Below are 57,671 nucleotides of genomic sequence, written 5' to 3' on the forward strand. Positions count from 1 at the left end.
CAGTCCGTGGGCACGTGGTGCGGCGCGTGCGCCGCGCCGGGCGCGAAGTACAGGAAGTAGGCCTTGTCCGGTGCGATCGACTTGACGCGCGTGACCCATGCGATGGCATCGTCGGTGATGTCCTCGGTGAAGTGATAGCCCTGCTCGGGCTTACGCGGCGGCTCGACCGGGATGGTGTTGCGGAAGAGCTGCGGCTCCCACTGGCTGGTCTCGCCGCCCTGGAAACCGTAGAAGTATTCGAAGCCCTGGCCGGTCGGCCAGCGATCGAAGGGACCGATCGGGCTCGTCTCCCAGTCCGGCGTATTGTGCCACTTGCCCAAGGCGGCGGTCGCATACCCGTTCTGGCGCAGCACTTCGGCGACGGAGGCGACGTCCTTGCCCCAGACACTGTTGTACCCCGGAAAGCCGGTCGACAGCTCGGCGATCGTGCCGTTGCCGGACTGGTGGTGGTTGCGACCTGTGAGCAGTGCAGCGCGGGTCGGCGAGCAGATCGATGTGGTGTGGAATTGGTTGTAGCGGAGGCCCTGGCCGGCAAGCTTGTCGATGTTCGGCGTCGGGATCGGGCCGCCAAACGTGCCGGCCTGTCCGAACCCGACGTCGTCGAGCATGATCACTACGACATTGGGTGCGCCCTGCGGCGCGCGCACCGGCTGCGGGAAATCCTCGCGCGCATCGCGGTAGTCGGGAGCGATGACGCCGCCGAATGGCCGTTCCGGAAGCGGAAGCTGATCGCTGGCCGCCGTCTGCTGCGCTTGCGCGGTCTGCTTTCCGCCCAAGGCTGCGGCTGCAAGGCCGGCGACGCCGCCCATGAGCACATCGCGTCTTGATTGACCCTTCTTCATAGCTGCATCTCCCTTGAACCAGTGAGCGCTATTCATTTTTTTCTGTTTGGAGGATCGCGATCGAAGGGCCGCAGAAAGGAATGCTGAAGCCTTCGGCACATATCCGACAATGACTGCCGCAGGCGCCACCAGCGCGGCTCAACGACGCATCAAGCGCGTTTAAGGCCATGGCAAATCACGCGGAAATCCGGCCAAGCGTTGCGGAACCCTCCATCACGCGCGCCCCATTGCTCGCTCTAGCCTTGAAGTCTAGGCCATCAGCAACTTCAGGATTGCGTCAAATGTACCAATCGGCGAGATTTGATCGCGCTGGCGGGACATCGGAGCTTTTTATGAAAAAGAGCGAGGCGTTCGAGATAGTGTCCAGCCTTGGCTGGCTTTCCAAGCAGCCGATAGCCTTTCGCACGCGTCTGGCCAGCGACGCGCGTGTGCGGAGCTTCGAACCCGCACAGGTCTTGTTCGAGGCAGGCGATCCGGCCCACTCGCTAATTGGCCTAGCCTCCGGAACGTTGGAAGTCTCACTCGATCATCCCCAGTTTCATTTGCAGCTCGTCCACATCGCAAGGCCCGGCACGTGGTTGGGCCAGGCAACGGCCTATGGAAGCCAGCGGACACGGTCCGTATCGGTCCGGGCGAAGACAAAATCTTCCGCGATTGTGATATCCCGGCAGAAAATTGAGGCGATGATCGAGGAAGACCCGCTCTGCCTGAGATATTTCGCGCTTCTCAGCGAACTTCATTTGCACGAATGCTTGAGGGCTATCGCCGAATTGTCGCAACGCGATTCCTTCTGCAAGGTGTGCGCGCGACTTATTTCCCTCGGCGTATCCTATGTGCGGGGCAGCAATGCCCGAATAATCGAAATTCCTGTCAGTCACGACGAATTTGCCAGCCTCTGCGGCATATCGCGGAAGACCCTGGAGCGGGTGCTGGGTGAGCTCAAGCAGAATAGCGTTATCGATGTCCACTATCGCTCGATCACGATACTTGACCTGAAAAAGTTGAGCGCGATTGCTGCAGGCGACAATTGGCCGAGATCGGAAGGCTCACGGGCCGCGGCGAGCTGAGAGCTGAACGGTACCAATTGAGTAAAATGTCGCAATTGCAATCGGATGATTTGTCCGCCGCCATTCCATTCGGTTCTGGTGCAATGTAGAGTTGCCCTCGAAGTTCGGAATTCGATGTGCACCCGACAGTCGCCGTGACTCGCGGAATAGGCTTCGGTCAAGCGCCCCTTTTCGCGATCATTGCGCAAATGTTCGCAATTTTGCGCGGCCAAACATGACATTCCGCCTCACCCTTACCGCTTGGGTCATGCTGATGATCGGCGCCTTGGCCGCGCTCCTGATCCTTGTCCAGGATCGCACTCTCAAGCTTGCAACCGAAGAGGCCGCGACATCGACCATGGATGCCGTCAGCGCGCGGACGGTAACGTTGCTGCGGGAACAGATCGCAAATCTCTCGCGCGCGACACGCACGCTGTCGATCAGCCCATCGTTGACCGATCCATCCGAACTCGACGCGGGCAGTCCGGCCACCAGCCTCGTGAAGGGCGCCTTGATCCAGTGGCCGGCGCTTGACAGCATCTACGTCGGTTATGACGACGGCCGCTGGCTGCAGGTGCAACGTGTGGAAGGACTGAAGGGCGAGCAGCGGGAACGCCTCGATGTGCCGCTAAATGCTTCATTCGCCATTGCGCTGATTCATCCGACGAGCGACGGCGAACTGCCAACGACGCGCATTTTCCAGGACGAGGACGGCAAACAGCTCGAACGGCGGGAAATCCTCCGCCGCGGCTACGACCCCCGCGAGCGCGTCTGGTATCAATCCGCGCTGCAGGCCGGCCAGCTCGTGGTCTCGGCCCCCTATTTGTCATTCAGTCTCGGCGTGCCCATGATCACCTTCAGCGCGCCGTTGCAAGGCAAGGTCGGCGGCGTCGTCGGCGCCGACCTGAAGCTGGACGCCTATAGCACATCCGCGGATGTCCTTAAATTCGGACAGAACGGCTACGTCGTCGTATTCGATTCCAAAGGCACGGTTATCGCACACCGGGACTACGCCGCGATGTTCGCGCGCTCGAGCGCAGACCCGGCAAGCCCCAGGCTCCCCAGTACATTTGAGCTTGCAGGCAGCATTGAAGGAAAGGTGATCGGCGATTGGGACAAGTCGAACCGCACCCGAGGAACGCTTCGTTGGACCGATGACAACAGCTACTTCTACCGGCTCGAAAGCATTCAGTTGGGGCCGACCCTCACCGCCAACGTCCTGCTGATCGCCGCCGAGAAGGAATTCGCCGGCAGCATCCGCGACCTGACTTTCCGGTCCCGGATATTTGCTCTGGCATCCTTTCTCTTGTTCATTCCTCTCGCCTGGATCTTCGGCACCAGAATGTCGAAGAAAATCAACGCGATCACGGAGCAGGCGGCACGCCTCCAATTGATGGGACAACCGTCACCGGGCCCGATTGGCTCTTTCATTCGCGAACTGCATACGCTGGGAGGAACGATCCACAAGGCGCAGCGCGCGATCTGGTCATTCTCGCGGCTGGCGCCGCGGGAAATCGTTCGCGGCGTCCTCGATAACTCGATCTCCACGGAGCTGGGAGGCACGCGGCAGGAAATCACGGTGCTCTTCACCGACGTTCGGGGCTTCACCAGCCTGTCGGAAACTGCCAATCCGGACGTGCTGATGCAGCAGACATCGCGATATTTCACCGCGCTGACGGACGTCATCATGGCGCAGCGCGGCACCGTCGATAAATTCATCGGCGACGGCATCATGGCGTTCTGGAACGCGCCGAACCCGCAGGAAGATCATTGCGAGCGCGCCTGCCGCGCCGCGCTTCTGGCGAAGGAAGCCAATGAAATGATTAACCAGCAATTCGAGGCCGAAGGCTTGCCGCCGTTCCATACGCGTTACGGCATACATGCGGGCGAAGCGGTGGTGGGCAATCTCGGGTCGGCCGAACGCATGAACTATACGGTGCTCGGCAATATCGTGAATCTGGCGGCTCGGCTCGAAGGGCTCAACAAGCAGTACGGCACTGATATCCTCATCAGCGAGGACATATTCGCGCGAGTTGGAGACCGCTTTCGTTGCCGATACGTCGACAGTGTCGTCGCCAAGGGGATGGTGGCGCAAACACGCGTCTACGAGCTGTTGAAGGAAATCCAACCGGGAGTGACCGATCATGACAGCAACACACAGCCATCCACTGATATCCTCGATCGTTGACCAAGCCGCCGAGCGGCAGGTCGTCGGCACCTGAAAAACGCCGCCCGTAGCTCGGCTGGATAGCGCTAGACTACCAATCTAGGGGGCAGGTGCTCGAATCTCTTCGAGCGCGCCACTTCAATCAAGCAAGCCATATTCCTGCCGCTCGCGAGTAACGCGCCAGCCGGCGCATGTCGTAGCCGCGATTTTTGCGAGGAAGCCATGGCGCCGCTGTGGCAGGCTTAGCCAATCCACGGAACGGCCGAAGTCAGAGCGTGGATACGGTATTCTGCCTTCCGGGCGAAGGTTTCCTCGCTGCGATTGACGCGTTTGCCGCCGCCCTCGCTCGCTGCGCTTGGGCGGATGAGGCGAGCGATGGCGGCACTGAGGGGATGGTTCGGCCGAACCCCATGGTCGAATTTGCAGAACTTGACGCACTTAACTGAGGGTTCTCATCTGTCGGGCCGTTTCACACGACCCGACGGTACAGCTGATCGGATCGCTCACACGATGTGGAAGTCCGTCTCGTGCAGATTGACAAGTGATACATTCTTCAGAAGCACAGTGTTGTTTGCGTCAATGGTGATCAAAGTATCGCTGCCCGACGCTGTCGCAGCGGCAAGCGCAGCCGCCGCGTCCGCGAAATTACCATCCCGGAATTCAAGCAGGTCGCTGCCCACCGTGAAATCGGTAACGACATCCTGGCCAAGATTGGTTCGGAATACGAAAGTATCGTTACCCACGCCTCCGGACATCGTGTCATTGCCCGCTGCACCGGCGATGGTGTCGTTCCAGGCAGTCCCGGTGATCGTATCGTTTCCGCTGGTGCCGCGTATCGCTGCATTGGCATTGATCGTTGCGAGATCCCAAGTCTGACCATTGGCGAATTCGATCTTTTCAAGGCCCCAGTTTGCCGTCTGAGAGTAGAACTGCTCATCGAACGTGATGGTCTGCCCGTTCGAATTGACGGTGGCGACCAGATGTACGCCTACGCGGCTGAATGTCAGATCGCTGGCATTCAAATCGGTGAAGCGAAGGGTGTCGACGTCCGTTGTGGAGCCGGATTCGTCATTGATGTAATCGTTGCCGTCACCAAGCGCATAGACGTAGGTGTCACTGCCGGCCCCGCTGTTGAACTGGTCGTTACCCAGGCCGCCCCTGAAAACATCATTCCAACTGCTTCCGGAAATCGTGTCGTTTCCACTGGTGCCTCGAATCCAGGCATTGGCGTTGATCGTCGCAAGATCCCAGCTGGTACCGTTCGCGAATTCGATCTTTTCAAGGCCCCAGTTTGCTGTCTGAGAATAGAACTGCTCATCGAACGTGACGGTCTGTCCGTTCGAATTGACGGTGGCGACCAGATGCACGCCCACCCGGCTGAATGTCAGATCGCTGGCATTCAAATCGGCAAAGCGAAGGGTGTCGACGTCCGTGGTGGAGCCGGATTCGTCGTTGATGTAATCGTTGCCGTCACCCAGCGCATAGACGTAGGTGTCACTGCCGGCCCCGCTGTTGAACTGGTCGTTACCCAGGCCGCCAAGGAAGACGTCGTTGGCAGAGGTCCCATTCAACGTGTCGTTGCCGGCCGTTCCCCGTATCCAGGCGGCGCTGAGAATTTGACCGCGATCCCACGCGGTGTTGTCTGCGAATACTACCTGCTCGATTCCGCTCGTGCCGCTGAACTGATCCTGAACCGTGAGTGTCTCTCCGGTCGAAATGATCCGGATCTGGAGATGATTGTTGTTGCAGCCGAAGGTGACGTCCGAGGAATTCAGACCCACCAGCTTGACGACGTCGGCACTTCCGTCGGTTGCGCCCTCGGCGACCGTGTCGTTGCCATAGCCGGTGGCGTAGATGTAAGTGTCGCCGCCGCCCCTCCCTTCCAGATAGTCGTTCCCGCCCTTGCTATCGATCGTGTCTGCGCTTCCACTGCCGTAGATGTTCTCGCCCGAGGCAGTGCCGCGATACCACGCCGCAGTCTGAATCTGGCTTCGATCCCAGGTGGAGCCATCGGCGAACAAGACCTGTTCGATACCGTTGGTGCCGTTGAACTGGTCCTGGACGTAAAGGGTCTCTCCTGTCGAATTAATCTGAATCACTAAGTGATTGCGGCTGTTGACATGGATGAAGGTAACGTCCGATGGATTGAGACCGACCAGCTTGACGACGTCGGTACTTCCATCGGTTGCCCCCTCGCCGATGCTGTCGTTGCCGGATCCGGCAGCGTAGATATAGGTGTCGCCTCCGCCGCGACCTTCCAGATAGTCATTGCCGCCCTTGCCGTCGATCGTGTCGGCGCTCCCGCTGGCGTAGATGTTCTCGCCGGAAGCCGTGCCGCGATACCACGCCGCGGTCTGAATCTGGCTTCGATCCCAGGTGGAACCATCGGCGAACAAGACCTGTTCGATACCGTTGGTGCCGTTGAAGTGGTCTTGGACGTAAAGGGTCTCTCCTGTCGAATTAATCTGAATCACTAGGTGATTGCTGTTGTTGACATGGATGAAGGTAACGTCCGATGGATTGAGACCGACCAGCTTGACGACATCGGTACTTCCGTCGGTTGCCCCCTCTCCGATGCTGTCGTTGCCGGATCCGGCAGGTAGATATAGGTGTCGCCTCCGCCGCGACCTTCCAGATAGTCGTTGCCGCCCTTGCCGTCGATCGTGTCGGCACTCGTGCTGCCATAGATGTTCTCGCCGGCGGCCGTGCCGCGATACCACGCCGCGGTTTGAATCTGGCTTCGATCCCAGCTCGAGCCGTCGGCGAACAAGACCTGTTCGATGCCGTTGGCGCCGTTGAACTGGTCCTGAACAGTGAGGATCTCCCCTGTCGAATTGATCTGAATCTGGAGATGATTGCTGTTGTTGGCGTGGATGAAGGTAACGTCCGACGGATTGAGAGCCAGCAATCTGACAACGTCCATGCCGGTATCGCTGCTGCTCTCGGCAATCGTATCGCTCCCCGAACCTACTCCGTATAGATACGTATCGCCGCCACCTCCGCCGGTGATGTAATCGTTGCCGCCCCCACCATCGATCGTGTCTGCACCAGACGTTCCGGAAATGCTTTCGTTAGCGGACGTACCGAAGATTGCAGCCATTGCCTGAATCTGAGCGCGAGTAAGACTCGATCCATCGGCGAAAATGAAGGTTTCAACGCCATTGTCACCGCTGAACTGGTTCTGAACCCGCAACGACTCATTGCTGGACAATATCTTGAGAACGAGATCGTTTCCGGAACGGCCGATCTGGATGTCGGCCTGATTGAGGCCGACGAGCTTCACGACATCGCCATTGCCATCGCTCGCGGCGACACCCTCAACGACTGTGTCGTTACCCGACCCGACGCCGAACAGATAAGTGTCGTTGCCGCCGTGACCGATGAGGGTATCGTTGCCGCCCCGGCCATCGATGGTATCGCCGGAGGAACTACCGTCGATGGTTTCGCCTGCGCTGGTACCGACGAACCATGCGGCCGTCGCGATCTGCGCGCGGTCCCAAACGGTGTTGTCCGCGAACTTGATCTGCTCGATGCCGGCAGTGGTAGCATTGAAATGGCCCTGCACCTTCAGGACCTCGCCGGTTGCGGTGAGCGTGATGTAAAGATCGTTACCGAGACGGCCAAGCGACACCTCGGCCGGATTGATGCCCATGAGACGAACGGTATCGGTATCTGATCCGCCGCCGTTCTCGAGGATGGTATCGTTGCCGGAGCCGGCGCCCCAGCGATAGAAATCGGAGCCGGCCTCGCCGCGCAGGGTATCGTTGGCCGCCCCGCCGTCGATCACGTCGATGTCGCTGGTGCCGATAATGGTATCCGCGCCGCTGGTTCCGGCGTGAGTCAGGACCGAGCCGTCGTTGGCGACCGCGAGCGCCAGGACCATCTGAGCGGTCCAGACCGTGCTGTCGTCGAACCGGATGCTCGACATCGGACCCGACCCGTTGAACTGCCCGCGGATGGTGATGCGGCCATCGGCGCCGTTGCTGCCAATCAGAACGATGGCATCGTTGCCATTGCGGATGATTGTCAGCTCATTTGGCGCGATTCCCTGTAGGACCAGCGTGTTCGATCCCGAAGAGCTTTGGTCATCGATAACGTCGTTGCCGTCGCCGCGCGCAAAAACATATGTGTCGTTGCCCGAGTCGCCGACCAGCCGATCGTCGCCCATACCCCCGGTCAGGGTGTCGTCACCGCCACGACCACTCAGCGTGTCGTCGCCCGCGCCGGAGAGCGGGCACCAGGTCGGCCGCCGTAATGCCGGGGCCAAACTGGATCGTGTCGTTGCCGCCCCAGCCGCTCAAATACTCCTTGATGGTGTCCTGACCATCGCCCCGGTTGAAGACGTAGGTGTCATCTCCGCCATCGCCGCTCAGCGTGTCGTTGCCAGTCCCGCCAATCAGAACGTCATTTGCCGCCACGGCCGCTCAACGTGTCGTCGCCCGCCCCGCCCGAGATCCTTTGCGCGCGCCACTGCGGTCGCAACGGCTGGAGGAGAAGCGCTCAGAAGCGTGCGTGCCTTTCGCGATTTTCTCGCCGCAGGCACCTTCGATATTCTTCAACCCGACCTTTCGATATGCGGAGGCTACAGCGGCTTTCGCCAAATTTGGGCGCTCGCGCAAGCCTACGACCTGCCCATCATGCCCCATGTGTTTGGCACGACTGTGAACTTCCACGCCTCGCTTCAAATGTCGGCGGTGCTTGAACCGCGCCGCGGCGGAGCTTGCGCCGCGTATCCATTTGTAGAGTGCGACATGATGGACAACCCGCTCCTGCGCCTTGCCGGCACACCGTCCGTCAGCCGGCATGGCATGCTCGCGATACCGGAAGCCTCTGGGACGGGACTGGACTTGCAGCCCGAACGGCTCGAGCCATGGATCACTGACTCCTGGTCGGAGCATCTTTAGGAAAGATGCACGGCCTCTGGAACGCTTATTCCGAACGCAATATGCTCTCCGCAGTCGCGTCACAACGATCTGCCCGGCCGCCTCAACAGGCTGAAACAAGGATGCGGAAGCGACGGCAATGACCCTCCGCTCGCCCGCACATCGGGCCCGAACAATCGATCAGGTCAAACAGCGCCCCTGAAAACGACTTTGACCGGCGGCAGTGTGGGAGCCCGAATTCGGGCCTGAGACCTCCCAACCGCCGAAGCCCTCGCATCCAATTGCGCGTGGACATGCCCTGCTCGCCACTTTTGGCCGAGAACATCGACATCGGCCAGGTAGGTGAACTTGCGTCGTCTACTCTATGATTGCCGCGCCAGAGCTCTTGATAACGTCTCCCCACTTTTCATTTTCATGCTTAATGAATAGTCCGAAATCCGGACCGAACACTGTACCTACTTCCGCGCCTGTCACTTCGAAGCTCTTTCGTACGCTCGGGCTCGACAGAGCCCGCTCAATGTCAGCAGTCACTTTGGATAAGATATCGGTTGGCGTTTTCGCCGGAGCTAACACCCCGAACCAAGAAGACGCCTCAAAACCAACCAATCCCGCCTCATCAAATGTCGGCACATCGGGAAGTGAGCTCAATCGCTTGGGGCTTGCAACGGCCAAGGCGCGCACGGTGCCGGCCTGAACCTGTGGGATGACGGTTGGCAAGTTGTCGAAAAGAATGGGGACGTGGCCTGCGATAACATCATTCATCGCCGGCGCAGCACCCCGATACGGCACATGCCTTAGTTTGGCGCCCGACATCTTCTTGAATAATTCGGCCGACAGATGGTGCGTCGATCCAATTCCAGACGAAGCGTAATTGAGCTCTTCGGTTCCGTGTTTCGCCAGATCCAAAAGCTCCCTGAGCGTTGAGGCAGGCAATTTCGGGTTGACTATCAAGACGATTGGAACGGTTGCCAACAGGGCAACAGGCACGAAGTCCCTCGCCGGATCAAACGGCAATTTCCTGTAGAGCGATGGATTTATGGTAATTGGACCGGGTGAACTGACGAGATAGGTGTACCCATCTGCCGGCGCGTCAGCTGCCACCTGGGTACCGATATTTCCGCCCCCGCCAGGTTTGTTCTCGATGACGACCGGTTGTTGCCATATCTCACTAAGCGCCTGCGCCAGCATACGCGCCGCCGCGTCGTTTGACCCGCCCGCAGGATTCGGAACAATGAGTCGGACAGTCCGCGTCGGAAATATCTCGGCTCGGGCGGCGCTTACCTGAAGTATGAAGGAAGCGGCAAGCAAATACAGAACTAGTCGTCTCACGGCTACTCCTCCCGTGGCTGGTCGATCTACTGTGCGAGTTGAATCCACCGGGCTTTTTCCGTAGACGAGCTTGCCGAAATTTTCCTTCATGCCGGCACCCTTGGCCTCTTTAGCCGCCAGACTGCGACCGTCCCTCCGGCACAAAAACGACAAGGGCGGATCGTCAGGGCAAACGACGCCACGGAGTTGACCGAGCGCAAGTGGTCATTTAGAGCGGGACAACGAGCAGGATATCGACATTTCGCGAATCCAGGACGACGACACGCTCCTTGAACTTGAGGGAACCGCCCTCCTCTTGAATCACATCGAGATACTTTCCGGTGGCATACAGATCCATCCGGCCGGTCTCCATGATGCGAATGACCTGAAAGTTGGAACGCGAAATCACGCAACCGGTCGCCTTGTCATACGACATGGTGGGATAGCCGATGATATGGTTGTAGGTATGCGGTTCGAAGATATTGGCGGTATGGAAAGCCCTGACCCGATCAATCATCATTCCGCGACCGACACACCGCATGATTCCGATAGGCAGGCCAGCCTCGTGATTTTCCTTGGTCGTGATGAGATAGATGCCGTTCGGCACGAAGAACTGCGGCCAAAGATCGATCTCCCCATCGTCCATCGCATGACCGTATGAGGCAATCAGGTCCGCAGCTTCGCGGTATTGGTCACCGCTGACTTGCGCGACCGGCTTTTCGATTACGCTGGGCATGGCTTGCTCCTCAGAATCCCATGATGCCGCGGTAGCCCTGCCAGAAACCGCGGACGGCAGTCTCCGTCGCACGAGAGTTCTTCTCGGATTCGGCGACCCGCCCCCCCATTTCCATGAAAGATGAGCATTCCGGATCGTTGCGGGCGCCGCGCTGGACGAATTCGTTGATACAACCATCCTCCAGCGAGACCAGACCTGCCGCACCCGTCAGATTGCTCTGCATGATGCGCATTTGCGATTGTTCCTCGGTGTCGCGATCATAGCCGAGGTAAACCCAGAACAGCTCGGTCTTGTCGACTCCCTTCGGCGCAAAGAAGCGGATGGCGAGCGAATTCAGTGTGAACTGAATGCACATGTTGGGAAAAACGGTCTGGATGCTGTGGGTGATGCCGTCGTCGAATTCCTCCCAGGCCTCCAGTAACCCCGGCCCCTCGAGAGCGGATTCATAGTTGGCCGAATGGACCTTGGCCTCGGAATACTCGGCGGCTTCTTGCAGCTTGGCGCGGCGCGCGAAGCTCAAATGGTGCCACTTCTCATCGGACAGGATGATCCCGCCGTCCATATCCAGGCGATTTACCTTGAAGGTCGTATAGAAGGTGTGGAGCAGGGTTGCGTGATATGAGTCGCGCAGATTTTCGGCATATAGCTTCCAGTTATTGTGAATAGTCTGGCTGTGCGTGCCGAGGACACGAAGCGGGCGATCAAGATTTCTCTTGATGAACTGCGCCATGTCGGGACCCAGATAGGTTTCGACGTCCTCGACCTCGTTGGAAAATGTTCCGAAGATAATTCCGCAGAACTTTTCGATGCGGATCGGTTGAAGGCGATGCTTGGCGACGTCGAAATCGCTTGGCATCCCACCCTGTCCGCGTATCCCGTTACGAAACGCGACGCCCTTTAATTGTCCGTCGAGGCCGTAATTCCAGGCATGATAGACGCAGGTAAGGCTCGCGACATTGTCCTGCTTCTTGAGGCACACCAGCGCGCCCTTGTGAGCGCAGCGGTTGACCATCGCATGGACCTCGCCCTCATGGTCCCTGGTCACGATGATTGGCGTTTCGCCGATCACCGTTGTGCGATAGTCGCCCGCCTTCGGGATTTCGACGTCCAGACAAAGATAATTCCAGCAACGCCCCCTGAAAATCCGCTCCTGCTCCAGCTTGTAGATTTCCGGATCGGTAAAGAGACGATAGGGCGCACGCGCGACGCCTTCGGCGGGCCATTTGAAATCCAGTGCCCCGGCAGAGGCAGAACTCGGAAGCGGTGTCGTAAGCATCTCGTCATTCTCCCTTGTCTCGCCGAATTTAGAGGCGTTCAAAAGAGACTACCGAACCGAGCGACGTAATTGCCAATAATCATTTGAGCGAAATAAATAAGTAAATCGTATCAGGGGCGGTTCACGGTCGCTGGACGCGCCGATCTCCTCAACTGATCAACAATAGCGATGACCGCTGGCGCCCGCTCCAACTTGCGATAGACCATCGCCAGATCGGAGTGCTGATTGATCTTTGCCAACGGCCTATACACCACATCGGCAATTTGCAGATGACGAAGCGAGTCCGGCACGAACGCCACGCCGAGACCGCCAGCAACCAGACCTGCCAGAGCCGTGAATTGTCCCGCGCGTTGAGTTATTTGCGGCGACAATCCGCCCTTGGCGCATATCTGGGCAACTTGCGCGTTGAAACCACTTCCCTCCTGGATCTGGACGGCAACGAACGGCTCGGACCTCAACGCTTCTAGCGTCACGCTCTTTTGCCGCGCGAGCCGGTGCCCGCGCGGTATCGCCAATATGATTGGCTCGCGGTGCAGCGATACGATCGCTAGGCCGGGCGGCAGTGATTTCACCGGAAGACGCAGGATACCAAGATCAAGCCGACTACTGCTGACGTCGTCCAATTGCTGAACAATCCCGATCTCGTTTAGGCGAAACTCCACGAGAGGATTGGCTTCGCGAAAGCGGGAAATTGCTTTCGACAGAACGCCGGTGAAGATGGCTGAACCCACATATCCAATTTCGATATGTCCCAGTTCGCCCCGGCCCGCCTGACGCGCCACCAGCACAGTCTTCTCGGCTTGCTGGAGGGTCCTGATCGCCTCGTTCAACGTGACTCGGCCGGCGACGGTGAGCTTGACCGACCTTTTCGTCCGATAGAAGAGTTCGACGCCGAGTTCGCGCTCGAGTGCCTGAATCTGCTGCGTGAGCGCCGGCTGCGCGACGCCGAGACGCACGGCGGCCTTTCCAAAATGCAAGCCAGAACTGACATGTATTTCAGGCGACGCAGTTCCATTATCGGCCTCCATGGCAGCCCTGGCGAACCAATGCCGCATTGGCAGACCACCCCTTCTCGGATCTGTAGCACCGCCGCAGCGCTTCGCAGTCGCTAACATGGCCTACAGGAACAACCGGGGATCTCGATGTTGCGGCAGCGTGCGCTCAGGACTGCTCTGCTTGCGGCTGCTTCAGGAGAAGGGCCTGCAATTCCCCAGATCGGAACATCTCCGTCACGATGTCACAGCCGCCTACGAATTCGCCGCGGACGTACAGTTGTGGAATCGTCGGCCAATCCGAGTAATCCTTGATACCTTGGCGCAGCTCTTCGGACTGGTAGATATCGTGCGATCTGAATGGAACGCCGAGATGGTCGAGTATCCGGACGACTTGCGCAGAGAATCCACAAGCCGGCGCCGTCGGCGTGCCCTTCATGAACAGAAGAATCTCGTTTGCGTTCACTTCGCTGCGAATGAAGTCTGCAACGCTCATGTTTCTCCCCTCGGTTGGTCGGCAAGAGCGATAATAATTACCGCCCGAGCGAGAAATCTATAAGTTCGATTTTAGCACTTACTTAACCGCCGGCTGGAATTCCAGAGGGAGGTTTGCACAATTTCCTGTCAGTCGACGGCTATGCTGATTCGCAAAAAGGGCTAGCTGCAATGCAGCCGACCCAAGGGTCAAGTCAGCGGAAGCCGATACCGCTTGCCTGGGGAGTTTCAATCGCAATAAACGACCCATTCTCAGGAAAGTCAATTCTAAAATAGAATTGACTTAAGTACCTATCCTGAAGACTGTAGCCGGGGAGAGGCACCCCTCATATCTCGTCGCGCTTTTCCCCATGCACCGAAATCATCGTTGATCGAACTTGGTCAGCCGCCACCTCACCAGGTCGTCGGCGCCTGGACCGGCCTGAGGCCGAACATCCCTCATGCGGACCACCTCGCCTGACTTCTCATCCACGAGCGCCAGCTTCACCTGGCGTCCGCTGTTCCTGTTGATGAATTTGAGAGGGGGGCCGGCGTCCCCGGTAATTCCCCATTTGTCCCCGACCTGGGCAAGCGCCTGAACGACGAGGATGACGTCCCTGCCCTTTCGGGTCAGGAGGTACTCGTAACGATCGGGACCCGACTGATACTGCCGCCGCTCGATCAGTTCATTTTCTTCAAGATGCTTGAGGCGGTCGGACAAGGTGGCATGGGTAACATCAGTCGACTTCCTCAAATCCTCGTATTTGCTCAAACCCAGCGACAGGTCGCGCAAGATCAGGACTGCCCAGCGATCGCCGACGGCATCCAGCACCCCGGCGATCGAACAAGCCATTCCCTCAAAACTCTTCGAGCGCATCTGCGTGGACCTCCGAATAACTCTTATTGCCAGAGTAAACTCGCCTGGCCCGCTATCCAAGGCCAGACCGGGAATTTTCATGCAAGAATTCACTTGCCTTCCAGTCACTCTTATTATTAGAGTTAAAGAACACAAGCCCAACCATTTCCGACAGTTCATTATACGAACTTAGCATGGTTTTGTGTCGAGCCGTCAGCAAACCCATGAGATTAGTTGGCGGAATGAGCCATACGGCTCTCGCGGAGGGACAATGAAGTTTTTGCAAATGTCTAAGTTTGGCAATCCCACAGAGGTGGTTGAAGTTGTCGAAAGCGATCCACCCCCACCGCCGGCAGCAAATGAAGCCACGGTCGCAGTCGAATACTCAGCGATCGGTCCCGCTGAACTTCTGATGATCCGTGGCAGGTATGGGATCAGGCCACAGCCGCCGGCGCCGCTCGGGAACGAAGCTATTGGACGCGTTATCGCCGTTGGAGCCTTGGTTAAAAATGTAAAGACTGGCGATCGTGTCGCCATTCCGACCGGACTTCCAGTGTGGAGGCAGGCCATAACGGTCGCGGCCGCCGATCTCATCGTCTTGTCTGAGCAAGCCGATCCGCAACAGCTGTCAATGCTTCGGATCAATCCGCTGACAGCGGCATTGCTCTTGACCGAGTATGTCGAACTCGGCAAGGACGACTGGGTCATCCAGAACGCCGGCAATTCCGGTGTGGGACGCAGCGTCATTGCGTTTGCACAGGAGTTCGGACTTCGCTCGGTAAGCCTCGTGCGCAGACCCGAACTCGTGGATGAGCTGAAGTCAGCCGGAGCTGACGTCGTCCTTGTCGATGGACCCGACGTTGTGAAGCAGGTCGCAGCGGCGACCGGCAATGCTAAAATCAAGCTGGGCATCGACGGCGTGGGTGGCGACTCCTCGCACTCGGTTGCGTCTTGCCTAACGTCGAACGCCAAGATGGTCGCCTATGGCGGCGTCAGCGGAAAGCCCGCGGCCATGAGTCCCCTGAACATTATTTTCAAGCAGGTGACCCTGGAAGGGTTTTGGCTGGGATATCCGCGCTTTCGAGATGCACACGAAAAGCTTGCGGCTCACACGCGGACAGCCGAGCGACTGATCGCCGAAGGCAAACTGTACGTTCCGGTCGCCGGCGTTTATTCGCTCGAGCAGGCAACTCAGGCCATTGCGCATGCGCAAAAAGGCGGGAAAGTCCTTTTGAAACCCAACTAATGGATAATCAACGGTCAGGCGCCCTGAACTCTAGGGCGCCTGAAACCGCAGCTAGTCCGATATGAAAAGCGATGGTCCTAATTCTAATAGGGCGAAGGCGCAAACGAAAGAACAGCGAACTTGCTATACGCACTTTACCGAAGAAGGCGTGCAAAGCATCTACGAACCGGATCGTGTTCGGCTAGAGACAATCGACGGGAAGCTTATTGAGGAGCGTGTACATCCAAGAAAGGCGTTTGAAGGACACACCCTTCAGACTACGTGGGATAGGCAGCATCTGGCCTACTTTTCCGGGTATGCAATTTGGAATTATCTAAATACTCCATTTATGTTTGTCACTGAGAGTGCCAAAGCGGAAGAAATAGATCCGGTGTCCGACCAAGGCACGGTACGCCGGCGGCTGAAGATCACTTTTCCCGAGAAGGTTGGAACTCACTGTCCGGACCAGATATTCCACGTCGATGAAAACGGGCTCATCGCTCGTTTGGATTATACCACACTCGTGGCAGGTGGCGCTCCAGCCGCGCACTACATGTCCGAGTACAAGAACATTCAAGGGATTATGATGCCAACCAAACGGCGCGCGTTCAGGAGAAACCTGGACGGAACTCTAAATGCTGAATCTGTCCTCGTCGGTATTGATATCTCTGCAATAACCTTGACTTACGAAAAGCATTGAGACGACAGGAAGCACGCAAACAAATGGGTATCTCCGTTGTTATGCAAGGGCAGCCTGCCTCAGCGAGGCAAGAGCCGAGCCTGATGACCGGGACCGTCAGTGCCGGCGCATAGAGACCGCCACCTCAGCGGCACAGCGGATCAGCACGGCACGCTGATCGATGTCGGCTTTGTAGATGATCGTGACGTCGACATTGCTGAAGCTGCGGCATGCCGAGGGCCTTTCGAAAGAGGTTCTTTCCAACAGCGATACATTTTCCGGCGAAAGTATTATTTTTCCCTTCGGCTCTGGGGACACTAGCGGTCTGTCAGCAGCTATGAATCATGGCGTCGTGTGTCCCCGGCGATAGCAGAAGGACAGTAGAGTTCATTGCAGACGGTCGGCATCGAGCACCCCGGCGATCGAACAAGCCATTCCCTCAAAACTCTTCGAGCGCATCTGCGTGGACCTCCGAATAACTCCTATTACCAGCGTAAACTCGCCTGGCCCGCTATCCAATGGCCCGACCAGGAATTTCATGCAAGAATTCACTTGCCTTCCAGTCACTCTTATTATTAGAGTTGGTCAATGCACAACGGGAGGGCAATGGATATGAGCGAACTGCGCGACCTTGTCCTCAACGCTCACGGTGTCACACGCTGGAAATCGGCCAGGACGATCGAGGGCAATATGTCGATCACCGGCCTGCTATGGGCAAGAAAAGGCTGGCCCGATGCGCTGAAGCAGGTCCGCGTTACGGCCGATACCGAAAGCCAGCGGGTTTACTATCAGCCGTTTACGAATCCGGACTGGCGCAGCGTCTATGGGCCCGAGGCGGTCGCAATCGAGACATCGGACGGTAAGCCAATCAAGAGCCGGGTAAATCCGCGCGCTTCCTTTCAAGGGCACGCAGTTGAGACGGCCTGGGACGATCTGCATCTCGCCTATTTCAGCGGCTACGCGATCTGGAATTATCTCAACACCCCGTTTCTCTTCGTGCTGCCGGGCTTCAAGACGGAAGAGATCGAGCCATGGGACGAACACGGCGAGAGCCGACGCCGGCTGAAGGTGACATTTCCGGATTCGGTCGCGACGCATTGTCCCGAACAGGTGTTTCATATCGACGGTGAAGGCCTGATCTCGAGAGTTGACTATAGCGCAATCGTAACCGGCGGAATCCCGACCGCGCATTGCACTTCCCAATACCGGGATTTTGATGGCGTCAGGATCGCGACCAGGCGGCGCGCCTATCGTCGAAGAGCCGATGGCACCGCGATCACCGAAGGCGTCGCGGTCGCGATCGATATTGCCGACATCCGGCTCTCATAAAGAAGTACGGCAGACAACGTGCCGTAATCAGGAGCAATGCATGCCCGAACCCGACGATCGTCATGTGGTAACCTTGGAGATCAACGGCACGCGCAAGACCGTCGCAGTGGAAGCGCGAAAATTGCTGGTCCACCTGATCAGGGAGGACCTTGGCCTCACTGGAACGCATGTCGGCTGCGATACTTCGCAGTGCGGCGCCTGCACCGTGGAGATCGACGGACTGGCGATCAAGTCCTGCACTGTGCTGGCCGTGATGGCTGACGGTGCGTCGATCACGACGATCGAGGGCCTGACCGACACAGGGGCCGAACTCAGCCCGGTTCAGGCTGCGTTCCATGAACATCACGCGCTGCAATGCGGCTTCTGCACGCCGGGCATGGTGATGAGCGTGCGTCAGCTGTTGAAGGATCAGCCCAATCCGAGCGAGCACGACATCCGCCACGGCCTTGCCGGCAACATCTGCCGCTGCACCGGCTATCACAACATCGTCCGCGCCATCGAAAGCCTGGCATCGAAAGGCGACCAGCCATGAACGATACAACTGCGATCCGCCTTATCGGCCAGCCGCTCAGACGACAGGAGGATTTCAAATTTCTCGCCGGCAAGGGCCGGTACGTCGATGATGTCAGGTTGCCGGGCATGCTGCATATGGCAGTACTGCGATCGCCGCACGCCCACGCCAAGATCCGAAACGTCGATCTGTCGGCAGCCAAAGTCGCACCGGGTGTTCGCCTTGTATTGTCCGGCAAGGCGCTCGCCGGCAAGATCGGTCCGATCGTGCCGAACTGGGTCATTCCCGGCAGCAAGGTACCGTTCCGTCCGGTTGTCGCGACCGATTGCGTTCGCTTTGTCGGCGAGTGCGTGGCGCTGGTCGTCGCGGAAACGCTGGCTGAAGCCTATGACGCCGTCGGCAGGATCGAAGTCGAGTACGACGTGCTGCCCGCCGTGATCGATGAGGAAGTCGCGATCCGGGAGGGCGCACCGCAGCTCCATGACAACGTTCCGGGCAATATCACCACGATCTACAAAGTACGCGGCGGCGACTACCAGAACGCCGCCCGCGAGGCCGATCATGTCATCGGCCTGCGCGTCGTCAACAACCGCCTGATCCCCACCTGCATGGAAACGCGCGCGATCGTTGCCTCGCCGGAACCGGACGGCACCTTGACGGTTTATATCGGCAGTCAGGTTCCCCACATGCACCGACGCTGGATCGCCGAGACGGTCGGTATTCCCGAGCATCAATTGCGGGTGGTCGCACCTGATATCGGAGGCGGCTTTGGCGCCAAGATGCATCTGTATCCGGAAGACCTGCTCTGCCCCTATCTCGCGCGCGAACTTGACGCACCGGTCAAGTGGTGGGAGAGCCGCTCCGAGAGCCATCAATCGACCAGCCATGGTCGCGCCCATACGGAAAATATCGAGGTAGCGTTCAGGAACGACGGCAAGATCCTCGGCCTGAAGGTCGACACCCTCGGCAACGTCGGCGCCTACCTGTCGAACATGGCGAGTGGCGGTCCGACTGTGAATACCATCAACTTTGGAACCGGCACTTACAAGATAGACAACTATGAGGCTATTTCCCGCGTCGTCGTGACCAATACCGTGCCGGTTGATGCCTATCGCGGCTATGGGCGGCCCGAAGGCGCTTATATTGCCGAGCGCGCGATTGATGCGGTGGCACGCCACCTCAAGCTCGACCAGGTCGAAGTGCGGCGGAAGAATTTCGTTCAATCGGCGGAATTTCCCTATCGGCCCTACGGCAGCACGGGCGTCATGTACGACAGCGGCAATTACCAGGGACTGCTCGACAAGGCGCTCGCGGCTTTCGACTATGAAGGCCGCCGCAGCGAATGCCAAGCCTTGCGCGGAAGCGGCATCTATCGCGGCATTGGCGTTGCCGCCTATACGCATATGTGCGGGATGGCACCATCACGCCGGTTGGCTGTGAGCGGATTCGACCGGGGCGGCTGGGAAAGCGCGCGGGTCAGCATCGACTCCAGCGGACGAGCCACGATCTATTCGGGCTCGATGAGCCAGGGACAAGGCCATATCACGTCGTTGTCGCAGATCGCTGCCGACGTGTTGCAGATTCCGATTGAAGACATCGACATCGTACAGGGCGACACGCGCCAGGTACAGGCCGGCCACGGCACCTTCAATTCCCGTTCGATGGCGGTCGGTGGATCCAGCGTGCACGTGTCCTCCCAACGCATTGTCGCAAAGGCGAAGAAGATCGCGGCGGGCATGCTGGAAGTGGACGAGAAGGACGTTTCCTATTCGGCCGGCGCGTTCAGCGTGCCCGGTACCGATATCGCGCCGCTAACCTTCCCGAAGGTGGCCCGCATGGCCTATGTCGGGCATAAACTGCCGGATGGCGTCGCGCCGGGCCTTGATGAGACGGTGTACTACGACCCGACCGGCATGGGTTCGCCGTCGGGCGTCCACCTCGCTTATGTCGAGGTCGATCCGGAAACCGGGATCGTCGATATCCTCGACTATGTCGCGGTTGACGACGTCGGCACGCTGATCAATCCCCGTCTCGCGGCCGGCCAGATCCATGGCGGCGTCGTGCAGGGCATCGCACAAGCGCTCTATGAAGAGGTCAGCTACGATCCTGACAATGGGCAGCTGCTGACCGGTTCGCTGCTCGATTATGCCGTTCCGCGCGCCGAGCATGTGCCGAACATCCGATCGCTATTCCAGCAAACTCCCTCGCCGACCAATCCGATCGGCGTCAAGGGCATCGGCGAGAGCGGTTCGATTGCCGCCCCGCCTTGTATGGTTCATGCGGTGCTTGATGCTTTGTCACCATTCGGTATCAAACATCTGGACATGCCGCTGACGCCGCCACGGGTCTGGGCGGCGGTGCAACAAGCACGCATGGGAGCGGCCCGATGATCCCCGCAGCCTTCGATTATGTCCGCGCGTCATCGCTCGCCCAGGCGATCGATCTGTTGCGCGACGATCCCGACGGAACAAAGCTCCTGGCTGGCGGCCATACCCTCCTGCCGGCGCTGAAGCTGCGGTTGGCGTCCCCCGAACTGCTGGTCGATATCAGCGGCATCGCCGAGCTCAAGGGAATCGAGATCAGCGAAACCGGCATCAGGATCGGCGCACTGGCCACCCATGCCGAACTGTTTGCTTCCGAGCCCCTGTACAGGGAATTGCCGGTCTTTCGCAGGGCAGCCAGCCTGATTGCCGATCCCCAGGTGCGTAACCGCGGCACGATCGGCGGCTCGCTCGCGAACGCCGATCCCGCGGCTGACTGGCCGGCGGTAGCGGTGGCGCTGCAGGCAGAGATCGAGATCGTGGGCCCGAATGGCCTCCGAAGGGTGGCGGCGCGGGACTTCTTTATCGATATCTTTTCGACTGTGCTGGAACCGGACGAAATTCTCGCAAGCGTCCATATCCCTCGGCCGAGGACTGACATGCACTTCATCTATCGAAAGATCCGGCATCCCGCGAGCGGCTTTGCCGTCGTGGGAATCGCGGTCGGCGTGCGGTTGCAAGAGGGGGCGGTTGACGAGATTTCCATCGGCGTCACCGGTGCAGCGAACCACGCCTTCGCCGGCCAACGCGCTTCCGATTTCCTGATCGGCAAGACGCTTTCGCAGGACAACATCGAACAGACGGCACAATTGCTAAGTGAGACCACCGAGTGCCTCTCCGACCGCTACGCTTCGGCGGAATACCGCGCGAATCTGATCCGGATCGAGACCAGGCGCGCGTTATTTGCGCTTGCGTCGTGAAACGGGAGCGTTCGAGTCGACAACCCCGCGATCGGCAGCATTGCCGCCAAATCGCTTACGATTGAACGGAACAGCACCTGCGCCGGCAACGATCTCGACGTCCTCAAGCCGCAACGGCTTGCCGCCGCTCGTCCGCAACGCCGGATATTCGATCGGTCGTCCGGCGGCGCGTTCGCGGAACACGACCTGCGGCCCTGCGGGCTCCGCCAGCCAGTCGTCACCCCATTTCTTAAGCGCGAGATAGGCCGGAAAGAAATCGCGTCCTTTCTCGGTCAGAACGTACTCATATCGGCCGGCGTGTTCGGGTAGCGGCACCCGTGTCATGACGCCGGCATCAACGAATTTCTTCAGCCGGGTGCTCAAGATATTGGAAGCGATCCCGATATAGTATTCGAACTCATCGAAGCGTTTCACGCCGTAATAGGCCTCGCGCAGGATCAGGATGGACCAGCGGTCGCCGACAACCTCCATGGCGCGCGCCATGGAACATTCCTTGTTTGCAAGACGGCTTCGCTTCACACTGGACATAGCTCTTTCAACCCCGAACTCAACTCATACCATATTGAGCGGGATTCGCGTATGTCCAGTGCGCCCTTCGGCGTTTCTGATCAGGCCGCCTGCCCCGGCTCGGCTTCCGGCTTGGCGACGATGTCTGGCTCTAGCGCACGCCGATGCGAAACGAGCGCGCCCGCTTCGCTTAAGCGTTTCAATTCCGCCTCGCTGAGGCCGAGTTCGCTGAAGACCGCGAAGTTATGCTCGCCCTGAAAGGCAGGTGTGCCAATTGGTGCCAGCTCCTCTGCCGAAAAATGCCACGGCCGGCCCGGCAACCGATATTCGCCGCCGCTGCGGTCAGGGACGCGTTGGACAGCGCCCCAGTAATCGCTCCATTCCGATGCCGTGAGCTCCTTGATAGAACGGATCTCGCCCATGGCGATTTTGGCCTCGTCGAACTGGGCGTCGAGGGTCGCCATATCCGGAAAGGTCAGGATCCACGACTGGATGATCTGATGCAGCACGCCGAAATTCAAGCGGCGCGCGGCAGCGCTGGAGAACCGCGGATCATCCATCAGATCGACCCGGCGCATGGCGCGCAGCCACGACGGAAAGGTCCGGCTGCCAATAATGCTGGTCGCGACCGTGAAATTTTCGCCTTGCGGTCCTGTAAAGAAGGAACAATCAGTGGCGCCGAGCACCGCCGGCTCCGCCCCGATGTCATCATCGGAAAGATCGACGTGCGCGCGTTCGTTGACCGCAAGCAACGTCGCCGCCATTGCGACGTCGATATACTGGCCCCGACCGGTCCTCTGACGGCTATTGAGAGCCGCAAGTATCGCGATCACGGCCTGCAATCCAGCGTAGACGTCGGCATGCGACAGGCTGTCGGTACGCGGCTCCGTCAGAGCGCTGCCATAGTGGCGGACGCTGTTTTCGGTAAAGCCAGCCTCGGCCTGCACGGTTGGCGCATAAGCCATCCTGCTCCGCCACGGACCACCCTGCCCATAACCTGTGATCGACGCGTATATCAGCCGTGGATTGCGTTTCGACAGCGTTGCGTAATCCAGCCCGAAGAAACCCAGTGTGCCTGCCCGGAAGTTTTCGACCAGGATATCGGCGGTGTCGCAGAGTTCAAGCGCCAACTCGTAAGCGCCCGGGATGTTGAGATTGATACTGACGTTGCGTTTGCCGGCATTTTGCTGAGCGTAATAGCCTGACATCCCGTCGGTCGATGGAAAAGCAAAGCGAGAAACGTCGGGGCTTGGTGGTTCGATCTTGATCACCTCAGCGCCGAGGTCCTGCAAGGTCCGGGCACACAGAGGACCAGCCAACACACGGGAAAAATCGACGACACGGATTCCACTCAAGGGGCCACTCATGTCAGCGCCCCGCAAACTTTGCGAGACCCGGGCCGTTCTTGCGGAATGATGCAAGACCGGTCTTGAGGTCTTCCGACGCCCAGATCGGCGCCTGTACGCGTGACATCGCCTCGTCCGCAGCCACCACGCCCTGATTGACGGCGATATGCGCGAGTTCCTTGGTTGCGGCATGCGCCACCGTTGGGCCTTGCGCGAACTCCTCCGCGATGGCCATGGTCGCCGTCTCCAACGATTCCTCCGGGACAGTGAGATTGATTAATCCCCACTTCTCCAGCGTTGGCGCATCGTAGCGCCGCGCCAGCATCGACATCTCCTTGGCGCGCTGCGCGCCGATACGTTGCACCTGCCGCTGGATTCCTCCCAGCAAGGGATGCAGCCCAAGCGTCGCCTCGACTGAGCCGATCTTCGCCGAAGAGGCTGCGATGATGTAATCGCACGATAGCGCAAGCTCGAGACCGCCACCCAGGCAAACGCCGTGAACGCTGGCGATTAACGGGATTGGCAGAAGCTCCATGAAGCGCAAGAATTCGACGCCGTTCAGCCGCCGATTTTCACCGCCCTGATCTGCGCTGCCTGCCTCCACCCGCTTATCGAAGATATCCAGATCTGCGCCGGCGGAGAAATGCCGCAGTCCGCTACGGATGACGATAGCGCGGCTGCCTGCCTTTTGCGCTGCCTCCACCTGCTCCACGATCGCGTTGAGAAGCTTGGGACCGAGCAGGTTGTACGGCCGATAAACCATTGTCAAAACGGAAATATTGCCGCGCTGTTCGCGCGTCACCAACGCATCCTCGGACAAAGCTGCCTCCTGTTCGCCGGCGGCTCTCGCGACCGCATCATTTGATTTGCGAAATGCAGGCTACATCACGGCTTGCATTTTGCAAGTCATAATTTGCATCAAATGGTTTGACGATCGATATGCCGGAGCTGCCCTGGAGGCTGATGGACTCGGAAAGAGGCATTCAGATTCAGTCCGCTGGAGAGGCTTCCGCAGTGGCGCTTCCGGTCTGATCGCGCACGGCCTGCCGACCGGCTTCCAAAAGGGCGTCAGACAGCCGCTTGTCACCCGCCGCACGCGCGAGCACGATCGAACCGACCATAGTCGCAATTGCGCCGGCGGCGGCATGTCGCGCATCTGATGGCGATTTCTTCGGGATCAACCCGGCGATGATATCGATCATTTTCTCCAGCCTGCCTGCAAAGGTACGTCGCGCCTCCGGGCCAGAACGTCCGATATCCGCGGCTAACGCCGGAAGCGCACAACCGCGGGCCGGGTTGTTGCGATGGCGAGGGCTCAGATAGGCCTCGACGACGGCATCAAATCCTTTCTCGGCAGGCAATCCCTGCGTGAGATCCAGCCAATGGGCGACGGTTCGGTCCATGGCCAAAGCGAGCGCTTCAACGACCAAACCGTCACGTGACTTAAAGTAGGCGTAGAAGCTGCCATGCGTCAGATCGGCGAGCTTCATCAGGTCGACTACGCTCAAGCCGTCGGCATCGTTCTGGCGCAGGCCATAGGAAGCATTCTCGACGATCCGCCTGCGGGTCTGCCGCCCGTGATCTTTCGGGTAACGCATTGCCTGCTCCGAGCTAACCTAGGAAACGGAGACATATTAGATGATAATCATCATATATAACAACCGAATTCCGCAGAAGTGCCTTTTGCCACCAAACCGAAAGCGGCTCGACTGAGAAGTTCAGGAAGACGACAGCACCGAGGTCAGGCCGCCATCGACGGCGAGGATCTGTCCGGTGATGTGCTTGCCGGCGTCGCTGGCGAAGAGAACGGCCGCGCCTTTCAGATCATCCTCGTCGCCGATGCGGCGCAGCGGCGCGCCGGCGGCGAGCTTTTCGACACCGACAGCCTCGATGGTGCCCTTCGTCATCCTCGACGGGAAAAAGCCGGGCGCCAGAGCATTGGCCGTAATTCCGTAGCGCCCCCAACTACCCGCCAGGGCCCGCGTGAAATTAACCACCGCGCCCTTGCTCGTATTGTAGGCGACCATCTGCATATCCCCGGAACTTCCGAACAGGCCCGCGATCGAAGCAAGGTTGATAATGCGGCCATATTTATTGGGGATCATCGAGTGCTTCGCAACCTGTTGGCTGAGCAGAAACAGCGCGCGGATGTTCAGATTCATCACCTTGTCCCACGCCTCGATCGGGTGATCCTCGGTCGGCGCGCCCCAGGTTGCGCCCGCGTTGTTCACCAGAATGTCCACCCGGCCGAGCTTCTTGATCGCTTCGTCAGTGAGCCGCTTGACGTCTTCGTCCCTGGAATTATCCGCAGCGATCCAGTCCGACTTAATGCCGAGACCGGCAAGGTGCGCTTGGGCTTTTTCCAGGTCTTGCGCCTTGCGAGACGAAATCAAGACCCGAGCCCCTTGCTCGCCTAGCGCCTCGGCGATCTGCAGCCCAAGGCCACGGGAGCCGCCTGTAACAAGGGCATTCTTGCCGGTGAGATCGAATGCCTTCTTGATGCTTCCCATAGTCAAATCCTCTTGTGGGCGAAGTTCTGCTGCATGGTAATGTGGGTTCCGCGAGATCTTTATTTCCCGCGGAACATTGCCGAGCGACGTTCCACGAAAGACTGGATGCCTTCCTTCATGTCTTCGCTGCTGAAGACGCGATCCTTGATCTTCGGGATGTAATCGATCGCAGCTTTTTCGCCGGCCTCGATGTATTTCAGCGCTGCTTCCTTGGTTACCTGAATGCCGATCGGCGCGTTCCTTGCGATCAGATCCGCAATCTCCATTGCGCGGGCAATCTGTTGGCCGGGAGCAACTATTTCCTGAACAAACCCGATTTTGTGCGCTCGGGCCGCATTGAACTCGTCGCACAAAAACAAATGATACATCGCATCTCCCCATCCTGCCCGGGTCAGATAGCGAAAGTGGGCGCCTCCAAGCGGCGCGATCCCGCGCTTGGACTCCATCTGGCAGAACCGGGCATCATCGGCCGCCACGACGATGTCGCCAGCCAGCATCATTTCGATGCCAATCGTGAAACAGATCCCCTGCACTGCCGTCACAATCGGTTTGCGGCACCGGCTTTTCAGCGCGAAGGCATCGATGTTGCCGGGCTTGATCTCGGTATTCTCGGCCTTGGGTCCGAAGAATTTCGGCATATCCAGCCCGGCCGTGAAATCCGGGCCTTCGGCACAGAGCACCCCGACCCAGTAATCGTCCGTTCGGTCGAGAAGCGTCATCGCATCGGACATCTGGGCCATCATCTGCGGACTGAACGAGTTCTTCTTCGCCACGTTGTCGATGATGATCTTGAAGACATGCCCGTGCACCTCGGTGCGGATCTGGCCGACTTGGGTTCTAGTGTCGTTCATTTGTTGCCTCCGAATTGTTTCCAGGGGACTGCGCAACGACACGCAGGCTCCGGTCGACTGGCGTGCAGCTAATTATTCCCTGCCAGCCAGCTTGGAACCGTCGCCGAACTCTGGCTACAGAAAATTTGGATAGCCCTTATTCGGGTGGCGGTGCGCCCTGCACCTCGACACCTTTTATCGCTCAACTCAGCTCAGCGCCGCGAACGCGGTCCGTTCGAAAGCCATCAGTTCTTCCGTCCGGCCGTCACGCACCTTCAGTAGCCACTGCGGATCCTGAAGCAGCGCCCGGCCCACCGCGACGAGATCGAACTCCTCGCGATCGAGGCGGCGGATCAACTCGTCGAGGGACGCCGGACGGGAACTCTCGCCGCCGTATGCGGCGATGAATTCGCCGGTCAGACCAACCGACCCGACCGAAATCGTCGGCACTCCCGTTACTTTCTTCGCCCATCCGGCGAAATTCAAATCGGAGCCATCGAACTCCGGCTCCCAGAAGCGCCGTTGAGAGCAATGCAAAATGTCGATTCCCGCGTCGACCAAAGGTTTGAGCCAGGCTTCCAATGCGCGAGGCGTATCGGCCAGCTTTACCTCAAAGTCCTGCTGCTTCCACTGGCTGATCCGGAGCAATATCGGAAAGTCCGTTCCGACCGACTTGCGCACCGCGTGGACGATATCAGCAGCAAACCGGGCCCGGCCGGGCAAGTCCTTGCCTCCGTAGGTATCCTCTCGGCGATTGGTACCCTCCCAGAAGAACTGATCGATCAGATAGCCGTGCGCGCCGTGCAATTCGACGGCATCGAACCCCAGGCGCTTCGCCGCAAGCGCCGCGTCGGCGAAAGCGCGAATGGCGTCTGCAATGTCCTCTTCGCTCATCGGCTTGCCGAACTTCTTCTCCGGTCGCGACAGGCCGGACGGACTGTCGTAGGCGCCGGGAGGAGACCAATTCTGGGCACGCGTGCGAACGGCTCCGACATGCCATAGTTGCGGCGCCATCAGGCCGCCGGCGGCGTGCACCTCGTCGACCACACGCCGCCACCCTGCCAGCTCCTTCTCGCCATGAAAGCGGGGAACATTCGGATCGTTCAGGGATGCCGGACGATCCACGCCCGTACCCTCCGATATGATGAACCCGACCGCTCCTTCGGCACGGCGGCGGTAATATCGCGCGACGTCTTCGGTCGGAATTCCGCCCGGAGAGAATGAGCGCGTCATCGGCGCCATCACGACCCGGTTCGGCAAGTTCAGCCCTTTCAGCTTGAAAGGCCGGAAAAGTACGTCGCTGGGCATTCATGCTCCATGATTCAGTCGGAGGTTATGCGGGCTCAGATCATCCGCCGCATTTTCACAAGGTACAATTCACTTTCGGTCGGCGCTGAGTACGTCACCGAATTGCTCCCACGTGGTACCATTCCAGCGCTGCAGCTGTAGCTGCGTGTACGCCATGCTGCTATCCGGGCCCGTGTTGATCGCGACACCCGGTATGAGAGTGGGAAGGGTCAGCCCGCGTATGCTCCGCGATTGCTTGACGATGTTCTCGCGAGAGAGATCGTTACCGCATTGCTTGAGCACCTGCTCCAGGATCTGTCCCTGCTGGGTACCGAACAGATAATTGTTATCGCCGATATCAGCGCCCGGCAGGTACTTCGCAAAAAAGTCGCGGTACCATTTAATGCCCGGATCGTCGGCCCACTTCTTGTCGTTCGGATCCTTGGTGATTGTCGCGGCGACTATGCCCACTGCCTTTTCCGGTCCTGCCGGGACGATGGTCGAAGAGACCGAGCTCGAAACGAAATTGATCAGGAACAGCGGCTTCCAACCGATTTCATCGACTTTCTTGATGGCCTGCGCTGCGAATTTCGGCGTGCCGGCCACCAAAAAGGCTTCTGCGCCAGATGATTTCAGTGAAACGACGTGGGAATCAATGGTCGGCTCGCTCACTTCGTAGGAGGACACGACGACTTTCTTGTCGAAATCGTCCTTCAGGTAACCCTTGAATGCATTGACGAAGTCCTTACCGAGATCGTCGTTCTGATAGAGTATCGCGATCTTCGCGTTCGGACGGGTCTGGGTAATGTATTTCGCATAGATTCGTCCCTCGGTGTCGTAGCTCGGCAATCCCGTCGTGGTCATGGGAAATTCAGCGAAGTTCGTGAACTTGGTGACTCCGCTCACGACAAACAGATGCGGCACCTTCTTCGCATTGACGTATTTGATGGTGGCCCCGATGCCGGGCGTCCCCAACGGACCGAACAGGAATGCCACCTCGTCGCTTTCGATAAGCTTCCTGGTCTGCTCCACCGTCTTGGGAGGACTGTAAGCATCGTCGTAGGTGATGAGGTTTATCTTTCGGCCGTTGATACCACCGCGATCGTTGACCGAATTGACGTAGGCGATGAGGCCCTTCCCGGTATTGCTGAGCGGAGACGCAGGGCCGCTAAACGGGAACGTCGCCCCTATCTTCACCTCGGATTCGCTCACTCCGGGCGTCTCCGCACGCGCCGGCGCGCCGGCGATCGATGTCGCGAGCGCGGCTACAATCATGGTCTCTCTGAACATTGCCATCTCCCTTCGGCGACAATTCGGTCGCTCAACATTCTTCCTTGAACGGGCGCGATTAGATTTCGGACGCTTCGTGGTTCCCGGCGGCCGTCAGCCCGCGGCCGCCGCGTTGGACTTTGCGCTCACTCGCGCGTTCGCCATCTCCCGCAACTTGTGCTTAAGTATCTTGCCGGTAGAGGCCGAGGGCAGAGCGTCAAGCACGATCAATTCGGTCGGACGCTTGTACGAAGTGAGCTGGTGGGCAGCGTACGATTTCAGTTCTTCCGCGCTGACGCTGGCGCCAGGAAGTAGCTGCACGAATGCGACGACCTCCTCGTTGCCGTCAACCGATCGCCCCACCACGGCTGATTGCACGACCTGGTCATGCGCGTTCAGCACCGCCTCCACCTCGGCGGGATAAACGTTGAAGCCAGAGCGGATGATCAGTTCCTTGGTGCGGCCAGCGATGTAGAGATGGCCCTCGCCGTTCACGCGGGCGAGATCGCCGGTGTTGAACCAACCTTCGCGATCGATCGCCGCGGCCGTCAGGTCGGGCGCGCGATAGTAACCAAGCATGATGTTCGGACCTCGGACGTGCAATTCACCCACTTCGCCGGTCGCAACGTGCTTGCACCGCACGTCCACGATCCGGTGCTCGATGCCGGGAAGAAACGGGCCGACCGTCTCGTCCGAGACGGGATGTTCCGACCGGACACCCGATAGTCCCGGCGAACATTCCGTGATGCCGTAATTGTTCAACAGCGGGATTCCAAACTCGTCCTCGATCCGCCTCTTGAGATCGAGATCGAGGGGCGCGCCAGCGACCGCCAAGGCCCGCAACCTGCCCCGCTCGAGCCGTTGGAGGCCCTTGACCGCCTTATGTTCGAGCAGGCGCTGATAGGTGGCGGGCACCCCGAACAGGCTCGTAATCCCCTCCTCGGCAATGGCGTGGGCCAGCGCAGCGGGATCGGCCTTGGCCACGACAAACAATGTGCCGCCGTGCATCAGCGTAGCAATCAGCAGGATCGAATAACCGACGATGTGCGACATCGGCAGCACGCCGTAGATGCGATCCGCCGGGCCGCTTTGGCGAAGGATGCCCGACGTCCTTGCGGTGAAAAGGAGGTTGCGGTGGCTCAGCATGACGCCCTTCGGTGCACCGGTCGTGCCTGAGGTGTACAAGAGACCCGCGACCTGGCGGGCGCCATCCTTTTCGACGGGCTCCGCTTGCGCTTCCGCATTGAGCGGACCGACACCGATTCCACCGAACGGCCCCACAGCGCCGATTTTCGCACCGAGGCGGGTGGCATGATCGGCCGCTTCCTTTGATAGCGCCGAGTTGAACAGCACGCGTCTCGCGCCACTGTGCGTTCCGATCAGGTCGATCTCTCGGAGCGAAAGACGGGGATTGACCGGAATACCCCAGGCATCGAGCTTGCTCGCCGCGAAGAGCATCGCCCCCAGAGCCACACTGTTCTCGCTGGCGATCATAACGCGATCGCCGGCCGTAATGCCCAAACCGGCCAGGTCCTTTGCCGCGGCATCGACTGCATCCGAGAACTGCCGGTAGCTCCAGGACCGCCCGCCTTCCACGAAGGCCGGATGATCCGGGATGTCCCGCACGAAAGGCGCATAGACCTCGTGCACTCTGGACGGCAGGCCGTCCAACAATTCGGCTGCGGTGAGCTCGTCGAGGCTCCTCATGCCATCCTCCCTCGTGCCTTTTTTCGGCAGCGTAGCGGCCCCGTTCAACCGGGCAGGTCCGCACTCTCAGTCCTAAAGTAAAACGTTCTAAAATAGAACTGTCAAGTTGCGAAAATATCTGTTGATCTGAAAATGAGCAAGTCTCTGCATAGACATACGCATTCCAATTTGGAATTGGCTTCCTCTACGCAAATCGTTCGGAGAAATCACGAGGAAAAGACTGGCTTGAGGAAGCGCAGCGCTCGCAACAACCGCGGCGCGCTATACCGCTGCGACATTAGCGGTCGCGCGGACTCTGGCTGAAGGCTGGCAACCGGAAAGCGAGAGCAGGCATTACGCGGCGTCTGCACCGAAATAATCGCCAGCTACCATTTCTCGACCCACGGCCGGAGCACGACTTCGAATGCCCAAGTCGACCGATGCTGACGATGAAGCTGCAGATAGGTTTTCGCGATATGGACGGGGTCGGCCATGTTGTCGTCGACGGTCGCTCCCGCCAGCCGGTGCGCGCGGGTCCCGTCCGCTTGAGTCCAGCCGATCGCGGCGTCGATCGGCACATTCGCAACGTGGATCCCCTGCGGCATCAGTTCTCTTGCCATGCTTTGCGCGAGTCCGGACTTGGCATGACATGCCATTGCAAAGGCGCCACTTGATGGGAAGCCCTTGAGTGCCGCGCTCGCGTTCGTGAAGATGATCGTTCCTCTCGCGCCATTGGCATCGGGTTCGTTTCCGAGCATAAGCCGGGCGGCCTGTTGACCAATCAGAAATGCAGAGAACGCCGAGTTTCGAAGTGTCTCGAGCGCCATGATCGGATCGGCTTCGATGACGTTCTTGCGGAAAATGCCGGGTACCCGGCCATCAATGTTATGCACCACAAGTCTCGGCGTCCCGATGTCTTGAACGACATTTCCGAACAACTGCGCCACGGCCGCCGGTTCGCTGGCATCGCAGGCGTATCGACGTACGCCGTGCGTCTTTTCGAGGGTCTCAAGGACCGCTTTTTCGGGATTCCGGGCTGCGACGCAGACACGCATGCCGCTTTCTGCGAACAGCCGGGCGCAACTCGAGCTAATGCCCGGACCGCCACCGACAATGAGTGCAACGTCCTGTAAGGAAGTTTGAGTGTCGCGGTTGGATTGAGTCATGTTGTTTCCTCGGATGCGTTTGGTGGCCGGCCAGCGTCGTGGCATCGCAACACAGGTAGCGTCATCACGGGGCCTATTGTTTCACTGCAATGACGACTTTGCCTCTTGCGCGTCCTGTCTCGACATAGGTCAGCGCATCTCCAGTCTTCTCAAACGGAAAGACTTTATCCACGACCGGACGGATCACGCCGGATTCGATCAGCGACGTGATTTCGCTCAGCTGCTGGCCCTCCGCACGCATGAACAGGAATGAATAGCGCACACCAAGGCTTTTGGCTTTCTTCCGCGCACCACGGCTCAGCAGCCGCATCACCAGCTTCAGGAACAGGTTCAAACCGAACTCCTTGGCGAAATCGGGATCCGGCGGCCCCGAAATCGAAACGAGGAAGCCACCCGGCTTCAGCACTCGCAGAGATTTTTCAAGCGCCTTGGCGTCCTGGCTGTGCAAGACCACATCGTAGCCCGACAAAACCTTCTCGAAATCCTGCGTCTTGTAGTCGATGACCACATCCGCACCGAGGCTTTTGACCAGCTCGACATTTTTCGTGCTCGTCGTCGTCGCAACTGTCGCGCCGAGATGTTTGGCGAGCTGGATGGCAAAAGTCCCCACACCACCGGAGCCGGCCTGGATGAAGACCTTCTGACCGGGCATCAGCTTGCCTACCTCTACCAGCGCCTGCCAGGCGGTCAGCCCCACCAGCGGGATGGAGGCGGCTTCTTCCATGCTGATGTTTTTGGGCTTTAGCGCCACGTCGGTTTCATTCACGGCAATGAATTCCGCGAATGTTCCTATCCGATGATCGCGCGGCCGTGCATAGACCTCGTCGCCCGCCTTGAACCGCCTGACCTTCGGGCCAACCCGGGTGACGATCCCGGCAACGTCGTGGCCCAGAACGAAGGGCGGACGATACGGCAGGAAGAGTTTGAACTCTCCGTTCCGCACCTTGGAGTCCAGAAGGTTCACACCGGTTGCGTGAACTCGAACCATGACATCATCGTCTCGCACCTCCGGCTCCGGTACTTTGGTCAAGCGCAGAGCGCCCTTCTTTTTGTATTTGTCGACAACGAATGCCTTCATGGTGTCTTCTCCAATCTGAAATATTGTCGCGGCGTCAGGCGCCGAGAAAGGACAAGGCCTTCGGCACGAAATGGGCGTGGTTCTGAAAAATCCCGCCATGACCGGCATCTTCGTAGATAATCAGTTCTGCGCCCGGGATACGGCGCGCCATATCGATGCTGTTTGAGGTCGGCACCATGATATCGCTGTCGAGATTCGCGATCAGCACCGGGATGCGGATGCTGCCGAGATCTTGAGGCGCCTGTCGGCCCCAAGCAGTGATCGCCTTGACTTGCCGCAAGAAAGCGCTGGGCGTAGGCCCCTTGTCCCGGCCTGCTTTGCGCTCTTTCAGCCGTTTCAGGAAGGCTGCCGCCGCTTGTCGGCCATTGGCCGTGGACGTGAAAAACAGGTAGAATTTTGGGTCCCGCAGCGTCAGAAAGCCCTTGATCATCAAAGGCCAGGATACCGGCCACACCTTGTCGATACCTTCGCCACCCGCCGGCCCCGTGCCAGTCAAAATGAGCTTTCGCACCAGGTCCGGTGCTTTCAATGTGACGTCCTGCGCCACAAATCCCCCGAGGGAAAAGCCGAGCAGATCGACCTTCTCGAAGCCCAGCGCGCGGATCAGGGCAATCGCATCCCGCGCCATTTCATCGATGGTCACGGGCGCTGTTCCGCCCGATGCACCGATACCCCTGTAATTGGTCGCGATCACGCGATGCTTGCTGGCGAGACCATCGACAATCCGCGGATCAAAATTGTCGAGAACCGCGCCCCAATGGTTGAGAAGAATTAGCGGCACGCCGGTGCGGGGACCGATGTCGCGGCAGACGAAACTGGTCCCCCCGACATTTATCGAGAGCGTGGGTGCATCTATGTAGCGCACCCCTCGCCCGAGGTTAGTAACAGTATTTGACATGGTCTTCTCCATAGTCCGGCTCGGACCGAAAACTCCAAGATGGGACGGATAATCGGCCGGACGGCACGGCTCTCCATTTGCGCGGCAGTACACGTGCTGATTACGCCAGCCCGATTTGCGATCGCAGAATCTTGTCGAACAGCGCCCGAGGACGCCGGGCGAATGCGACCTGCCGCGCGGCCTAGCCGATGCCACTCGGCGCGCCGGCGAGGAATGCTGTCTTCTTGCACTCCGGCGCTTTCAAGCCCGGCATTATTTTACCTTTCAATTATGAAACGGTCCGCTTCGTCGGCTGGCGGCGGTCATTTCGCTTCACTTTTTTGATGACGACCGTCATCTTATCGGATAGATGATGGTCATCATGCAACATGTCAAGCGGAGTTTTTGCGAATCTAAGGATGCTCGGCCCGTGGCGAGGACCATCGTACGAAGGTCCGGTCCTGCGACAAGCGGAGTGAGCAAACCATGAGGGTGTCGCGCGTAAAGGCGCTGGAGAACCGCGAGCAGATCCTCGAGACTGCGGCGCGCCTGCTGCGCAAGCATGGATTCGAAGGGATCGGCGTTGCCGACATCATGAAAGCAGCCGGGCTGACTCATGGCGGCTTCTATCGCAACTTCGCTTCAAAGGATGATCTGGCGGTCAAGGCCAGCGAACGTGCGATCGCCAATACGACAGCGTTGCTGAAGAATGGACTGGCCCAAAAGCCCAAAGATCCGCTTCGCGCGCTTATCGAAGGCTATGTGTCATCGGCTCACCGTGACGATCCGGGGTCCGGGTGCATTCTGCCAGCATTGGCCGTAGACGCCGCGCGGAGCGACGATCCCGCTCTCCGCACCGTCTTCATCACGGCGATTCAAGGCTATCTCGACGAGATTGCGAAGCTGTCGTCCGCTAACCCAGGGGCCGCTGGCAGCAGACATCCCGCGGCTATCCTCTCGGAGATGGTTGGCGCTGTCATATTGTCTCGGCTGATTGCGGATACCCCGCTGGCGGAATCGCTGATTGCGGCCGTGGTGGCGGATATTGCCGGACCATCCGCGGCAAACAAATCGGCTGAGGAGTGACGCAACGCGGCAGCAGAAATGCTTTGGCACCTACAGCCAAATCCTCTCACCGGTAACTGGGAGCGCGCTTCTCGATGAAGGCCCGCACGGCTTCGGTATGCTGCGCGGTGCTCGCTGCGAGGACCATCTTCTCGGCCTCATGATCCAATGATGTCAGGAAGTCAGCCGACAGCGCAAGATCGAGATTATCCTTGATGGAGGCAAACGCACTCCCCGGACCGTTCGCTAACGTCTTCGCCAATGCAAACGCTTCATCCTGCAGGTCAACATCAGGCACCACGCGATTTACCAGCCCCAGTGCTTCGCAACGGCGTGCATCGATCCGTTCGGACAGGAACATCAGTTCGCGGGCACGCGCCGTCCCGGCCAGCCGGGTCAATAGCCACGAAATGCCGTAATCGCCCGTGAGCGCAATCCTAGCGTAACCAGTCGTCATGATGGTGGACTCGGCCGCGATACGAACGTCGCAGGCGAGCGCGATCGCAAGCCCAGCGCCAGCAGCCGGTCCCGGCAAGGCCGCGATGGTTGGTTTACGCACCGAGACGAGTACGCCGGTCAGGGTTCGTTGACGTTCCTGCAATCGCGCAACCTTGTCACTGAATGACATGGCCGGTGCGGCAGAGTTGCCGCCCATCCCCTTGACGTCGCCGCCCGAACAGAAAGCGCTGCCTGCACCGGTAATCAGCAGTGCACCGACGTCCGGATCATCACCGCTCTGCTTGATCATCCGGCGCAGCGCTGGCGTGAGATGGTCGGAAAGCGAATTTCGTGCTTCCGGTCGGTTCAAGGTGATCAATGCGACGCGATCCCGGATTGCACACAGTAGTTCGTCCGTCCCTGTATCAATCGAGATTGACCCATCAGTCATGGTTTTGACCTTTCAAGTCTTGCGTCTGGAGAGCTCTTCGCCACGCGTAGGCGCATTAACTTTTGCTGGCCAGGGTCACCAATTTTCGCGGAATGGCCGCAGTTCTGTGAGGAATGACCATGCCGATCGGTCCTGACCGTAGAGATGGTACAGTTCGTCGGCGATGGCGGCAGGTTTGATGAAGAATTCGTCCGGTCTGTCGGTCATCCGCGCACGCATCCGGGGCGTATCGATCACGGCGTCAATGAGAACATAGGAGACGTGGACGCCGAGAGGTCCTATTTCACGCGCGATGGACTCAGCCAGAATACGCTGCGCTGCCTTTGTCGGAGCGAAGCCGGCGAAATTGGCTTTGCCTCGGATCGAAGACGTGTTTCCGGTTACCAGGATTGCGCCGCTCCCTCGATCGATCATGTCAGGAGCCACTTCGCGCGCCAGGTACAACAAGCCCATCACGTTGACCTCGAAATTGCCTTTGAGCATCTTCGGATCGATCTCGCGAAAGCTTCCCCAGCCTCCTCCGACCGCGTTGTGGATGAGAACCTCGGCCGCGCCAAAACGGCGCTTTACGTCAGTGACCACGGTCCGCACCTGGCTCTCGTCCGAGACGTCGCAGGTCACCGCGTGCACGTCGGGAAGCTCTTGCGCAAGGCGATTGATGAGCTCCGCTGAGCGGGCAAGCGCAATGATACGGAACCCGCCGGCAGAGAAGCGCTTGACGATGGCAGCACCCGTGCCCGGCCCTACCCCGGTCACGATCGCGATTGGTTTCTCGGTCATTTAACGCTCCCTTCGAACTATTGTCCGGCCGCCCTCATATGAATTCGCTCGGACTGCGACTGATAGGCAGCAGCCTCGTGCGCGGACACGAGGGTCAGACGAACGGCGACGTTCTTGTGGTAAGGCGTGCCCGCAATGGGATCGCGGTTGCCGCTCTCGGTGAGCAGATTGATACGCGGTCCGTTGACCAGGCGCTCTCCGTCCGACGTCGGGTATGCCTGACCGTAACCGTGCGGCAGCGCCAGCTGGCCGTTCCGCATGGCATCGTCGACCTTGCAGCGGACGACGAGCCGTCCGATCACCGACTCGACGGCGATCCAGTCACCATCCTCTGCGCCCAACTCGCTCAGATCGCTCGAATTGATCAACATGGCGCCGTCCGGATCCTCGCGTCGCCACGCGGGATCGCGAAAGATCTGGTTGGCGTTGAACATGCGGCGGCCACCCGCCGCCAGCATGAACGGAAACTCTTTTGGCGCGCCCGCTGCTTGCGGATCGAGCCGTGCCAGCCATTCCAGCATCTGCGGGACCACCAGCCGAACCTTGCGGTCCGAATGGCTGATCAATGACCAGACCTCATCATAGTCGTGCCGGGTAACGGCAGTGCCTTGCCGGGTGGCTACGATAGTGTCGAACAGGAGATCGCCGAGCTGGTGATCCGCCACCTCGTCCGATGCGCCGATCGCCCGCCGCACCGCTTGCGGCGATCGCTTCGGCGCAAGCCAGTGCCGCCCCCCACAAGGGTGCCGCAGCCGCCGTGCCGTCCGGAAGCGTCTGCCCTAGCGTGTGATAGAGCACGAGCGCAGCGACCGCGCCGGGGTTTTCAGCGATGACAGCACGAAAGGCGATGGCGAACTCGGCTCGCGAACGCCGCGCCGCCTCCCGCAGGGGCGCGAGCACATTGTCACCTGGCAGAAGCCCCAGGGCGATGGCAAGCCGCGTGTAGATCTCGGGTTCCTGCAAGGTGCCGGCGAGCGGCGGCAACACACCGGCACGAACATGAAAATAGTTCGTCGGAAATTCGAAGTTGAACAGGGTGAATTCAGTTTTCTCGAACTGTGAGGACGCCGGGAGAACGTAATGCGCGAGCTGTGCGGTTTCGGTCATCGCAACGTCGACCACAACGCATAGGTCGAGCGAGCGCAGCGCGCGTTCCACGGCCTCGGTGTTTGCGGCCGTGTTGGCGGGATTGGAACTGTCGATCCAGGCGCAGCGCAACCGGTCGGGATGGTCCTTGAGCACCGCCTCGGGGAAGATGTTCGGCGGCAACAAGCCCCCGATAATGGCATCGCCGGTCGGCGCAAATGTCTGGTTCGGAGAATTTCCCCATAGCGGTTGAAGCCAGCTATGCAACTGGTTGGTGCCTTCGCGGCCAAAATTGCCGGAAAGCATGATCAGAAGCTTTTCGAGATAGGAGTTCAGCGTCGAGTTGACGCCTTGCTGGATGCCGAGTTCGACCCGCACCACCATGGCCCTCGCCGCTATAATCATCGCGGCACACCGCTCCAGATCGGCAATCGAGATATCGGCGGTGGCGGCCCATTCCTCAATGGGGATATTCAACAGCACCTGCCTCACTTCCGCGAAGCCGATCGTGTGCTCCTGGATGAAAGCATGGTCGATCCGGTCGGAACGGACGAGCGTGGCCAGCAGCGCGCCAAGAAAAAACGCGTCGGTGCCGGGACGAACGGCGAGATGCAGATCCGCCATTTCGGCGGTTTCGGTCCGCCGTGGATCGACGACGATCAGCTTGCGCGCGGGGTCCTTGCGGATTTGATTGAGATGGTCGCGCGCGTTGGGGAAGCCGTGCGCGATCCAGGGATTTGCACCGATGACAAGCAAGAGGTCGCAATGATGGACGTCTTCGGCGGTGTGGCACGTCTGGCTGCCGAACATGTGGCCATTGACCCAGAAGTCGCCGGTTTTCTCCTGCGAAAGGGCGTTGAAGACGCTGCGCGAACCCAGCGCACGCAATAATCCACTGGCGTAGGCGCCGCCGGCGTGGTTGCCCTGCCCGCCGCCGCCATAAAGGGCAATGCTCTTGCCGCCGTGCGCGTCGACGATGTCTCGCAGCCGCTCCGCGATTTCTGCGATCGCCACGTCCCACTCGATCTCATCAAAGCCGCCGTCCGCACGACGACGCAATGGGGTCGTGAGCCGATCCCTGTGATGCGCATAATATGGAATCCGGGTCGCCTTGTTGCACAGATAGCCCTGTGATTTCGGGCTCGAACGATCGCCCCGCACTTTCTCAAGTCGCCCGTCATTCACCCAGACTTCGATGCCGCAATTTATGTAACACAGGTTGCAGGCTGTCTTGAGCCATTTGCCGGCCGTCATGGAGAACTCCCTTGTTATGATTTTTCGCAGCGCGTCGCCTTTGTTGTTCTTCGTTTCGGCTTCCGAATCCGGCCGCCGGCGGTCCTGCGGCCGGATTCGAGAATGCGGTCGGAAAGTTTCCCCGCACCGACGGCACGCGACAGCACGATCGATCCCACCATGGTTGCGATAGCGCCTGTCGCAATTTGGCGGGCCTGTCCAAGTCGCTCATCGGGAAGCAACTCGACAAGGGCATCGATCATCTTCTCCAGTTTGGAAGCCAGGGCCTGCTGCTCGCTCGGACTCGATCGCGCGACATCGACGGCCAGGGTTGGAAGCGCGCAGCCGTGTTTAGGATTGTCGCGATGCCGGGGACTGAGATAATCAGCGACCAACGCCTCGAAGCGTTCCCCGTCGGCCTTCCCGTTCGCCAGTTTTTTCCATCGCCCAGTCGTTTGGTCCATCGCAAAGGCGATCGCCTCGCTGACAAGCGCGGCACGCGACTCGAAATGGTTATAGAAGCCACCGTGGGTCAGACCCGCGAGCTTCATTAACTCGACAACACTGAGCCCTTCCGCGCCCTTTTGGCGCAAACCGTAGGAGGCATTTTCAACGATCCGATCGTGGGTTTGACGCCTGTGGTCTTCTACGTATCGCATCGCCCCTCCGTGCAAGGTCCTAAGGTGATCGGCTGCACAACCCGTCCCCATCCCCTCGAAGCAATTCTGGAACCGCGCTTCCTTGAAAGTTCACGGCAACATTTCATTGCAATGCTGGCTATCTTATATGACTATCGTCATATAACAACATCTATCAACAGGAGAGTTCGCTATGGCCACCGCTTCCGACCCCGTCGTCATCCTTTCCGCCGCCCGCACGCCGCTCGGCCGCTTCATGGGCGAGTTGTCGCCTCTCAGCGCCCACAAGCTCGGCTCCCACGTGATCGGCGCGGCGCTGGAACGGGCCAAGCTGGCGCCCGAGCGGATCGATGAGGTTTTCATGGGCAACGTGCTGCCGGCCGGACAAGGGCAGGCACCCGCCCGTCAGGCGGCTCGCGGCGCCAAATTGCCGGATGCCACCGGCGCCACCACCATCAACAAGGTCTGCGGTTCCGGCATGAAGGCCACTATGCTGGCCCACGACATCATCCATGCGGGCTCGGCCGAGATCGTGTTGTCCGGGGGTATGGAGAGCATGAGCAACGCGCCCTATCTGCTGGCAAAAGCGCGTGGCGGCTATCGCGCCGGCCACGACCGCATCATCGATCACATGATGATGGATGGGCTGGAAGACGCCTACGAGACCGGCCGCTCGATGGGCGATTTCGGCGAGGCCACCGCGGAAGCTTATCAGTTCACCCGCAAGGACCAGGACGCTTACGCCATGGAGACGCTGACGCGCGCCCGCAAGGCGGTTGAAGGCGGCGCGTTCAAGGCCGAGATCGCGCCGATTACCCTGGCGGAGAAGGCTGGACCGCGGATCGTCGCCAATGACGAGCATCCACTCAAGGTCGATCCCGCCAAGATCCCCGGGCTGAAAGCGGCGTTCCGCGCCAACGGCACCATCACGCCCGCCGCCTCCTCTGCCAATGCTGACGGCGCTGCGGCACTCATTCTGGCGAAACGCTCGCTGGCCGATCGGGACGGCCTCCCGGTGCTCGCCGAGATCAAGGGCCATGCCACCCATAGCCAGGAGCCACAATGGTTCACTACCGCCCCGATCCCGGCCATTCGCAAGCTGTTGGACAAGATCGGCTGGAGCGCCAGCGATGTCGATCTGTTCGAGATCAATGAAGCTTTTGCCGTCGTAGCGATGGCGGCGCAAAAGGATCTCGGCATCCCCAGAGAGAAGCTGAACGTCAACGGCGGCGCCTGCGCGCTCGGCCATCCCATTGGCGCCACCGGCGCGCGGCTGATCGTGACGCTGCTTCACGCGCTCGAAGCGCAGAACCTCAAGCGCGGCGTCGCAGCGCTCTGCATCGGCGGCGGCGAAGCCACCGCGATCGCAATCGAGCGCGTCGTCCGCTGATAACACGGCTGGCCGGACAAGAAAGAGCTCGGCGAGCGGCGCGGACCGCGTCACTCGCCGCCTTAACGTACCTATCCCTGATACCCGAAAGTTCTCATGGCTGACCTGATCAATCCCGTGCCGCGGGACATTCCCACCTCCAACACCCTGCCGATCGCGGTCCTTTCCGTCCTGGCCGCGATGGGAACGCTCGCGACCAACATCTTGCTGCCGTCGCTGCCGCAAATTGCGATCTCCTTGAATGTCACCAGCGCGGCGGTCACATCCGCCATCACCGTCTTTCTTGCGATGTTCGGGATAGGCCAGCTCCTGGTCGGACCGCTTTCGGATCGCTACGGCAGACGCTGGCCAGTCCTGATTGGATTTGCCGTGTTCTTTGGCGGCAGCGTCTGGTGCGGTCTGGCAACAGATCTATCTAATCTCTTGGTCGGCCGCGTCGTGCAGGCTGCAGGCGCTTGTGCGACGTCAGTGTTGTCTCGCGCCATCGCCCGCGACATGTTCAGTGGGCCGGCGCTGGCACGCGCAATGGCGCTGATCATGATCGTAATGTCCGCAGCCCCCGGATTCTCGCCGCTGCTTGGCGGCGCACTCGATCGCAGTTTTGGCTGGCGCTCCGAATTCGCTCTTGTCGCGGCCTTTGCCGCAATTGGCGCCGTTGCTTACAGCATCATCCTCGGCGAAACCCACAATTCGATCCGCACTCCGCTCAATCTGGTCGCCATCGCCAGGACCTATGTTGGTCTGATTGGCGATCGGCGTTTCGCCATCCCGGCTGCAACCGCGAGCCTGATCATAGGCGGCTTGTTCTCTATGTTTTCGGCTGCACCGCGACTATTCATTGAAGCGCTGCACTTCACGCCGATCCAGCTCGGCCTCTTCTTCGCCGGCACCGTCTTTATCGTATTCGCCGCGGGCATGCTGGCGACGAAATTGGCACCACGCTACGGGCTCGATCGCCCGATCCGGGCAGGACTGTGGGCAACGGCCGCCAGCAGCGTTGCGATCCTGCTCATCTCGATGATCAGCCCGACCTTCTTGCCGTTTCTGGGCGCGATGTGCGTATTTCTCCTCGGCATGGGCGTTGTCAGTCCACTGGCTACCGCCCGCGCGCTCTCTCCATTCGGGGAGAAAGCTGGCGCGGCCTCGGCGCTGCTGGGCTTCTGGCAGATGATGAACGCCGCAATCGGCGTATGGCTTGCTGCCACGGTGTCGCATGAAGCAATGCTGGCGCTGGGCGTCGTGCTGAGCGCGTTTTCACTGCTGGCGCTTGGTCTGTACGCGCGGCTCCCGAGGTCTTGATCGGCTTTGACACCACATGGGCCACTTGTCAGTCGTTCGTCAGGCTTGTGAAGTCCGGCTTACGCCGCTCGGCAAACGCCGCGAACGCTTCGCGGGCTTCGCCGGTCTGCAACCGCTCGGCAAATAGCGCGCTCTCCCGGTTTATTTGGGCAGCGATCTTGTCCATTTCGCGCATGAGCGCTTTGGTGTGACTGAGAGAGCCCGCGGGCCGTTTGGTCAGGGCTTCGGCGGCCTGCCAAGCCCTGGCGCGCAAGTCAGCGGCCGGCACCACGGCGTTAGCCAGACCGCAGGCCAATGCGGCGGCTGCATCGAGCGGCTCCCCCAACGCAAACATGGCGTATGCTAGGACATGCCCGATGCGGGCGGGCAGCAACCAACTCGAAGCCGCCTCAGGAACCAGCGCCAGATTTACGAATGGCGTCATCAGCTTCGCAGTGTCGGCAAGAAATACGAGGTCGCAATGCAGCAACATCGTGGTACCAACGCCTACCGCGTTGCCCTGCACTGCGGCGACGAGTGGACGGGTGGCCTTACCGAGATTGCGGATGAACCGGAACGCCTGGCTTTCCCCTATATTGCTACCGTTGGCCTGGGCACTGAAATCGGCGATGTCGTTTCCGGACGTAAAACTGTCGCCATCTCCCTGAAATAGAACGACCCGCACGGCAGGATCTTTCTCCGCGCGCTCCAGCCCATCCGACATGGCGCTGTACATTTCATTGCTGAGCGCGTTCTTCTTTTCAGGACGGGCCAGCGTCATCGTCATGATGCCTGCGGCCATTTCAGTTTTCACATGCTGGGGCATCGATCGTTCCTTTAATCAGGTGCCGTGGAATTCCGGTTTGCTGCTGCCAGGCGGACGCTTCATCTCGAACATGTTCTCCGTCTTGACCTCAAGGTAATCTCCACCACGGCCGGCGCGCAGTATGGGGCGCGCAAGTGCAGTGTTGTATACACCGTCCTCAATCAAAGACTTGTCGATATATACTGCGACGACTTCGCCGAGCACGAACCATCCCTCGACTTTCTCGCCACACGCATTCGTCAACTGAGAGACCTCGGTGACCTTGCATTCCATAGCGGCCCTGCTCTCGCCTACCCGCGGCACCGCTACGTGGCGCCCCGGGATCGGCGTCAGCCCTGCCGTTTCGAACTCGCTCACACCGTGATCAAGGGGCGCGGCCGTCTTGTTCATGCGCTCGCCCAGATCCATCGTAACCAGATTCCAAACAAATTCGCGGGTCTCGCTGACGTTCTTGACGGTGTCCTTCCACGAAATTGAGGAAAATCCGATTATCGGAGGGTCGTAGAGGAAAGCGTTGAAGAAGCTGTATGGAGCGAGGTTCAGTTGACCAGCCGCATTGCGTGACGAAATCCAACCAATCGGACGCGGCGCGACAATCGCGTTGAATGGATTATGTCGGAGCCCGTGGCCCTTCGAAGGCTCGTAGTAGTGGAAGTCGGCCAGATCCATAAAATCCCCTTCCCCGAGACTGCCGAAGGCCATCCATCGCCGGTCAATCGAGCTTCGCCATAACAATCACCTCACGCACAACCGCGCATGGGTATCGCCTCGCTATAACATCCAGCTACGCGATCGCCCGGGCGGCAGCCGGCCTTTGCTCGGTGCCATCGAGGAAACCTGTCAGGCGTTGACGGATGATTCGCTCGGCATCGGCCATGATGCGTTCGATCAACTCCTTCACCGTCGGAATGTCGTTGATGAGTCCAACGACCATGCCGCAGCTCCAGGCGCCCGCGTCCATGTCGCCGTCGATCATCACTTTGGGATACACGCCAGCGACCTGCTCATGGATGTCGCCAATCTTCAGGCTTGCGCCCTTCTCGCGCTCGATCTCGAGCAACTCGTCGACGCCCTTGTTCTTCAAGACGCGCTCGGTATTGCGCAGCGCGCGCATGACCAGCACGGTGTCGAGTTCGGTTGCCTTGACCAAGGCCTGCTTTACATTGTCGTGCACTGGCGCTTCCTTCGTGGCGATGAAGCGGGTCCCCATGTTCATGCCGGCGGCGCCCATGGACAGAGCGGCGACGAGGCTCCGCGCGTCGGCCATGCCGCCCGACGCCACAAACGGAATCTTCAGCTCGTCCGCCGCACGGGGCAGCAGGATCATGTTCGGGATGTCGTCCTCGCCGGGATGTCCGCCGCATTCAAAGCCATCGACGCTGACGGCGTCGCAGCCGATCTTCTCGGCTTTGAGTGAGTGCCGCACCGAGGTGCACTTGTGGATCACTTTGATGCCGGCCGCCTTCAACGCCGGCATGTACTGCTCGGGGCTGCGGCCAGCGGTTTCCACTGCCTTGACGCCGCCTTCCTTGATCGCGGCGATGTATTCCGGGTAAGGCGGTGCGGTAAAGCTCGGAAGGAAAGTCAGGTTCACGCCGAACGGCTTGTCGGTCATGTCGCGGCAGCGTGCGATTTCCTTGGCCAACAGTTCCGGCGTCCTTTGCGTCAGGCCGGTGATGATCCCGAGTCCCCCGGCGTTGGACACCGCGGCGGCGAGCTCGGCGAAGCCCACATAATGCATGCCGCCCTGGATGACCGGATGCTTGATGCCGAACAGTTCAGTAATCGCTGTCTTCACGAGAATCTCCTGCGTTTCCAATCAATGGACGATTTCAAACAGACCCGCCGCGCCCATGCCGCCGCCGATGCACATTGTCACCACGCCGTATTTCGCTTTGCGCCGCCGGCCCTCGATCAGGAGGTGGCCCGTGAGCCGCGCCCCGGTCATGCCGTAGGGATGACCGATCGCGATCGAACCGCCATTGACGTTGAGCTTGTTCGGATCAATGCCGAGCTTGTCGCGGCAATAGATCACCTGCACCGCGTAGGCTTCATTGAGCTCCCAGAGATCAATGTCGTCGATCTTCAGGTTATGGCGCTTGAGGAGCCGCGGGATCGCTGCGACCGGGCCCACGCCCATCTCGTCCGGCTCGACGCCGGCGGCAACGAAGCCGCGGAAGATGCCAAGCGGCTTGAGGCCCTTCTTTGCCGCGATCTTGTCGCTCATGATCACGCAGGCCGAGGCGCCGTCGGAGAGCTGGCTGGCATTGCCCGCACTGATGGTTTTGCCTTCGAACACGGGCTTGATCTTTGCAAGGCCGTCGGCGGTGGTGTCCGGCCTCGGACCCTCGTCCTTCGACAGCGTCACCTGCTGATAGCTGACCTGCTTGGTATCCTTGTCGACAACAGCCATTTTGGTCGTGATCGGCACGATCTCGTCATTGAAGCGACCGCCCTGCAGCGCTGCACCCACGCGGCGCTGACACTCGAGGCTGTATTCATCCTGCTTGTCGCGACCGATCTTGTAGCGTTCGGCAACGACCTCAGCGGTTTCCAGCATCGACATGTACATTTCGGGCTTCATCGCCATCAACTCTTCGTCGACGACATGAGACTTGTTCATGTGCTCGTTCTGCACGAGGCTGATCGATTCGATGCCGCCGCCGATCGCGATCTCGACGCCGTCTGATATCACCGAGCGTGCGGCAACCGCGATCGCCTGCAGGCCGGAGGCACATTGCCGGTCAATCGTGGTGCCGGCAACAGTCACCGGTAGGCCAGCGCGGATGGCGCCCTTGCGCGCCACGTTCATCACCATGGTGCCCTGCTGCATCGCGCAGCCCATCACCACGTCCTCGACCTCGCCGGGCCCGATGCCGGCCCGTTTCACTGCTTCGGCCATCACATGGCCAGCCAGGGTTGGGCCTTCAGTGTTGTTGAGCGCGCCGCGATAGGCTTTACCGACGCCGGTGCGGGCGGTGGAAACGATTACTGCTTCAGTCGTCATGTTTGCCTCTTTGCTTAGGCGGCCGCGTCGAGCTGCGCGTAACGCAGCACGTGGAACGCGGGATCGCCGAATTGGATGTTGATGGAGGAAATTCGCTTGAAATAGTGCCCCACATTGAGCTCGTCTGTCATGCCCATGCCGCCATGAAGCTGCACGGCCTGATCGGCGACGAACCTTGCGGCGTAGCCGATCTTCGATTTTGCGCCGGACGCGAGCCTGGACAGGCCGGGCTCATTGGCTGCCAGGCTCAGGGTGAGATGCTGCATCAAAGAGAGGGCCTCCTGATGCGCAATGAACATGTCGACCATGCGGTGCTGCAGCACCTGGAAGCTGCCGAGCGTCGCGCCGAACTGTTTTCGGGTCTTGCTGTACTCCAGTGTCGCTGCGTTCAGCTCCCCGATGGCGCCGACTGTTTCGGCGCACAACGCGGCAATGGCGCGATCACGGCAAGCCTCCAGCGCGGCGACACCCGCACCCTCCCCGCCGAGCAAGCGGCCCCTTACGCCGTCCAGGCTGATCTCGCCAGCGCGGCGGCCGTCAATAGTCTTGAAAGTTCGCAGATGCAGATTCGCCGCCTGGCGATCCACGATGAACATGCTGACGCCGTCGCGGTCGTGCTGGTCCCCCGCGGTGCGTGCGGAAACAATCAGATAATCCGCCCACGGAGCGGCGATCGCCGCGGCCTTCTCGCCAACCAGTATGTAGTCATCGCCCTCGCGTCGCGCCGTCGTCGCGACATTGGCTGGATCGAAACGTGACGCTTTCTCGGTCCAGGCAAGCGCCCAGATCGACTTTCCTGCGATGATGTCGGGAATGAATTCGCTCTTCTGCGCGGGAGACCCCTCGCTTTCGAGCAAGCCCCCGGCGAGCACGATGGTCTCGACGAAGGGTTCGACCACGAGATGGCGGCCGAACTCGTGCATCACGATCATCGTCGAGAGCGGACCGCCGCCGAGGCCGCCGGCCTCTTCCGAGAATGGCGCGGCAAGCAAACCGAGCTCAGCAAAGGATGACCACTGTGTCCGGCTCCAGCCTTCGTCGGAGGCAACGATCCCGCGGCGCGCATCGAAATCATACTGGTCGCGGAGCAGACGCTGCACGCTTGACCGCAACATTTCCTGCTCTTCAGTGAACTGGATATCCATTCGAGGTCCCGCTTTGCTGGTTCAAAGGCCAAGTACCGCCTTGGCAATGATGTTGCGCTGGATTTCGTTTGATCCGCCGTAAATGCTGAGCTTGCGCGCGTTCAGGTATTTCTCCGACGCGGTATGGCCATAGTCCGGCCCGGGCATGAAGCGGTTGGCGCTCACCGGCTGCTCACGAAGCGCAAGCCCGTAATTGCCGATCGCACGGTGGGTCAACTCCGTGATGCTCTGGAAGATTTCGGTGCCCCGTATCTTGAACAGGGATGCCGCGGGACCCGGATCGATACCCCGCGCCATCTGCGCCACCACGCGCAGCTCGGTCGCCTCCAGCGCCAAGACGTCGAGCTCGATGCGGGCGATATCCCGCCGGAATTCGAGATGCGCCGGATCATCGACCGGAATCTCGGCCTTCACGATCTTCTTCAGCCGGTTCAGATAGCGCGTGGAGCGGCCGATTCCGGCCATGCTGGTGCGCTCGTTGCCGAGCAGGAATTTTGCGTAGGTCCAGCCCTTGTTCTCCTCACCGATCAGATTCTCGACGGGCACCCGCACGTCCTCGAGGAAGACGTCATTCACCTCATGCGATCCGTCGATGGTAATGATGGGTCGCACGGTGATGCCGGGCGATTTCATGTCGATCAACAGGAAGGAGATGCCGGCCTGGGGCTTTGCCGAAGGATCGGTCCGCACCAGGCAGAAGATCCAGTCGGCATGCTGGGCCAGCGTCGTCCAGGTCTTGTGGCCGTTGACGATGTAGTGGTCGCCGTCGCGCACCGCCTTGGTGCGAACCGAAGCGAGGTCGGAACCGGAGCCCGGCTCCGAATAGCCCTGGCACCACCAGTCGTCCCCGGAGAGAATCCGCGGCAGATACTTCTTTTTCTGCGCGTCGTTGCCGAAGGTGTAGATGACCGGCCCCACCATCGTGACGCTGAATGCCAGCGGTGGCAGCGTCCCGGCGCGCGAGGTCTCCTGTTCAAAGATGAAGCGCTGCGTGACCGACCAGCCGGGGCCGCCATACTCCTTGGGCCAGAGCGGAGCCACCCAACCCTTGTTGTGGAGGATGCGGTGCCAGAGCAGCGACTGCTCCTTGGTCAGATCGGTCTCGGGGTTTGGAACGCGCATTTCCTGCGGGTAGTTCTCCGCAATAAAAGCGCGCACCTCGTCACGAAAAGCTGCGTCCTCGCTGGAAAGATTGAGTTCCATCGTGAGAAGCTCCAGCTACCACTTCTCGCCGAAGGGACGAATCTCCAGTTCAAAGGTCCAGGCGCTTTTGGGCTGCTGATAAAGCAGCCAATAGGATTCTGCGACCGAGGACGGCGGCATCAAAGCATTGGGATCGTCGAGGGCATTCGGACCGAGCGCCTCGATCCGCCGCTGGCGCACCCATTCGGTATCGACGCCGGAATCAATGATGAGATGCGCCACGTGAATATTCTTGGGCCCCAACTCGCGTGCGGTCGCTTGTGCCACGGCGCGCAGGCCAAACTTGGCGCTGGCGAACGCCGCATAACCAGCCCCACCGCGGAGACTCGCGGTCGCGCCGGTGAAGAAGATATTGCCCTTGCCGCGCGGCACCATCAGCCGCGCCGCTTCCCGGCCGGCGAGAAAGCCGGAGTAGCAAGCCATCTCCCATACCTTGCGGAACACCCGCTCGGTGGTATCCAGAATTGGAAAATTGACGTTAGCGCCGATGTTGAAGATGCAAACCTCGAGCGGCGCGTGCTTGTCGGCATCACCGAGGAAGGAAATGATCTCCTCCTCTTTGCGTGCGTCGAGGGAGCGCGCGTGAATTTCGCCGCCGGCCTTCTCGATCTCCTTGACGAGCGGCTCGAGCTTGGCGCCGTTACGGCGCCCGGCAAACACCGTGAAGCCCTCTGAGGCGAACTTCTTTGCGATCTCGCCGCCGATAAAGTCCCCGGCGCCGATCACGGCCACGGTTGCGTTTCTCTTTTGCAAAGGCGTTCTCCCGGTCAGGTTAAGTGAGTTCGTCGCTGGAATCTCGCCACCTGCTTGGCAGCAGCTCGGTCGCGATGGAAACAGGCCGCGAGTTCATGCTCGCGCATCTTGCCGGTTGAGCTTCCCGGTAAGACATCGACGAAGACGATTTTCGGCAGCGGCATATACGCAGTGAGCCAAGGCTCGATGGAATGTATCAGATGCGTCACCTTGACGCGCGATCCCGGCGACGGTTGCACGAATGCGAAAAGCTCCCCGTCGCCATTAAGGCCTCGTCCGATGACGGCGGATTGCACGTCCTTGCGTGAATTGAGAATTGCCTCGATCTTGGCCGAGAGGGCGCCAATCATTTCCTTGGTACGGCCGAGAATGTACAGGCAATCGCCGTCAAAGCGAGCAACATAACCGGTATTGAACCAGCCTTCGCCGTCGATCACTTTGCCTGTAAGGTCAGGTGCACGGAGATAGCCGCGCACCACGTTGCGCCCGCGCACGTGGAGTTCTCCGACTTGTTCCTTTGAGAGTGGTATGCCGTCGATCGTTCTGAGGCGCCCTTCCACTCCCGGCAGCAACGTGCAAACCACGTGGTGAGAACGCAGCACATCGAAGTCGCCCGTTCTGATTCCAAGCGAGGAGAGGACGGTAGCGATCTCTCTAACGCGCAGCTCCAGATCTCGGTAGCTGCTGGACGCCCCGTTCTCGACCAGCGCGATCCGGTCGGGGGCTTCGGCAACCTGCCTTGCCGTCACGCCATGGACGCGGCGCGGCGAGCCGACAGCAATCTCGTCGAGATTGATCGCCTTTGAAAGCTCCGCCACGACCGACCTCCCGACCAAACCGTGCCGCTTTGCAGCGCGGCCGTCCGCCAACTATCTAACGTTCTTTTTTAGAACTCGTCAATCCCTAATTCTGATCACGAGGTTCCTAAGGGACAACGTGGCTGCCAAATTATTCGTTAGAACAGGCGAAAATCCTGATTTACAACGTATCTTGCCGCCGCTACGATTACAGTATCAAATACGAACTAATACAGGAAACCGAATGGCAGAGAGCCGCGGCGTAGCGATACTTGTAGGTGCAGGCGATGCCATCGGAGCCGCCGTCGCCCGGCGTTTTGCGAAGGGCGGCTATACAGTTTGCATCTGCAGGCGCGATGCATCTAAGTCCCAGGGGCTCGTGGGCGAGCTGAGGGCTGAGGGACATAACATTCACGCCTTCAGCGTCGATGCCCGCCAGGAAGCAGAGGTCCAAGGCATATTCGCGCGGATCGAAAAAGAGTTCGGGCCCATCGAGGTTTGCCTCTTCAACGCAGGATCGAACGTCAACAAGCCACTGCTGGAGACAACCGAGAAGCTGTTCTTCAAGGCTTGGGAATTGGCCTGCTACGGCGGCTTCCTGGTCGGACGTGAGGCTGCCCGCTTCATGCTGCCGCGCGGACGCGGCACCATCTTCTTTACGGGTGCGACCGCCAGTGTACGTGGCGGCCAGGGGTTTGCGGCATTTTCTTCAGCGAAGTTCGGACTTCGAGCAGTAGCCCAGGCGATGGCGCGCGAGCTCGGACCGAAGAACATTCATGTCGTGCATCTCCTGATCGACGCCGGCGTCGACAGCGAGGCGATTCACCAGCGCATGAAAGCCGCAAAAGGGATCGAGGCAAGCGAAATTCCCCCGAATAGCCTGACCAAGACCTCCTCCATTGCTGACGCCTATTGGTTCACCCACCAGCAAAGCAGGGATGGCTGGACCCACGAGCTCGATCTGCGTCCGTCCGTGGAGAAGTGGTAACATGAACGTGACGCCAAACCTTACCCTGTGGGGCGTTGGCACAAGCCGCACCATTCGCCCGCACTGGGCCATGCACGAACTTGGTTTGTCCTACAAATCCAAGCCAATCGGGCCGCGGACAGGCGAGACCAAAACCGCTGAATACACCAGGCTCAATCCGCGCCAGAAGATTCCCTTGCTGCAGGACGGCGATTTCTGCATCGGCGAAAGCGCCGCAATCGTCGCCTATCTGTCGCGAACCTATTCGACGCCCGACCGTTCACTGATTCCCGCGACCCAGCGCGAGTTCGCCGCTTGGCTGGAATGGTGCTTCTTCATCGTGGCCGAACTCGATTCCACCAGCCTCTACGTCATGCGCCGCCATAGCGCAGACGCATTGGGCCACATCTATGGAGTTGCGCCCGAAGTCGTCGCACAAGCCGGCGAGTATTTTCGGCAACAGTTGCGACACGTTGAGGTGGCGCTGGCAGATGGGCGGACGTTCTTGATGGGTGACCAATTTACCAGCGCTGACATTCTGCTCACGACTTGCCTGGATTGGGCCATCGCTTACGGCGTCGGTATTTGCGACAACGCGCAACCCTATCTCGAACGTATCCAGGGGCGGGAGGCTTATCGGCGGGCTGTGGCGGCGAATGTCCCGGTGTCACCGATTACCCCTGCCGCGGCGAAGGGCTGACAGAGGTTCGCCGGTCGCGAAGGGGGCTTCGGTTCAGACGGCCACGCGAACGCTGCGCCCGGCGACCATTTTGTCGATGGCGCTATCGTCGTAACCCAATTCCCGCAACACGTCGCGCGAGTGCTCGCCGATCCGGGGAGCAGGCCCGCCGATCGCGCCCTCATTGATCTCAAAGCGGGCCGCCGGCTTCGGCTGCCGCACCCGCCCGACCTTCGGCTGATCGAACTCTGCGATGATGCCGCGCGCGATCACCTGTTCATTGTGGATGATTTCGCCCCGGCGCAGGATCGGCGCGCACGGCACGTCGGCAGCGTCGAGGCGCTCCAGCCATTCGGCGGTGGTGTGTTGACCAATGTATTCCGCCATCTTGTTGATGCGCGCCGTGGCGTTGACCGAACGCGCCGATGGTGTCGCAAACCGAGGATCGTTGGCAAGTTCGGGATCGCCGGAGGCGCGGCAAAAGCCCTGCCACTCGGAATCCGAAATAGTACCGGCGGTGATGTAGCCATCGCTGGTCTTGAACACGAGATCGGGCCGGTCGTTGGGGTCGGCGGCGGCTGCCTCGGCGCCGACGACGGTATACTGCATCATGCCTTCCGGCCACAGGTACGAAATCATCGCGTCGAGCATAGCGATCTGAATATGATCGCCCTGCCCGGTTTTCTCGCGGGCATAGAGCGCTGCCGCCACCGCCTGTGCGGCGAACACCGCGGTGGTCTTGTCGCATACGATCGTGCGGATCATCTGCGGACGATTTGTGACCGGCTGGGACTGGATATCGGCGAAGCCCGACAGGCCCTGAATGATCGGATCATAGACGCGCTTCTTCACGTACGGGCCGGTATCGCCAACGCCGCTGATCGAGACGTAGATCAGGCGCGGATGCCGCTTGCGCAACTCTTCCACCCCGAGTCCGAGGCGCTCCATGGTGCCGGGCCGGAAGTTCTGCACCAGCACATCAGCCTGCGTGACCAGCCTGGCGAGCACCTCGCGGCCAGCCGTGCTCTTGACGTCAATCGACAGCGAACGCTTGCCGCGGTTCGAAGAGATGAACAGCGCGGAAAACTCGCCGTCCTTGTCGATCGTGGCACGGCTGCGGCGGGTGATGTCACCGCCGATCGGCTCGATCTTCAAGACGTCGGCGCCCTGATCCGCCAGAAACATGGTCGCGAACGGGCCCGACACAACGCCGGTCAGGTCGAGGACACGAACACCGCTAAGCGGGCCAGGCATGGGCATTCTCCCTGATTTTTACTTCTGCTTTAGGTCCGAGGGTTTTGTCTTTCGCCACTTAACCTGGGACAGTGGCCACTACTAGGCCGTCTTGGGAACAGGTTGCCTGGTCTGTTCGACGATCGACTCCTCGACGTCACGAAGCTGATCCTTGCCGAAGAACATTTCCGTTCCAACGAAGAAAGTCGGCGAGCCGAATGCTCCCCGGCTGACTGCATCGTTAGTCAGGTCGATCAGCCTCTTCTTGACGTCATCCAGCTGGGCGCGCCCGATCAACCGGTCAATATCGATCCCCGAGGAGATGAATGCGTTTCGGAAGGTTTCGAGGTCATCCATCTTCTTCGGTTCTTCCCACATGTGATGGTAGGCGGCGCGGAAATAAGGCTCGAACACGCCTTCGAATTGGGCAGCGACAGCCCCCCGCATCAACATCAGCGTATTGACCGGAAAGAACGGATTTTGACGGAATTTCGTGATGTTGTGGCGCCGGATAAATCGTTGGGTCTCTAGCGCCTGGTATTCCGGCTTGTTCTTGATTCCGCGAAGAGAGTCGAAGGGCGACATGTTGCCCGTCGCCTTGTAGATGCCGCCAAGCAGAACCGGGACGTACTCGAATTTCACGCCGGTACGCCGCTCGATCCCTGGAATGGCTAGTTCAGCCAAATAAGCGTTCGGGCTGCCGAAATCGAACTGGAATTCAACCTTCAGGGGCATGTCGGCTCCTCCCGCGAGTGCATTGGATGATCAGGTTTGGTCTTCGATAGCCGAGATCCGGCTGGCACTCCTCTTTACAGTTCTAAAATCGAACTGTCAAACTTCTGCAGATTCAGCTGCCTTCACACCGTTCGTAGGGGATTGTTTGGAGCTGAGTACCTATCTAGAATGGTGGGGAAAAGCTGAGGTTCCCTGGACGATTCGAGTGAAAACAGGGCGCCGGATGGATTGGAGAGCAGCAAATGCGATGGGATGCCCTTGAAGAAGAGCCATGTTCGATGGCCCGCACGATCGGCGTGATCGGCGACCGTTGGACCCTACTTATCCTGCGCGAATGCTTTCTGCGCACGCGCCGCTTCGAAGGATTTCAGTCCGCGCTTGGAATTACACGCCATTTGCTCGCAGAACGGCTGAAGAAGCTGGTCCGGCAAGGCGTGCTGCGCCGCATTCCCTATCAGGAGTCGCCCAAACGGCATGAATATATTCTCACCCAAAAAGGACTCGATCTCTATCCGATCATGATGGCAATCGTGCATTGGGGTGACACGCACATGGTCGACGTACGCGGGCGGCCGTTGCTGCACCAGCACCGAAAATGCGGCAAGAACTTCGATCCAGTCATGGTGTGCTCGGAGTGCGGCGAGCCGCTTTCGGCCAAGGAAGTCCATACTCACCCTGGCCCTGGGGCGCGAAGCACCCCACCGGCAAAGGCGGCGCCGGAGAAGAAGGCAAAGCCGCGCCGCAAAGCCGCTTAAGGTGGGCCGCTTAGCCGGACGCTGCATCGAAGGTCTCGCTCGGTAGATCGGACCGCGAGCGAATGTCCGCCGGCGTCACCTGAGGACACGAGATGTCCGGCAACGGTCGCGGACGGCTGAACTCGCCCTCAGACCTGGATCACATCTCGATTTGCTTCGTTGCAGTAGAGACGCTCGACCTGGTCAGAGCGATGCTTCAGCACAGCACGTTGGTTGACGTAGGCCTTGTCGGTGATTTCTCCCGCCGCCAGTGACGGCGGATCCTTGAGCAGCGAGAATGAACAGATTCTTTCACTGCTTCCAACGGTTTCATTGTATTCCTGAAAACGATCCTTCAGAAATTGAATCACGAGAGGGTCGCAGGTCAAATCCGACGCTGAGGTCTTCGAAATCCGCGCCGCCTCGGTAGGATTCAACCAGCAGAGCAGCGCGCACGATTCACGATTTTCTCCCGCAACGACAATGTCAAGCAATACGCCGCGCGTCGCCGCCAAAATCGCCGCGCGCATATTCCCGATCGAGACCCATGTGCCGTTCGCGAGTTTGAAGTTCTCGGAAATTCTGCCTGTAAAACGCAGCCCACGCTCCGGCTTCTGAGGATCCAGAAACGAGACGGTATCGCCGATGCGATAGAACCCTTCCTCATCGAAGGCCTTTTCGGTCAAATCCGGCCTTCCAAGATAACCTGGCGTAACGTTGGGTCCCTTGACCCTTGCCTCGTAAGTATCGGAAACAGGGATGAGTTTTAACTTAAGACCCGGCGCGGGAAGACCGATCTCTCCCGGCTGGTCCGTCGCCCAATGAGTCGTACTGATTGTCGGGGCCGTTTCGGTGGTGCCGTAGCCCGACATGACCGGAATTCGCCGGCCGGTGATCGACCATGTCAGCCGATAGAGTTTTTCAAGCGTGCCCTGCGAGATCGCAGCCCCGGCATAGCTCAATCTGTCCATCCGCCTGAACACGCTGGCGCCAAGATCACGGTCGTTCTCGATTGCGTCACATAAGAGATTGTAGCCGGCCGGTACGTTGAACATGGCGGTCGGCGAAATCTCCTTGAGATTCGCGACCGTCTTGTGAAAGAGCTGAGGCAGCGGCCGGCCATCGTCGATGTAGAGAGTTCCGCCATTCTTGAGAATGCTGTGAAGGATGACGTTACTGCCCATCGTATGGTGCCAGGGCAGCCACTCAACCTGCACCGGCGCGTCCGGAGGAGATACCAGCAGACTCCCCATCTGCAAGGAACTCGCCATCATGCGGTGGGTGTTGAGCACGCCTTTGGGGAAACCGGTCGAACCGGATGTGAAGAGAATCTTTGCAACGACGTCGCAAGAAATTGCCCGTGAAGCATCCGCAAATCCTTCGCTCCCGGTTCGGGATGTCAGTGCGCCGAAAGGCGCGGTGTCCGGCCCACCATCGACGCTGATCCAGGTCGCGGCTGCCAGTTCGGGAATGGAGCGCCCGGCGGAAAAGCCGCTCGCGCTCTGAACGAAAACGAAATTCGGGCGCAGCGCTTCCGCTATGTCCTTGAGACGAGCCAAGCCGCCGGGCATCAGCGTGTAGTTTGGCGATATCGGCGCCAGGATCACCCCTATCGACATTGCGGCAAACGAGATCACCGCGTTCTCGATGGAGTTTCCTGAAAGTACAGCAAGCTTGTCAGCCGGCTTTGCTCCCATATCGATCAGGCTTTGGCCGACCGCCTGAACCTGCAACCATGCTTCGCTATAGGTGATCTCGTCCCACCCCCCATTCGCATTGCGTTGCGCGAGAAAAATTCTATCCGGAACGGAACCTGCCCAGGTCGGAAGAAAATCCGTGATGCGCCAGTCACACCTTCCCAACTCAAGGGGCGAGCTCAACATGAGCGTGCCGTCGGTTCGACGCTCTATGGAAAGCTCCCTCGGCGCAAACGTCAGTGCCCTCGACATCGAAAATAATCTCCTGAATTGCTGCGATATCCGATCAGCGCGCGAGACTCGATTCACCACTCCTGGTGCCCATCGCTGCTGCGCCAACGCTGCAAGCCGTCAATCAGGCGGCCACCGGCCGGCAGTTCACACTCAACGCGCGAACTGCCGCGCCGTCGCTTCGCCCATGCGAGGTCACTCGGACTTGGCGTCCAGCACTTCCCCAAAGGCTTGCCAGCTCGTGCCGCTCCACCGCTGCAATCGCATCTGCGTCCAGATCATGTTCTCTGTATCGGTGGTGTTGACCTTGATGCCTGGCAGCGCCGTCGGAACGACGAAATCCCTGAGGTTCTTGGCCTGTGCAAGAATATTCTTGCGCGATAGATCATTGCCGCATTGCTTCAGAATCTGCTCGAGCAGGATGCCTTGCTGATAGCCGGTCAGATAACTTCCATTGGTGATGTCGGCGCCCGGCAAATACTTGTCGAAAAACACCCTGAAGGCCTGCATGCCCGGGTCATCCTTCCACGCCGAATCCAGAACATCCTTGTTGGTCGTGCCGACGATCACGCCGACAGATTTGTCGAGACCGGCGGGCGCGAGCGTGCCTCCGACCGAGCCGGAAGGAAAATTAATGATCACGGTCGCCTTCCAGCCGATCACGGAGGCTTGCCGGATGGCCTGCGCCGCGAACTTCGGTGTGCCGGCGATCACAAGAGCCTCCGCACCGGAGCTCTTTAGATTGACGACCTGTGAATCAACCGTCGGTTCGGTGACCTCATAGGAAGCGCTCACGACCTTCCGGTCGAAATCCTTGCCGAGAAACGCCTTGAAGGCGGCGAGGTAGTCTTTGCCGAGGTCGTCGTTCTGATAGAGGATGGCATACTTGGCGTATGGCAGCGCCTTCGTCAGATATTTGGCGTAGATTTTTCCTTCAGTGTCGTAGCTGACAAGACCTGTCGTGGTCAGCGGGTAATTAGTGACTTCGGTGAACTTGGATGACCCGCTGATAATTGCGATGCTAGGCACCCCTTTCGACCGCAGGTATTTTGCCGTAGCCGAGATGCCCGGGGTGCCGAGTTGGCCGAACATGAACGACACTTCATCGCTCTCAACAAGTTTGCGAACGTGCTCAACCGCCTTGGGAGGGCTGTATGCATCGTCGTATGCGATGTAGTTGATCT

54 protein-coding genes (2 of these 54 running past the window's edge) are annotated in these 57,671 nt (G+C 59.6%); 15 read left to right on the plus strand and 39 right to left on the minus strand.

What is annotated here, in order from left to right:
• A protein-coding gene (locus V1288_RS31345; RefSeq protein WP_334360700.1) for an arylsulfatase crosses the window boundary here: on the minus strand, window positions 1-842 show its 5' end (the start). Its footprint begins 1,561 nt before the window's first position; 842 of the gene's 2,403 nt are visible here — the first part of the coding sequence; the start codon lies at window positions 840-842; the stop codon falls past the left edge of the window.
• A gap of 332 nt (window positions 843-1,174) precedes the next feature.
• Between V1288_RS31345 and V1288_RS31350 the strand changes: the two genes are divergently transcribed.
• Window positions 1,175-1,909, plus strand: coding sequence for a Crp/Fnr family transcriptional regulator (locus tag V1288_RS31350; protein ID WP_334360701.1), 735 nt, complete (start codon window positions 1,175-1,177; stop codon window positions 1,907-1,909).
• A 214-nt stretch (window positions 1,910-2,123) separates the two neighbouring features.
• A complete protein-coding gene (locus V1288_RS31355) occupies window positions 2,124-4,076 on the plus strand; it encodes an adenylate/guanylate cyclase domain-containing protein (RefSeq protein WP_334360702.1) in 1,953 nt (650 codons plus the stop codon).
• A gap of 482 nt (window positions 4,077-4,558) precedes the next feature.
• On the opposite strand, the gene V1288_RS31360 is transcribed toward V1288_RS31355, so the two are convergent.
• From V1288_RS31360 to V1288_RS31370, 3 genes are read right to left on the minus strand one after another with little or no spacing between them, the layout of a single operon-like run.
• Window positions 4,559-6,529: a calcium-binding protein gene (locus tag V1288_RS31360; RefSeq protein ID WP_334360703.1), complete on the minus strand. Its 1,971-nt coding sequence runs from the start codon at window positions 6,527-6,529 to the stop codon at window positions 4,559-4,561.
• Window positions 6,529-8,223: a calcium-binding protein gene (locus V1288_RS31365; RefSeq protein ID WP_334360704.1), complete on the minus strand. Its 1,695-nt coding sequence runs from the start codon at window positions 8,221-8,223 to the stop codon at window positions 6,529-6,531. The genes V1288_RS31360 and V1288_RS31365 overlap by 1 nt, the downstream gene beginning before the upstream one ends.
• Before the next feature lie 19 nt (window positions 8,224-8,242).
• Window positions 8,243-8,473 (minus strand): hypothetical protein, encoded by a 231-nt coding sequence (locus V1288_RS31370; protein WP_334361453.1) that lies wholly within the window; start codon window positions 8,471-8,473, stop codon window positions 8,243-8,245.
• Between the two features lie 90 nt (window positions 8,474-8,563).
• Here V1288_RS31370 and V1288_RS31375 point away from each other — a divergent pair, with 90 nt between their 5' ends.
• Window positions 8,564-8,959, plus strand: a complete 396-nt coding sequence (locus tag V1288_RS31375) for an enolase C-terminal domain-like protein (protein WP_442893880.1) — start codon at window positions 8,564-8,566, stop codon at window positions 8,957-8,959.
• 336 nt (window positions 8,960-9,295) lie between these two features.
• Here the strand turns inward: V1288_RS31375 and V1288_RS31380 are convergent, their stop codons facing one another.
• From V1288_RS31380 to V1288_RS31405, 6 genes are all read right to left on the minus strand, one after another.
• Window positions 9,296-10,357, minus strand: a complete 1,062-nt coding sequence (locus V1288_RS31380) for a Bug family tripartite tricarboxylate transporter substrate binding protein (RefSeq protein WP_334360705.1) — start codon at window positions 10,355-10,357, stop codon at window positions 9,296-9,298.
• A 118-nt stretch (window positions 10,358-10,475) separates the two neighbouring features.
• Entirely contained in the window at window positions 10,476-11,054 is a 579-nt protein-coding gene (locus tag V1288_RS31385) for an aromatic-ring-hydroxylating dioxygenase subunit beta (protein WP_334360706.1), read from the minus strand.
• The gene (locus V1288_RS31390; protein ID WP_334360707.1) at window positions 10,993-12,258 is read right to left on the minus strand and encodes a Rieske 2Fe-2S domain-containing protein; all 1,266 of its coding nucleotides are present in this window, start codon (window positions 12,256-12,258) and stop codon (window positions 10,993-10,995) included. Before V1288_RS31390 ends, V1288_RS31385 begins: the two co-directional genes overlap by 62 nt.
• A 110-nt stretch (window positions 12,259-12,368) precedes the next feature.
• Complete coding sequence (locus tag V1288_RS31395) at window positions 12,369-13,313, minus strand: LysR substrate-binding domain-containing protein (RefSeq protein WP_334360708.1); 945 nt, start codon at window positions 13,311-13,313, stop codon at window positions 12,369-12,371.
• A 106-nt stretch (window positions 13,314-13,419) separates the two neighbouring features.
• On the minus strand, window positions 13,420-13,746 hold the full coding sequence (gene grxD / locus V1288_RS31400; RefSeq protein ID WP_247829583.1) for a Grx4 family monothiol glutaredoxin: 327 nt from the start codon (window positions 13,744-13,746) through the stop codon (window positions 13,420-13,422).
• Between the two features lie 360 nt (window positions 13,747-14,106).
• Window positions 14,107-14,601 (minus strand): winged helix-turn-helix transcriptional regulator, encoded by a 495-nt coding sequence (locus V1288_RS31405; RefSeq protein WP_334360709.1) that lies wholly within the window; start codon window positions 14,599-14,601, stop codon window positions 14,107-14,109.
• A 250-nt stretch (window positions 14,602-14,851) separates the two neighbouring features.
• Between V1288_RS31405 and V1288_RS31410 the strand changes: the two genes are divergently transcribed.
• From V1288_RS31410 to V1288_RS31435, 6 genes are all read left to right on the plus strand, one after another.
• A complete protein-coding gene (locus V1288_RS31410; RefSeq protein ID WP_334360710.1) occupies window positions 14,852-15,826 on the plus strand; it encodes a zinc-dependent alcohol dehydrogenase family protein in 975 nt (324 codons plus the stop codon).
• Window positions 15,827-15,887: 61 nt separating this feature from the next.
• Window positions 15,888-16,505: a hypothetical protein gene (locus tag V1288_RS31415; RefSeq protein ID WP_334360711.1), complete on the plus strand. Its 618-nt coding sequence runs from the start codon at window positions 15,888-15,890 to the stop codon at window positions 16,503-16,505.
• A 591-nt stretch (window positions 16,506-17,096) separates the two neighbouring features.
• Entirely contained in the window at window positions 17,097-17,813 is a 717-nt protein-coding gene (locus V1288_RS31420; protein ID WP_334360712.1) for a hypothetical protein, read from the plus strand.
• A gap of 40 nt (window positions 17,814-17,853) precedes the next feature.
• A complete protein-coding gene (locus V1288_RS31425) occupies window positions 17,854-18,345 on the plus strand; it encodes a (2Fe-2S)-binding protein (RefSeq protein ID WP_334360713.1) in 492 nt (163 codons plus the stop codon).
• Window positions 18,342-20,714, plus strand: a complete 2,373-nt coding sequence (locus V1288_RS31430) for a xanthine dehydrogenase family protein molybdopterin-binding subunit (RefSeq protein ID WP_334360714.1) — start codon at window positions 18,342-18,344, stop codon at window positions 20,712-20,714. Before V1288_RS31425 ends, V1288_RS31430 begins: the two co-directional genes overlap by 4 nt.
• The gene (locus V1288_RS31435) at window positions 20,711-21,565 is read left to right on the plus strand and encodes an FAD binding domain-containing protein (RefSeq protein ID WP_334360715.1); all 855 of its coding nucleotides are present in this window, start codon (window positions 20,711-20,713) and stop codon (window positions 21,563-21,565) included. Before V1288_RS31430 ends, V1288_RS31435 begins: the two co-directional genes overlap by 4 nt.
• Here the strand turns inward: V1288_RS31435 and V1288_RS31440 are convergent.
• From V1288_RS31440 to V1288_RS31495, 12 genes are all read right to left on the minus strand, one after another.
• Window positions 21,545-22,048 carry a winged helix-turn-helix transcriptional regulator gene (locus V1288_RS31440; protein WP_334360716.1) on the minus strand — a complete coding sequence of 168 codons (504 nt, stop codon included), beginning with the start codon at window positions 22,046-22,048 and terminating at the stop codon, window positions 21,545-21,547. The genes V1288_RS31435 and V1288_RS31440 overlap by 21 nt on opposite strands.
• Window positions 22,049-22,173: 125 nt before the next feature.
• Entirely contained in the window at window positions 22,174-23,493 is a 1,320-nt protein-coding gene (locus tag V1288_RS31445) for a CaiB/BaiF CoA transferase family protein (protein WP_334360717.1), read from the minus strand.
• Window positions 23,441-24,238, minus strand: a complete 798-nt coding sequence (locus V1288_RS31450; protein ID WP_212419621.1) for an enoyl-CoA hydratase/isomerase family protein — start codon at window positions 24,236-24,238, stop codon at window positions 23,441-23,443. The genes V1288_RS31445 and V1288_RS31450 overlap by 53 nt, the downstream gene beginning before the upstream one ends.
• 169 nt (window positions 24,239-24,407) lie before the next feature.
• A complete protein-coding gene (locus V1288_RS31455; protein WP_334360718.1) occupies window positions 24,408-24,908 on the minus strand; it encodes a TetR/AcrR family transcriptional regulator in 501 nt (166 codons plus the stop codon).
• 228 nt (window positions 24,909-25,136) lie between these two features.
• On the minus strand, window positions 25,137-25,928 hold the full coding sequence (locus V1288_RS31460) for an SDR family oxidoreductase (protein WP_334360719.1): 792 nt from the start codon (window positions 25,926-25,928) through the stop codon (window positions 25,137-25,139).
• A gap of 59 nt (window positions 25,929-25,987) precedes the next feature.
• The gene (locus tag V1288_RS31465; protein ID WP_212419760.1) at window positions 25,988-26,779 is read right to left on the minus strand and encodes a crotonase/enoyl-CoA hydratase family protein; all 792 of its coding nucleotides are present in this window, start codon (window positions 26,777-26,779) and stop codon (window positions 25,988-25,990) included.
• 186 nt (window positions 26,780-26,965) lie between these two features.
• Window positions 26,966-28,066, minus strand: a complete 1,101-nt coding sequence (locus tag V1288_RS31470; RefSeq protein ID WP_334360720.1) for an NADH:flavin oxidoreductase — start codon at window positions 28,064-28,066, stop codon at window positions 26,966-26,968.
• 69 nt (window positions 28,067-28,135) lie between these two features.
• Window positions 28,136-29,335, minus strand: coding sequence for an ABC transporter substrate-binding protein (locus tag V1288_RS31475; protein ID WP_334360721.1), 1,200 nt, complete (start codon window positions 29,333-29,335; stop codon window positions 28,136-28,138).
• Window positions 29,336-29,428: 93 nt separating this feature from the next.
• Window positions 29,429-31,021, minus strand: a complete 1,593-nt coding sequence (locus V1288_RS31480; RefSeq protein WP_334360722.1) for a class I adenylate-forming enzyme family protein — start codon at window positions 31,019-31,021, stop codon at window positions 29,429-29,431.
• 365 nt (window positions 31,022-31,386) lie between these two features.
• The gene (locus V1288_RS31485) at window positions 31,387-32,166 is read right to left on the minus strand and encodes an SDR family oxidoreductase (protein ID WP_334360723.1); all 780 of its coding nucleotides are present in this window, start codon (window positions 32,164-32,166) and stop codon (window positions 31,387-31,389) included.
• Window positions 32,167-32,239: 73 nt separating this feature from the next.
• Window positions 32,240-33,244: an NADP-dependent oxidoreductase gene (locus V1288_RS31490; RefSeq protein WP_212419613.1), complete on the minus strand. Its 1,005-nt coding sequence runs from the start codon at window positions 33,242-33,244 to the stop codon at window positions 32,240-32,242.
• A gap of 34 nt (window positions 33,245-33,278) precedes the next feature.
• A complete protein-coding gene (locus V1288_RS31495; RefSeq protein ID WP_442893997.1) occupies window positions 33,279-34,142 on the minus strand; it encodes an alpha/beta fold hydrolase in 864 nt (287 codons plus the stop codon).
• A gap of 465 nt (window positions 34,143-34,607) precedes the next feature.
• On the opposite strand from V1288_RS31495, the gene V1288_RS31500 reads away from it, so the two are divergent.
• The gene (locus tag V1288_RS31500) at window positions 34,608-35,207 is read left to right on the plus strand and encodes a TetR/AcrR family transcriptional regulator (protein WP_334360725.1); all 600 of its coding nucleotides are present in this window, start codon (window positions 34,608-34,610) and stop codon (window positions 35,205-35,207) included.
• Between the two features lie 46 nt (window positions 35,208-35,253).
• On the opposite strand, the gene V1288_RS31505 is transcribed toward V1288_RS31500, so the two are convergent.
• The 5 genes from V1288_RS31505 to V1288_RS31525 form a co-directional block, all read right to left on the minus strand.
• Complete coding sequence (locus tag V1288_RS31505; RefSeq protein ID WP_334360726.1) at window positions 35,254-36,075, minus strand: enoyl-CoA hydratase-related protein; 822 nt, start codon at window positions 36,073-36,075, stop codon at window positions 35,254-35,256.
• A 75-nt stretch (window positions 36,076-36,150) separates the two neighbouring features.
• Complete coding sequence (locus V1288_RS31510) at window positions 36,151-36,855, minus strand: SDR family NAD(P)-dependent oxidoreductase (RefSeq protein ID WP_334360727.1); 705 nt, start codon at window positions 36,853-36,855, stop codon at window positions 36,151-36,153.
• 17 nt (window positions 36,856-36,872) lie between these two features.
• Window positions 36,873-37,550 carry a molybdopterin dinucleotide binding domain-containing protein gene (locus V1288_RS31515; RefSeq protein ID WP_334360728.1) on the minus strand — a complete coding sequence of 226 codons (678 nt, stop codon included), beginning with the start codon at window positions 37,548-37,550 and terminating at the stop codon, window positions 36,873-36,875.
• Window positions 37,435-39,195 (minus strand): molybdopterin-dependent oxidoreductase, encoded by a 1,761-nt coding sequence (locus V1288_RS31520; protein ID WP_334360729.1) that lies wholly within the window; start codon window positions 39,193-39,195, stop codon window positions 37,435-37,437. Before V1288_RS31520 ends, V1288_RS31515 begins: the two co-directional genes overlap by 116 nt.
• Before the next feature lie 14 nt (window positions 39,196-39,209).
• Window positions 39,210-39,833: a TetR/AcrR family transcriptional regulator gene (locus tag V1288_RS31525; protein ID WP_212419607.1), complete on the minus strand. Its 624-nt coding sequence runs from the start codon at window positions 39,831-39,833 to the stop codon at window positions 39,210-39,212.
• A 172-nt stretch (window positions 39,834-40,005) separates the two neighbouring features.
• Between V1288_RS31525 and V1288_RS31530 the strand changes: the two genes are divergently transcribed.
• Entirely contained in the window at window positions 40,006-41,202 is a 1,197-nt protein-coding gene (locus V1288_RS31530; protein ID WP_334360730.1) for an acetyl-CoA C-acyltransferase, read from the plus strand.
• A 96-nt stretch (window positions 41,203-41,298) separates the two neighbouring features.
• On the plus strand, window positions 41,299-42,501 hold the full coding sequence (locus V1288_RS31535) for a multidrug effflux MFS transporter (protein ID WP_334360731.1): 1,203 nt from the start codon (window positions 41,299-41,301) through the stop codon (window positions 42,499-42,501).
• 28 nt (window positions 42,502-42,529) lie between these two features.
• On the opposite strand, the gene V1288_RS31540 is transcribed toward V1288_RS31535, so the two are convergent.
• The 8 genes from V1288_RS31540 to V1288_RS31575 all read right to left on the minus strand — a co-directional run bounded on the left by V1288_RS31540 (window position 42,530) and on the right by V1288_RS31575 (window position 50,232).
• The gene (locus V1288_RS31540; protein ID WP_334360732.1) at window positions 42,530-43,306 is read right to left on the minus strand and encodes an enoyl-CoA hydratase-related protein; all 777 of its coding nucleotides are present in this window, start codon (window positions 43,304-43,306) and stop codon (window positions 42,530-42,532) included.
• Window positions 43,307-43,321: 15 nt separating this feature from the next.
• Window positions 43,322-43,975, minus strand: coding sequence for a flavin reductase family protein (locus tag V1288_RS31545; protein ID WP_247829612.1), 654 nt, complete (start codon window positions 43,973-43,975; stop codon window positions 43,322-43,324).
• A 115-nt stretch (window positions 43,976-44,090) separates the two neighbouring features.
• Window positions 44,091-45,104: an NAD(P)H-dependent flavin oxidoreductase gene (locus V1288_RS31550; protein ID WP_334360733.1), complete on the minus strand. Its 1,014-nt coding sequence runs from the start codon at window positions 45,102-45,104 to the stop codon at window positions 44,091-44,093.
• Between the two features lie 21 nt (window positions 45,105-45,125).
• Window positions 45,126-46,313 (minus strand): acetyl-CoA C-acyltransferase, encoded by a 1,188-nt coding sequence (locus V1288_RS31555; protein WP_334360734.1) that lies wholly within the window; start codon window positions 46,311-46,313, stop codon window positions 45,126-45,128.
• Window positions 46,314-46,327: 14 nt separating this feature from the next.
• The gene (locus V1288_RS31560; protein ID WP_334360735.1) at window positions 46,328-47,458 is read right to left on the minus strand and encodes an acyl-CoA dehydrogenase family protein; all 1,131 of its coding nucleotides are present in this window, start codon (window positions 47,456-47,458) and stop codon (window positions 46,328-46,330) included.
• A gap of 21 nt (window positions 47,459-47,479) precedes the next feature.
• Window positions 47,480-48,661, minus strand: coding sequence for an acyl-CoA dehydrogenase family protein (locus V1288_RS31565; protein WP_334360736.1), 1,182 nt, complete (start codon window positions 48,659-48,661; stop codon window positions 47,480-47,482).
• A gap of 15 nt (window positions 48,662-48,676) precedes the next feature.
• A complete protein-coding gene (locus tag V1288_RS31570; RefSeq protein WP_334360737.1) occupies window positions 48,677-49,414 on the minus strand; it encodes an SDR family oxidoreductase in 738 nt (245 codons plus the stop codon).
• A 14-nt stretch (window positions 49,415-49,428) separates the two neighbouring features.
• Entirely contained in the window at window positions 49,429-50,232 is an 804-nt protein-coding gene (locus tag V1288_RS31575) for a hypothetical protein (RefSeq protein WP_334360738.1), read from the minus strand.
• Window positions 50,233-50,455: 223 nt separating this feature from the next.
• On the opposite strand from V1288_RS31575, the gene V1288_RS31580 reads away from it, so the two are divergent.
• Together V1288_RS31580 and V1288_RS31585 are read left to right on the plus strand one after the other, a co-directional pair.
• Window positions 50,456-51,199 carry an SDR family NAD(P)-dependent oxidoreductase gene (locus V1288_RS31580; protein ID WP_334361455.1) on the plus strand — a complete coding sequence of 248 codons (744 nt, stop codon included), beginning with the start codon at window positions 50,456-50,458 and terminating at the stop codon, window positions 51,197-51,199.
• A gap of 1 nt (window position 51,200) precedes the next feature.
• Window positions 51,201-51,878: a glutathione S-transferase family protein gene (locus tag V1288_RS31585; RefSeq protein WP_334360739.1), complete on the plus strand. Its 678-nt coding sequence runs from the start codon at window positions 51,201-51,203 to the stop codon at window positions 51,876-51,878.
• A gap of 33 nt (window positions 51,879-51,911) precedes the next feature.
• Here the strand turns inward: V1288_RS31585 and V1288_RS31590 are convergent, their stop codons facing one another.
• Window positions 51,912-53,111, minus strand: coding sequence for a CaiB/BaiF CoA transferase family protein (locus V1288_RS31590; RefSeq protein ID WP_334360740.1), 1,200 nt, complete (start codon window positions 53,109-53,111; stop codon window positions 51,912-51,914).
• Window positions 53,112-53,192: 81 nt separating this feature from the next.
• Window positions 53,193-53,825: a 2-hydroxychromene-2-carboxylate isomerase gene (locus tag V1288_RS31595; protein WP_334360741.1), complete on the minus strand. Its 633-nt coding sequence runs from the start codon at window positions 53,823-53,825 to the stop codon at window positions 53,193-53,195.
• Between the two features lie 242 nt (window positions 53,826-54,067).
• On the opposite strand from V1288_RS31595, the gene V1288_RS31600 reads away from it, so the two are divergent.
• Window positions 54,068-54,580 carry a winged helix-turn-helix transcriptional regulator gene (locus V1288_RS31600; protein WP_212423383.1) on the plus strand — a complete coding sequence of 171 codons (513 nt, stop codon included), beginning with the start codon at window positions 54,068-54,070 and terminating at the stop codon, window positions 54,578-54,580.
• A gap of 128 nt (window positions 54,581-54,708) precedes the next feature.
• Here V1288_RS31600 and V1288_RS31605 read toward each other — a convergent pair whose 3' ends face one another.
• The gene (locus tag V1288_RS31605) at window positions 54,709-56,508 is read right to left on the minus strand and encodes an AMP-binding protein (protein ID WP_334360742.1); all 1,800 of its coding nucleotides are present in this window, start codon (window positions 56,506-56,508) and stop codon (window positions 54,709-54,711) included.
• A gap of 174 nt (window positions 56,509-56,682) precedes the next feature.
• Window positions 56,683-57,671 carry the 3' portion of an ABC transporter substrate-binding protein gene (locus tag V1288_RS31610; RefSeq protein WP_334360743.1) on the minus strand. The gene runs 211 nt beyond the window's last position, so 989 of the gene's 1,200 nt are visible here — the last part of the coding sequence; its start codon lies off the right edge, out of view — the gene reads right to left on this strand; the stop codon is at window positions 56,683-56,685.

The sequence above is a fragment of the Bradyrhizobium sp. AZCC 2176 genome (assembly GCF_036924645.1).
GTDB lineage: Bacteria > Pseudomonadota > Alphaproteobacteria > Rhizobiales > Xanthobacteraceae > Bradyrhizobium.

Excerpts from the sequence above, each read along its gene's own strand:
- V1288_RS31600 (WP_212423383.1), top strand. The coding sequence starts at position 54,068 with ATGCGATGGGATGCCCTTGAAGAAGAGCCATGTTCGATGGCCCGCACG.
- V1288_RS31605 (WP_334360742.1), bottom strand. The coding sequence starts at position 56,508 with ATGTCGAGGGCACTGACGTTTGCGCCGAGGGAGCTTTCCATAGAGCGT.
- V1288_RS31530 (WP_334360730.1), top strand. The coding sequence starts at position 40,006 with ATGGCCACCGCTTCCGACCCCGTCGTCATCCTTTCCGCCGCCCGCACG.
- V1288_RS31475 (WP_334360721.1), bottom strand. The coding sequence starts at position 29,335 with ATGTTCAGAGAGACCATGATTGTAGCCGCGCTCGCGACATCGATCGCC.
- V1288_RS31415 (WP_334360711.1), top strand. The coding sequence starts at position 15,888 with ATGAAAAGCGATGGTCCTAATTCTAATAGGGCGAAGGCGCAAACGAAA.
- V1288_RS31545 (WP_247829612.1), bottom strand. The coding sequence starts at position 43,975 with ATGGATCTGGCCGACTTCCACTACTACGAGCCTTCGAAGGGCCACGGG.
- V1288_RS31585 (WP_334360739.1), top strand. The coding sequence starts at position 51,201 with ATGAACGTGACGCCAAACCTTACCCTGTGGGGCGTTGGCACAAGCCGC.
- V1288_RS31350 (WP_334360701.1), top strand. The coding sequence starts at position 1,175 with ATGAAAAAGAGCGAGGCGTTCGAGATAGTGTCCAGCCTTGGCTGGCTT.
- V1288_RS31510 (WP_334360727.1), bottom strand. The coding sequence starts at position 36,855 with ATGACCGAGAAACCAATCGCGATCGTGACCGGGGTAGGGCCGGGCACG.
- V1288_RS31465 (WP_212419760.1), bottom strand. The coding sequence starts at position 26,779 with ATGAACGACACTAGAACCCAAGTCGGCCAGATCCGCACCGAGGTGCAC.
- V1288_RS31420 (WP_334360712.1), top strand. The coding sequence starts at position 17,097 with ATGAGCGAACTGCGCGACCTTGTCCTCAACGCTCACGGTGTCACACGC.
- V1288_RS31365 (WP_334360704.1), bottom strand. The coding sequence starts at position 8,223 with ATGGGCGACGATCGGCTGGTCGGCGACTCGGGCAACGACACATATGTT.
- V1288_RS31470 (WP_334360720.1), bottom strand. The coding sequence starts at position 28,066 with ATGCCCAGCGACGTACTTTTCCGGCCTTTCAAGCTGAAAGGGCTGAAC.
- V1288_RS31490 (WP_212419613.1), bottom strand. The coding sequence starts at position 33,244 with ATGAAGGCATTCGTTGTCGACAAATACAAAAAGAAGGGCGCTCTGCGC.
- V1288_RS31485 (WP_334360723.1), bottom strand. The coding sequence starts at position 32,166 with ATGACTCAATCCAACCGCGACACTCAAACTTCCTTACAGGACGTTGCA.
- V1288_RS31390 (WP_334360707.1), bottom strand. The coding sequence starts at position 12,258 with ATGCTTACGACACCGCTTCCGAGTTCTGCCTCTGCCGGGGCACTGGAT.
- V1288_RS31410 (WP_334360710.1), top strand. The coding sequence starts at position 14,852 with ATGAAGTTTTTGCAAATGTCTAAGTTTGGCAATCCCACAGAGGTGGTT.
- V1288_RS31430 (WP_334360714.1), top strand. The coding sequence starts at position 18,342 with ATGAACGATACAACTGCGATCCGCCTTATCGGCCAGCCGCTCAGACGA.
- V1288_RS31535 (WP_334360731.1), top strand. The coding sequence starts at position 41,299 with ATGGCTGACCTGATCAATCCCGTGCCGCGGGACATTCCCACCTCCAAC.
- V1288_RS31500 (WP_334360725.1), top strand. The coding sequence starts at position 34,608 with ATGAGGGTGTCGCGCGTAAAGGCGCTGGAGAACCGCGAGCAGATCCTC.
- V1288_RS31495 (WP_442893997.1), bottom strand. The coding sequence starts at position 34,142 with ATGTCAAATACTGTTACTAACCTCGGGCGAGGGGTGCGCTACATAGAT.
- V1288_RS31565 (WP_334360736.1), bottom strand. The coding sequence starts at position 48,661 with ATGGAACTCAATCTTTCCAGCGAGGACGCAGCTTTTCGTGACGAGGTG.
- V1288_RS31440 (WP_334360716.1), bottom strand. The coding sequence starts at position 22,048 with ATGGCGCGCGCCATGGAGGTTGTCGGCGACCGCTGGTCCATCCTGATC.
- V1288_RS31455 (WP_334360718.1), bottom strand. The coding sequence starts at position 24,908 with ATGAAGCTCGCCGATCTGACGCATGGCAGCTTCTACGCCTACTTTAAG.
- V1288_RS31380 (WP_334360705.1), bottom strand. The coding sequence starts at position 10,357 with ATGAAGGAAAATTTCGGCAAGCTCGTCTACGGAAAAAGCCCGGTGGAT.
- V1288_RS31460 (WP_334360719.1), bottom strand. The coding sequence starts at position 25,928 with ATGGGAAGCATCAAGAAGGCATTCGATCTCACCGGCAAGAATGCCCTT.
- V1288_RS31435 (WP_334360715.1), top strand. The coding sequence starts at position 20,711 with ATGATCCCCGCAGCCTTCGATTATGTCCGCGCGTCATCGCTCGCCCAG.
- V1288_RS31590 (WP_334360740.1), bottom strand. The coding sequence starts at position 53,111 with ATGCCTGGCCCGCTTAGCGGTGTTCGTGTCCTCGACCTGACCGGCGTT.
- V1288_RS31560 (WP_334360735.1), bottom strand. The coding sequence starts at position 47,458 with ATGGATATCCAGTTCACTGAAGAGCAGGAAATGTTGCGGTCAAGCGTG.
- V1288_RS31505 (WP_334360726.1), bottom strand. The coding sequence starts at position 36,075 with ATGACTGATGGGTCAATCTCGATTGATACAGGGACGGACGAACTACTG.
- V1288_RS31540 (WP_334360732.1), bottom strand. The coding sequence starts at position 43,306 with ATGCCCCAGCATGTGAAAACTGAAATGGCCGCAGGCATCATGACGATG.
- V1288_RS31520 (WP_334360729.1), bottom strand. The coding sequence starts at position 39,195 with ATGACGGCCGGCAAATGGCTCAAGACAGCCTGCAACCTGTGTTACATA.
- V1288_RS31395 (WP_334360708.1), bottom strand. The coding sequence starts at position 13,313 with ATGCGGCATTGGTTCGCCAGGGCTGCCATGGAGGCCGATAATGGAACT.
- grxD (WP_247829583.1), bottom strand. The coding sequence starts at position 13,746 with ATGAGCGTTGCAGACTTCATTCGCAGCGAAGTGAACGCAAACGAGATT.
- V1288_RS31425 (WP_334360713.1), top strand. The coding sequence starts at position 17,854 with ATGCCCGAACCCGACGATCGTCATGTGGTAACCTTGGAGATCAACGGC.
- V1288_RS31355 (WP_334360702.1), top strand. The coding sequence starts at position 2,124 with ATGACATTCCGCCTCACCCTTACCGCTTGGGTCATGCTGATGATCGGC.
- V1288_RS31580 (WP_334361455.1), top strand. The coding sequence starts at position 50,456 with ATGGCAGAGAGCCGCGGCGTAGCGATACTTGTAGGTGCAGGCGATGCC.
- V1288_RS31405 (WP_334360709.1), bottom strand. The coding sequence starts at position 14,601 with ATGCGCTCGAAGAGTTTTGAGGGAATGGCTTGTTCGATCGCCGGGGTG.
- V1288_RS31555 (WP_334360734.1), bottom strand. The coding sequence starts at position 46,313 with ATGACGACTGAAGCAGTAATCGTTTCCACCGCCCGCACCGGCGTCGGT.
- V1288_RS31525 (WP_212419607.1), bottom strand. The coding sequence starts at position 39,833 with ATGCGATACGTAGAAGACCACAGGCGTCAAACCCACGATCGGATCGTT.
- V1288_RS31595 (WP_334360741.1), bottom strand. The coding sequence starts at position 53,825 with ATGCCCCTGAAGGTTGAATTCCAGTTCGATTTCGGCAGCCCGAACGCT.
- V1288_RS31480 (WP_334360722.1), bottom strand. The coding sequence starts at position 31,021 with ATGAGGAGCCTCGACGAGCTCACCGCAGCCGAATTGTTGGACGGCCTG.